The sequence below is a fragment of the Achromobacter sp. SD115 genome (assembly GCF_017355315.1).
GTDB classification, from domain to species: Bacteria; Pseudomonadota; Gammaproteobacteria; order Burkholderiales; family Burkholderiaceae_B; genus Achromobacter; species Achromobacter xylosoxidans_B.
In genome coordinates, this window is sequence record NZ_JADIJM010000037.1 from 1 (window position 1) to 45,935 (window position 45,935).

The following is a 45,935-nucleotide window of genomic DNA, read 5'->3' on the forward strand; positions in this document are numbered from 1 at the left end:
CAGCCACATAAGAATTCCAACCATCCCTACAGGAGACATACCCATGATGCGCAAGACTTGCGTCGCCCTGGCGCTGGCCGCCGTGCTGCCCGCCGCCCACGCGGCATTTCCCGACCATCCCATTACGCTGATCGTGCCGTTTCCCGCCGGCGGACCGACCGACATCGTGGGCCGTCTCGCCGCCGCGAAAGCCGGCGAGATCCTGGGCCAGCAGATCGTGGTGGAGAACCGCACGGGCGCGTCCGGCACCATAGGCATGACCGCCACCGCGCGCGCCAAGCCGGACGGCTACACCGTCGGCCTGGCCACCGTCAGCACGCACGGCACCGCGCCGCACCTGTTCCCCAAGCTGGCCTACGACCCGGTCAAGGACTTCACGCCAGTCAGCAACCTGGTCACCAGCCCCAACATCCTCAGCGTCAATCCGCAGTTTCCGGCCAAGACGCTGGGCGAGTTCGTCGAGCACGTGCGCGCCAATCCCAACAAGGACGGTTATGCCAACGCCGGCGCGGGCGGCGTGAACGACCTGGGCATGATCTGGTTCCTGCAGATCATCGGCGGCAAGATGAACAGCATCTCCTACCGCGGATCGGCGCCCGCGCTGACCGACACGGTGGGCGGCGTGGTGCCGGTGATCTTCGATAATTTCCCCTCGTCGCTGCCCTACTTGAAGAGCAATCACCTGCGCGCCCTGGCCATCACCGGCGCCCAGCGCAATCCGCGCCTGCCGGACGTGCCGACGTTCGCGGAGCAGGGCTACAAGGACTACGACGTGACCGCCTGGTACGGCGTGGTGGGCCCGGCCGGCATGCCTGACGACGTGCGCGACAAGCTGGCCGACGCCTTCGCGCGCGCCGTGCGCGATCCGGCCACCGCGGCCAAGATGGAAGAGACGGGCGCTTTTCCGTTGGGCAATACTCCGGCCGAATTCGGCCAGCAGATCCGCGCCGAGCGTGACCGCTGGAAGACTGTGATCGACAAGGCCGACATCAAGCTGCAGTAAGCGCAGCGGCCGCGTTCAGTACACGTCGCGGCGGTAACGGCCGTCGCGCTGCATGGCCTGCAGGCGCGCGGCGCCCAGGATGTCCTGCAAGGCGGCGTCCACGCCGCCGGCCATGCCTTGCAGGCTGCCGCAGACGTAGATGGCGGCGCCCAGGTCGGCCCAGGCGCGCACGGCCTCGGCCTCGTCGCGCAGATGGTGCTGCACGTAGCGGCGCTCAGCCTGATCGCGCGAGAACACCGCGTCCACGCGCTCCAGCGTGCCGTCCTTGCGCCAGGCGTCGATCTCATCCCGGCAGAACCAGTCGTGCGCGGCATTGCGTTCGCCGAAGACCAGCCAGTTGCGCCGCTGGCCCGCCGCGCGGCGCGCCTTGACCAGGGCGCGCAGGCCGGCCAGACCGGTACCGTTGCCCACCAGAAGCAGCGGACGGTCATCGGCTGGCGCGTGGAAATTGCGGTTGACGCGCACGCGCAAGTCGATCGCGTCGCCGGGCTGGGCGATGTGGGTCAGCCAGCCGCTGCCCAGGCCTAGCGCGCCATCCGAACCGCGCATCTGGCGCACCAGCAACTGGATCGAACCCTCTTCGGGCAGCGAGGCGATCGAGTACTCGCGATGCGCCAGCAAGGGGCCGCCGGCTTCACGCCGCGGGCCGATCTCGGCGATGTCGCCCGCCTGCCAGCTGGGCGCGCCATCGGCGGGCGGCGTCAGCGTCAACAGGTAGCAAGGGCCGCCCTGGCTTTGCGGATTGAGCGGCTCGCGCGCGGCCAGGCGCCAGGATTCATAAACCGGCGCCTGCCAGTCGGGCAGGTCGCTGCGTCCGGCCAGCAGGCCCAGGTGGTGCTGCCAATGGCGCAGGGCGGCAGGGTCGCCATTGTCGACTTCGACCAGATCGAACAGCGGCGTCGCGCCTTGCGCGTGCAGCCAGTCGTCCAGGCGGTGGCCGAAGCCGCAGAATTGGGCGTATTCGCTGTCTCCCAGCGCCAGCACTGCGTAATGCGCGCCGGCCAGCGCCGGGGCCGCCTGCTGCATCTGTTCGGCGAAGGCCGCGGCGGCATCGGGCGGATCGCCTTCGCCATAGGTGCTGACCACGAACAGCATGCGGCGGTACTCCGCCAGGCGTTTGGCGTCCAGTTGTTCCATGGCGGCCACGCGCACTGCCAGGCCGCCCGCGCGCAGAGAGTCGGCGGTCTGCGCCGCCAGCGATTCGGCATAGCCTGTCTGCGTGGCGTAGGCGATCAGCAAGGTGTCTTCGGGGACCGGCGCTTGCAGGGCTTGCAGCGCCAGCGCCTGCTGTGCCTCGTGACGCAGGGCGCGGCGCCGGGCCCAGACGCACAGCAGCAGCCAGGCTCCCACCACGCATGCCGCCGCGATCAATCGTGTTGCTGGCATGGCGTCAGGCTATGGCGGCCAGCGCCTGGAATGCGGGCGTGGCGACGACGCGCCAGGCGTCGCGCTCGCGCAGGATGAACAAGGCCGCCAGATCGTGGCGGCGCGCGTAGGCCAGGCCCTCGTCTTCGCCCAGCACGGTCAGGGCGGTGGCGAGCGCGTCGGCTTGCATGCAGCCGGGATGCAGCACGGTGACCGAGGCCAGTTGGTTGCGCACCGGCAAGCCGCTGCGCGGATCGATGGTGTGGGCGTAGCGTTCGTCGCCGCTGCCGGCGTGGCGCCGGTAGTCGCCCGAGGTGGCGATGCTGCGGTCGCACAGCGGCAACGCCAGCACGTGGTCGTCGCTGGCGTCCGGCACTTCGATGGCCACGCGCCAGGACTGGCCGTCGGGCCGCCTGCCGCGCGCACGCAACTCGCCGCCCACTTCGACCAGGTAGTGGGCAATGCCCTGGGCATCGAGCGCCATCGCGGCGCGGTCCACGCCGTAGCCCTTGGCGATGGAGGACAGATCCAGATAGGCGCCGCCCGGCTGCAGCGCCGCCTGGCGCGTCGCGTCCAGCTGCACGCGGCGCCAGCCGCAGCGGGCGCGCGCGGCGTCGATGGCGGCGGGCGAGGGCGGTTCAAACGCGCGCTGATGCGGCCCGAAACCCCAGGCGTTCACCAGCGGTCCGACCGTGGGGTCATACGCGCCGCCGCTATCCTCGGCCAGCGCCAAGGCATGGCTCAATACGTGGAAGAACTCCGCCGGCAGATCCTGCCAGCCGGCTGCGGCCTGGTTGTAGCGCGTGATGTCGGAATCGGTTTCCCAGGTGCTCATCTGGGCAACCACCTCGTCCAGCGCGGCCTGGATGGCCTGGCGCGCCGCGGCCTCCGTGCGTCCGGTCGGCAGCGCCATGCGCGCCGACCAGGTGGTACCCATGGTGGCGCCGGCCAGCGCCGCGGGCGCCGCCGGCATTGCCGGCATGGCGCCGTAGGCGACGCGCACGGCCGCGGCCGGCGCGCCGCGCTGGGCGTAGGAAGGAGAACCGGCCATGCGCCCGCAGCGATTTAGGGCTGCAGCACTTCGACGGTGCCGGCGTAGGAGAGGCGGCGCTTCTTGGCTTGCGGCACGCTGACCTTGGCGTCTTCCATGCCGGCCTCGATCCAGTACAGGCCGGGCTGCGGCCACTTCACCGAGAACTTGCCGTCCTTGTCCGTCTTCAGCGGGATCTCGCCGACCTTGTCGCGATAGCGGCTGCCGCCAGGCACCACGTTGACTTCCAGGTCCGCGGCGGGCTTGCCGTCCAGCAGCATCTGGAAGGTGGCGGGTTCGTCGGTGAACAGGTCGTTCGGGTGGGTCACGGGGGCCAGTTCCAGGCCGCGGCCCACGGGCTTCAGGGCCGAGGGCTTGCCGGCGGTCACGAAGGTTTCGACGCGGCCCAGGCTTTGCGACACTTCCAGCTCATCGGCCTTGGCCGGCACGGCCTGCGCCAGACCTTCGGGCTTGCCGAAGTAGCGCTTGTTCTTGCCGTCTTCCTTCCAGCGCGCGAACACGCCGTCGTTGACCACGGCCACGCGGTAGGTGCCGGCCTGCTTCAGTTGCAGGTCGAAGGTGCTGCGCAGCTTGCCCTTGTTGACGTTCTCGGCTTCGGCGGCGCTGCCGTCCGGCGCCGTCACGGCCAGGCCGTCCAGGCGCAGCGGCGCGTGGTTGAAGTAGAACTTGTCGTTGCCGACGGCGGCGTCGACGGTGACCCAGCTGTCGACGCCGGACAGCACGGTCGAGGACGGCACCATCCAGACGTCATGCGCCTGGGAGGCGAAGGGCAGGCACAGCGCCAGGGCGGCGGCCAGTTTGGCGGCGGATTTCATCGTTGTGCTCCTAGGAGATCTCAGGGTTTCAGGTCGAGCGCGATGGCGCCCAGTTCGTGTTCGCCGCGAGCCGTCAACTGCTCGGCCTTTTGCGGCGGCCATTGGAAGGGGATGCGCAGCAGCTCGCGGCCGCCGACTTCGCGCGCGGCTTCGACCACCACGGCGTATTGGCCGGGCTTGAGGCCCGACAGCGGCTTGCTGGCCGCGTCAAAGCTCAGCGCGTGCTTGCCCACGGGCTTGGTGGCGCCGCTGACGCCGTCCACCGGGAATTTCTGGTTGCGGCCGCTGCGGCGCCACCACTGGCGCATGTCCTTGAGCCATTCCGTGCCTTCGTCGTTCTTCTTGGCCACGTCGTACCAGACGGCCAGGTCGGTGGCCACGCTCTGGTCGGGGTTCTCGATCCAGATCGCCACGTAGGGACGGTGGTACTCCGCCACATCCAGGCGCGGGATCTCGATGGACAGGCCGATGTCGGCCGCTTGGGCCGTTCGGGCGATCAGGCCGGCCAGCAGGGCCGACAACAACAGCTTGCGCATGGAAATCTCCAGGGCGGATCGTTGGAATCAATGTATGAAAAGCAGGGCCAGCACCACCGGGATCACCACGCCCAGGCCGACCATGGGCCAGGTCGCGCTGCGGTTGCCGGCGTGCATCTTGAGCAGCACCAGTCCGGTCAGCGAAAAGACCAGACAGGCGACGGCGAAGATGTCCAGGAACCAGCTCCAGGCCAGGCCGGTGTTGCGGCCTTTGTGCAGATCGTTCAGGTACGAGATCCAGCCGCGGTCGGTGCGTTCGTATTCGACGTCGCCGCTGGCCAGGTCGATGGACAGCCAGGCGTCGCCGCCGGCGCGCGGCAGCGACAGGTAGACCTCATCGGCGGACCATTCGGCCGGTTTGCCGGCTGCAGACGTGTCCAGCGTTTGGTCCAGCCACTGCGCCACGGGCGCGGGCAAGGGCGCCTTTTTCTGCTTGGGCGCGGGGCTCAGCTGCTGCAGGACGGCGGCGGGCATGTGCGCTTCGCGGCTGGTCACCACTGCCTTGGCCTCGATGTGCGAGGCGTTGTTCAGGGTCAGGCCCGTCACCGCGAACAGCAGCATGCCCAACAGGCACAACGCCGAGCTGATCCAATGCCATTGGTGCAGCGTTTTGAGCCAATAGGCCCGGCGGCGGGGAGTGGGTTGACTGTCCATGGGGTATAGGGTGAAAACCCGCGGATTCTAACATTTAATGAGAATGACTCTTATAAATGCCGCCCCTATCCGCCCAAGGAAATTTCAATCGATTTCGGGGCGACGGCGCCGGCAGGCCGGGCGCGCCGTGGCGCCTGCCGCCTGGCGGAGATAACATAGGCCACCCGTTACAAATACCGGAGGTCGTCATGCTTGAACAGCAAGTCGTGGATCAGATCGGTCGTCATTGGGGTTGGGTGGCGTTGCGCGGCGTCGTTGCCATCCTGTTCGGGCTCATGGCCTTGCTCATGCCCGCCATCACCTTGTCCGCCTTGGTGCTGGTGTGGGGCGCTTTCGCGCTGGTGGACGGCGTGCTGGCCCTGGTCGCGGGGGTGCGCATCCGCGACAACGGCAAGCCGTTGTGGGCGCTCATCATCGTGGGCCTGCTGGGCATCGCGGCCGGCATCGTCACCTTCCTCTATCCGGGCCTGACCGCGCTGGTTCTGCTCTACATCATCGCGATCTGGGCGCTGGTGTCCGGCGTGTTCCAGGTCGCGGCTGCCATCCGCTTCCGCAAGGACATCCGCAACGAATGGCTGCTGGGCCTGTCGGGCCTGGTGTCCATCCTGTTCGGCGGCATGCTGATCATGCAGCCCGGCGCCGGCGCGCTGGCGCTGGTCTGGGTGATTGGCGCCTACGCCGTGTTTTTCGGCATACTGCTGCTGGTTTTTTCCTTCCGCCTCAAACAGCACAAGGCGTCCTGAAGCCCGATGTCCGCGTATCAAACCCTGATTCCCCTGAATTTCCTGGCCGTGGGCGTGGGCGCCATGTTCGGCGCCTGGGTCCGCTGGCTGGTAAGCCTGTGGCTGAACGTGGAGTCCTGGCCCTGGGGCACCTTCGCGGTGAACCTGGCCGGCGGCTATCTGGTGGGCCTGGCGCTGGCGCTGGTGGCCGGGCATCCAGAGTGGCCGGCCTGGGTGCGGCTGGGCGCGATCACGGGTTTCATGGGAGGGCTGACGACCTTCTCGACCTTTTCGGCCGAGACGGTGGCGATGCTGGAGCGCGGCGCCTACGCCAGCGCGCTGGGCTATGCGGGATTCAGCCTGGCAGGTTCGCTGCTGCTGACGGCGGCGGGGCTGGCTACCGCCAACCTGTTGCGCTAGGGCTGGCAGGCGCCGCGGCGGCGCTCAGGCCACGGCGGGATTCAGCACGCGGGCGGCCTGCAGGCCGCTGCGCACCGCGCCTTCCAGCACCCCCGGATAGCCGGTGTCGGTCCAGTCGCCGGCCAGCGCCAGCGTGGGCCAGGGCGTGGAGTTCAGCGGGCGGGTCAGACCCGGCACCGCTGCGAAGGTCGCGCGTTTTTCGATGAACAGTTCGGCGGCAGTCACTTCCGGCATGGCCGGCAGGCGCGCGGGGTGGCGCGCCGCTTGTTCGGCCACCTGGTCGATCAGCGCCTCGATGACCTGCTGACGGTTGCGTTCGGCGATGCCGGTGGCCGCGCTGGTCACCACGGCCAGTTCGCCGGCCTTGGTGTCGCCGGCCAGCTGCGCGCGGTCGAACAGCCATTGGCCGTAGTGGTCGCGGGCGGTTTCCTCGCGCAGCATCATCATGGGTTCGGGCAGGCGCCAGGGATCCTGCAGCCGCAGGTTCAACGTGGCGATGGGCATGTAGTCGAATGCCTTGAGCGCGTCCAGCAGGCCGTTGGCGCCGGCCTCGCGCAGCGGGGCGTCTAGCAGCCGCGCGGCGAAGGCGGGCGGCACCGCCAGCACGGCCGCATCGAACCGTTCCTGGTTGATGTCGACGCCTTCGCCGGAGGGGCGGAGCTGGCGCACGGTGCTGCCGTAGCGCATGGTTACCTGGCGCGCGGCGGCGTCGGGCCAGAGCGCGGACAGGTCGGTGCAGGGCAGCAGCATGTCGCTGTTTTCGCGGCTGCCGGTCAGGCTGTCGCGCAGCACGCGCGCGAACAGCGCGGCGCTGGCGGTGGCGGCGGGCGTGTTCAGCGCGGCCAGGCACAGCGGTTCCCAGATCTGGCGGATCAGGGCGTCCGATTGCGCGTGGTAGTGCAGCAGGTGCAGCACGGTCCAGTCGCGCGGCGGCGTCCAGGACATGGCTTTCAAGCCGCGCATCAGGCGCAGGGTCGCGAGACGGTCCTTCCAGGACAGGCCGCGCGCGCGCAGGATCGCCGCCGCCATGTGCAGCGGCGCGGGCAGGCGCGGCGCGGCCAGGCGGAAGCGGCCGTCCAGGCTGGCCAGCTGCAAGGGCCGGCGCATCAACAAGGCGTCCGGGTTGCGGCCGACGCGGCGCATCAGCGCCAGCGTGTGCTTGTAGGCGCCCGACAGCAGGTGCTGGCCATTGTCCAGCGGCGCCTCGAAATCGGTGTGGAACACGCGCCGGGCGCGGCCGCCCGGCGTATGGCCGGCTTCAAAGACGGTGACCTTGGCGCCCGCCTCGCGCAGCGCGACGCTGGCTGCCAGGCCGGCCCAGCCGGCGCCGATGACCGCGGCCTTCACCGGGCCAACCGGCGGACCAGTCCGCGTCCGCCGCCCACCCAGGTCTTCCAGGCGAGCCACAGCTTGCGCAGGGGAGTGAGCGAGATGCGCTGATGCAGCACCTGCCAGTTGTCGCGTTCGATCTCGTCGAGCAGTGCGTGATAGATGGCCGCCATCATCAGGCCCGGGCGCTGTGCGCGGCGGTCGACCTCGGGCAGGTTGCTCATGGCCTCGCGGTACAGTTCGCGGGCGCGTTCGGCCTGGAACTTCATCAGCGCGCTGAAGCGTTCGGAGTATTCGCCGTTCAGGATGTCCGAGGCCTTGACCTCGAACTGCTGCATGTCGTTGACGGGCAGGTAGATGCGGCCGCGGCGGGCATCGTCGCCCACGTCGCGGATGATGTTGGTCATCTGGAACGCCAGGCCTAGCTTTTCCGCGTAGACCAGGGTCTTGGGGTCGGAATAGCCGAAGACGCCGGCGGACAGTTCGCCCACCACGCCGGCGGCGTGCCAGCAGTATTTGCGCAGGCCCGGCCAGTCCAGGTAGCGGGTCTGGTCCAGGTCCATTTCCATGCCGTCGACCACGGCCAGCAGGCGTTCGCGCGTGATTGAACAGCTTTGCAGGTGCGGTTGCAGGGCGCGGGTCACCGGATGGTCCGGATTGCCGTTGTACATCTGGTCGACCTGCGTGCGCCACCAGGCCAGCTTGACGCGGGCCAGCGACGGGTCGGTGCATTCGTCGACCACGTCGTCCACTTCGCGGCAAAACGCGTACAGCGCCGTGATGGCGCGCCGCCGCTCGGGCGGCAGGAAGAGGAAAGAGTAGTAGAAGCTGGAACCGCTTTTGGCGGCTTTCTCCTGGCAGTATTCGTCAGGGGTCATATCAGGTAATTGCGCGCCACATCATGATGGCCCAATCTTTGGCGCCCAATTCGGGGCGATTCATGAATACATCGTAGCCGCCCGCCTCGATACGCTCCAGCACGCGCAGCCCGCCTTGCACCACCAGGCGCAGCTCCAGGCCCATGCGGCCCGGCAGGCGGCGCGCCAGCGGAGCGCCGAAGTGTAGCAGTGCGCGGGCGCGTTCGACTTCGAAGGCCATCAGGTCGCGCCAGGCGGGCGTCAGCCGGCAGGCGGCCAGGTCCTCGTCCGTCACACCGTGGCGGCGCAGGTCCTCTTGCGGCAGGTAGACACGGTGCTTGTGCCAGTCCACCCGCACGTCCTGCCAGAAGTTCACCAGTTGCAGGCCGGTGCAGATGGCGTCGGCCTCGCTCACGTTCTGGGGATTGGTGGCTTCGAACAGGTGCAGCATCAGCCTGCCCACAGGATTGGCGGAGCGGGTGCAGTAGTCGGCCAGCGTGGCGTAGTCTTCGTAGCGCTTGACGCTGATGTCCTGTTCGAAGGCGGACAGCAGGTCGTAGAAGGGCGTGATCGGCAGCTGGTGGCGCGCGATGGTGGCCGCGAGCGGGACGAAGATGCTGGCCAGTTCGGGCGAGCCGGGTTCGGGCCTGGCGCCCGGTTCGGCGCCGATGCGGTGCAGCTCGGCGCGGAACGCGGCTAGCTGCTTCAGCCGTTCTTCGTCGGTGGCGCTGCCTTCGTCGGCGATATCGTCCGCCGCGCGGGCGTAACGGTAGATATCGGTCACGGCGCCGCGCAGCCTGCGCGGCAACAGCAGCGAGGCGACGGGGAAGTTCTCGTAGTGATCGATGGACATATTTGGACTGGCGGATCTGGCCGCGCGGGCCTGGACCGATCCATTTTAGAGTAGTCGCATCCCGGTGACACGGCGCCATGCCGCGTGGGGTGCGGATCAGTTAGACTTAAGCGCCACAGGATCCCACACCATGCCGCGTCCAATCTCCGCCACCGTCTCCGTCTCCGCGCTAGCGCACAACCTCGCGGCCGTTCGCCGCCACCTGGACCAGACCGCGGAGGCCGCGTCGGGCCTGCCGCCCTCGATCTGGGCGGTGATCAAGGCCAATGCCTACGGGCATGGCATCGAGCAGGCCGTCGCCGGCTTCTCGAAGGCGCAAGGCCTGGCCATGCTGGACCTGGACGAAGCCGTGCGCTGCCGCGAAGCGGGCTGGGGCGGTCCCATCCTGCTGCTGGAAGGTTTTTTCGAACCCTCCGACCTGGACCTTGTCGACCGCTACCACCTGAGCACCACGGTGCACAACCGGGAGCAACTGGACATGCTGGCGCGCGCGCGCTTCTCGCGCCGCGTCGACATCATGCTCAAGCTGAACAGCGGCATGAACCGCCTGGGCTTCAGCCCTGCCGCCTACGCCGCGGCGCATGAACGCGCCATGCTGCTGCAACAGCAGGGTGTATTGGGTTCGGTGGGCAAGATGACCCACTTCGCCTGCGCCGACGGCCCCCAAGGCGTGAACGAACAGCTGGCGCTGTTCAATTCGGTGACGCATAAGATGCCGGGCGCCATCAGCGTCTGCAATTCGGCCGCCACGCTGCGCTTCGCCGAAATCGCAGTCGCCTCCGAAACGCAGGCGCACTGGGTGCGTCCGGGCATCTGCCTGTACGGCGCGTCGCCCTTCGCGGACGCCGAAGCTTCTTCCTTCGGCCTGAAACCAGCCATGTCGCTGCGCTCGGAAATCATTGCCGTGCAGGATCTGAAGGCGGGCGATTCGGTCGGCTATGGCGCCATCTTCCGCGCCGACCGCTCCATGCGCATCGGCATCGTGGCCTGCGGCTATGCCGACGGCTATCCGCGCCACGCGACCACTGGCACGCCGGTGGTGGTGGCCGGCATCCGCACCCAATTGGTGGGCCGCGTTTCCATGGACATGCTGATCGTCGATCTGGGGCCCGTCCCCGCCGCCGGCGTCGGTTCGCCCGTGTCGCTCTGGGGTGAGGAAGGTCCCTCCGTGGACGAAGTGGCCCAGGCCGCCGGCACCATCGGCTACGAGCTGCTGTGCGCCCTGGCGCCGCGCGTTCCGGTCACCCGGGACGTCTGAGCCGGGCCCGGTTCCACCCGGTCAGGCGGCCCGTCCGGCAGGCAAGAATTGCTACGCAATTTACAAGACAGGTGGCGCCGGATGGTGTCTACTTGGAAAACCGGGCGCCCAAGCGCCCGTTTTTCACCAAGAAAACAGAAGCGAGGTTTCTATCCATGAAGGACAAATGCGTGCTCGTCACGGGCGCCACCAAAGGCATAGGCTGGGCGCTTACTCAGCGGCTGTCCGACATGGGTTGTCATGTGGTTGGCATCGCGCGCAACACCACCGACGTGGATTTCCCGGGCTACCTCTACGCCTGTGACCTGGCGGACGCCGGCCGCACCGAGGAAGTGCTGCGCGAGATCCGCGAGAAATTCCCGGTCGACGCCGTGGTCAACAACGTGGGCATCGTGTCGCCCCAGCCGCTGGGCGAGATCGACCTGGCCACGCTGTACAACGTGCTGGATCTGAACGTGCGCGTGGCGGTGCAGGTCACCCAGGCATTCATCGAATCCATGAAGGTGCGCCGCGCCGGACGCATCGTCAACGTGGTCAGCCGCGCCATCCACGGCGGGATGGAACGCACCGCCTATTCGGCCGCCAAGAGCGCGCTGGTGGGCTGCACCCGCACCTGGGCGCTCGAACTGGCCGAATACGGCGTCACCGCCAACGCGGTCGCGCCCGGCCCGATCGAAACCGAGATGTTCCGCGCCACGCGCCCGGCCGGCAGCGATGCCGAAAAGCGCGCGCTGGCCTCCGTGCCCATGAAGCGCCTGGGCACGCCCGCGGAAGTGGCGGCTGCGATCGCCTTCCTGTTGTCGGACGACGCCGGCTTCATCACTGGCCAAGTGCTGGGCGTGGACGGCGGCGGCAGCCTGGGCGGCCGTTCCTGAGACTTTCAGCCCTTCACGGCGCTGCGGAATGCGGCGCCCAGGGCCGTTAGCGCATCGCGCGCGCGGCCATCCCTGACCCTGGTGTGCAGCAAGACCGGCAATTGCGGCAGGGCGGGCAGTCCGAGCCTCGGGCCCGCGTCGATCGCGCCGAAGGGCAGCATGCGCGGAGACAGCGCCGCCACGCCAAGTCCCGCCATCACCGCGGCCGCAACCGCCATCACGCCGCCGCCCACAAAGACCTCCGTCCACGGTATGCCCGATTCGTCGAGCAGTTGTTCGGCGATGGCACGCACGCCGCAAGGTTGCGCCATGGTGGCCAGGGGCAGCGGTTCTCCTGCCCGCTGCTGCCAACCGGGCGCCGCGTACCAGCCGAATTTTTCCTTGGTCAGAACCTGTCCGTCGTCGCGTCCCGCATGCAGGCGCACGATCACCGTATCGAGTTCACGCCGGTCGAAACTCTGGAGCAGGTCGCCGGAGGAGGCAATCCGGATTTCGATCAGCAGCCGGGGATCCGCCGCGTTCATGCGTGCGATCAGCGCCGGCAGTTCAGGGCCCGCCACGTGTTCGCTGATGCCGATGGCAAGGCGTTGCCTGCCCTCGGCAGCCGCGGACAGCGCGCGGTCGTGCGCCGCCAGCAGTTCGCGCGCCTGTCCAAGAAAGGCGGCGCCTCGCGCCGAAAGCTCCACGTACCGCGGCGTGCGTTCGATCAGGCGGAAGCCCAGCCGGTCTTCGAGCCGCTTGAGTTTCAGGCTGATGGCCGCCTGTGTCGTTTGCAGGACTTCGGCGGCGCGCGTGAAGCTGCCCAGCTCGGCAATGCGGACAAAGGCCCTTACGGCGGCGACATCCAGCGAGCGCTCAGTCATTTCAGATTCTTATCGTTGAAATATAGAGAAATAGCTTATCAGAATGGCTAATATGAAGCGGTCCAACAGGGAGAATCCACCATGCCGCTAGTCCATGTCTCATTGCGCGCGGGAAAGCCGCAAGCCTACCGCCAGGCCATTTTCGACAACATCTATCTGGCCATGCGCGAAACCTTCAATGTTCCTGAAGACGACCAATTCATGACCATGACCGAGCATGACGCGTCGAACTTCCGCTACAGCCCGACCTACATGGATGTGGCGCGCAGCGACGACCTCGTGTACATCCAGATCACGGCGAACAACACGCGCAGCCTGGAACAGAAGAAGGCGCTGTTCCAGCGGATTGCGCAACGCTTGGGCGAAGATCCCGGCCTGCGGCCCGAGGACGTGTTCGTGAACCTGGTGGAAGTGGCGAAAGAGAACTGGTCTTTCGGCCACGGGCTCGCGCAATACGCTTGAGAGCAGAGGGGCGCTTGCGGCGCTACGCGCCCAACGCGCCGGCTTCGACTCGCAGCGCATCGAGAAAGCGCTGCAAGGCGGGCGCCGCTTCCACCTGCGCCCGCTGCACCACGCCCACCGGCGGCAGGTTCCAGTCGGGACGGAACCTCAGGATGGCCAGCACACCCAGCGCGGCATAGTGCTGCGCCACGGCGCGCGGCATGGCGGAGAGCAGGTCGCTGCTGCGCAAGAGCACCTCGTTGGCCAGCAGCGATACCGACTCGGCCATGGGCGCGTGCAGCGTCAGCCCCTGTTCGGCGAAGTAGGAGTCGATGCGCTGGCGCAGCGGCGCCTGCGGCGGCGGCAGGATCCAGTCCTGCCGCGCCAGCGCGGCCGCGGTGATGCGGGTGGACTTGGCCAGCGGATGGCCGACGCGCGCCACCACGCAGATCGGTTCGTCGTACAGCACTTCGGTGCGGAACACGGGCTGCGTGGCGTCCAGCATCAAGCGTCCCAGCACGCAATCGAGTTCGCCGCGCGCCAGGCCGGCCAGCAGCGCATCGTGCGCGCCTTCCTGCAACATGACGGTGACGCCGGCGTGGTCGGCGCGCAGGCGTTGCAGGGCGCGCGGCACCAGCACGGGCAGCGCCACCTGCTGCACGCCGACGCGGATGCGGCCGCTGGCGCCGGCGGCCAGCGCGGCGATCTCGTTGCGGGCGCCGGACAGGTCGGACCAGAGCACGTCGGCCTTGCGCGCCAGCGCGTGGCCAAAGCCCGTGGGCACGATGCCGCGGCGCGTGCGCTGAAACAGCGGCACGCCGAACATGTCTTCCAGTTCCAGCAATTGCTTGCTCGCAGCGGGCTGCGTCATGCCGAGCTCGGCCGCGGCCTTGTGCACGCTACCCAGCGCGTACAACGCGCGCAGCAGGTCCAGGTGGCGCATGCGCAGGCGGCCGCCGATGTGGTGCAGTTCTGGAATGCGGGGAGTGACTGGCATTTTGCAATTCCTGTTGGTTATCACAGCATTCTAATAATTGATTAGATTGTATGCACCCCATCCCTATACTGGATCGCAGTTCAACTGTCCTGCGTAAAAGGGGAAAACATGAAAATCACGATGCTGGGAACCGGAGCCGCGCTGCCCGATCCCGACCGCGGCCAATCCGCCATCCTGCTGACCCTGGATGACGATACCCATTATTTGTTCGACTGCGGCGAGGGCGCCACGCGCCAGATGGTGCGCGCCAACGTCGATCCCGCCAAGGTCGGCTTCGTGTTCCTGACGCACCTGCACCATGACCATATCTGCGACTATCCCTACTTCGTCATCTCCAGTTGGATGCTGAACAAGACCGGCGCGCCGCTGGTGCTGGGGCCGAAGGGCACGCGCCATTTCGTCGACCATCTGTTCGAGAACGGCGCCTACCATACCGACTACCAGGCGCGCAGCGCCTATCCCGTGCGTCAGGCCAACCTGGAAGCCATGCGGCCGGAAGTGCGCGAAGTCAGTCCCGGGCCGGTGTTCGACGATGGCCGCGTGCGCATTTCGGTCGACTGGGTCGAGCACATCCCGCGCGACGTGTGCGAGTGCTTCGGCGTGCGGGTGGAAGCCGAGGGCAAGGTCATCGCCTTCAGCGGCGACACCGCGCCCTGTGAAGCCATGGTGCGGCTGGCGCAGGACGCCGACCTGCTGATCCATGAATGCACTTTCCCCGAATCGTTCATCGCGCACCGCGCCAAGACCGGCGTGGGCACCTATGCGCACACCAGTCCCACGGACCTCGGCATCATCGCCAGCCGCGCCGGCGTGAAGAGCCTGGTGGCGACGCACTTCGGCCACTTCGATTCGACCAGCCCGGTGATCAAGCGCGCTGCAGCCAAGCATCTGCCGGTGGAATTGATGGGGCCGCACCTGATGGACGAGATCGTGGCCGACATCCGCAAGAACTATTCGGGTCCGCTGCGGCTGGCCCATGACCTGATGCGCATCGATCTGTAGCGCTCGCGAGGAAACCGGCTGGCCGCGAGGCCGGCGCGCGCGGGCGCCGCCCGCCGGCCAGGGAGAACACCATGACGTACCGGACTTGCGCCGTATCCGTTTTGCTTGCCTTGGGCGCGGCGGCCTTGCCGCCGGCCGCCCGGGCGCAGTATCCCGATCATCCCATTCGCATCGTCCTGCCCTACGCGCCGGGCGCGGCGGGCGACGTCGCCATGCGGCAGATCCAGCCTTTGCTGGAAAAGCGCCTGGGCCAGCCCCTGATCGTTGACTACAAGACCGGCGCCGGCGGCAATATCGGCGCGCTGGAAGTGGCGCGCGCCAAACCCGACGGCTACACGCTGGTGCTGGGCGCGACCAACAATTTCGTCATCAACCAGTTCCTGTACCGCAAGTTGGGCTTTGATCCCTTGGCGGATCTGGAGCCGGTAGGCAAGCTGGCCGACGTGCCGGCTTTCGTCTATGTCAGCGCGCAGGTGCCGGCGCAGGACTACGCCCAGTTCGCGCAGTATGCGCGCGCCCAGGCCGGCAAACTGAACTATGGCTCGCCGGGCATGGGCACCACGCCGCATCTGTCTGGCTACCGCCTGTCCCATGCGATGGGCGCGGGCATGACGCACATTGCCTACCGCGGCTCTTCGCCGGGGGTGCAGGCCTTGCTGGCGAACGAGATCCAGATGTACATCGGCGGCTACAGCATCGCGGCCGCCTATATGCCGCAGGGCAAGGTGAGGGCCCTGGCGGTGGCGGCGCCTGAGCGCTTTGCCGGCTTGCCCGACGTGCCCACCGCGGCCCAGGCCGGCATGCCGGACGTGGTGCAGGGCAACTGGTGGGGCTTCGCCGCGCCCAAGGGCACGCCGCCCGAGCGCGTGGCGCGCTTTGCGGACGTCCTGCACGAGGTGCTGGCCTTGCCGGAGGTGCGCCAGGCCTTCCTGGCCGGCGGCTTCGTGCCCGGGCAGGACACGCCGGCATCCTTCGCCGCGGCCTGGCGCAGCGAAGCGCCGCAGTGGCAGGCGGTGGTGCGCGAATCCGGGGTGGTGCTGGACAACTGAGGCGCGCGTCATGGAATACACCCGCCGCGGCTCGGGCCGCCCGCTGTTTCTGCTGCACGGCTTTTGTTCATCGTCCGCGATCTGGGACGGCCTGGCTGAAGCGCTGGCCGACCGGCATGACGTGATCGCCATCGACTGGCCGGGCTTTGGACGTGGCGCGAACGCGGCGCCCTTGCAGGGTCTGCCGGCCTACGCGGACGCGCTCATTGCCTTGGCCGGCGAACTGGGCATAGCCAGCTTCGACGTGCTGGGACATTCATTCAGCGGCTTCGTCGCACAGCGATTGCTATGTTCGGTCCCGGGGCGCGTGGGCCGGGCGGTGCTGTATGGCGCGGGCCTGCGGCTCGATCGCGGCGCGCGTTTCGAACCCATGGACCAGACCTTGGTGCGCCTGCGCGCGGACGGTCCACGGGCCACGGCCCGGCGCGTGCTGAAGACCTGGTTCGCGGCGGGGGAGCAGGCGCCCGCTTATGCGGCCTGCCTGGAAGATGGGGTGTCGATGAGCGCGGCGGGTGCGGCCTCGATGATCGCCGCCGTCGACGGCGTGGACTACACGCAGGCGCTGGCCGCGGTGCGCGCGCCGGTGCTGGTCATATCGGGCGAACACGAACGTAGCCATCCGCTGGCTTCGGCGCTGGCCCTGCGCGCGGCGCTGACCCATGGCAGCCTGTGCGTGCTGCCGGATTGCGGGCATGCCGCGCACCTGGAGCGGCCGTTGCTGTTCAACGCCGCCGTGCGCGGCTTCCTGGCGGGGCAGTGATGCGGGCCGGGGCCTGCGGCCCCCGGCGTCCGGATCAGTAGGGACCTTGGTCCGCCGCGGGCGCGGCGGTGTTCTTGAACTGGCCCGCCAGCTGTTCAGCCGCGCGCGCGAGCAGGGTGGCGTCCACGCCCACCGCGACGAAAGTGGCGCCCAGCGAAAGATAGTGCTTGGCGCGGTCCACGCCGCTGTGCAGGATGCCGGCCGCCTTGCCGCTGCGCACGATGCGCACGATGGTGTCGTCGATAGTCTTGACCACCTCCGGATGCTCGGGCTGGCCCAGGTAGCCCATGCTGGCCGCCAGGTCCGCGGGTCCGATGAAGGCGCCGTCCACGCCGTCCACCGCCAGGATGTCTTCCAGCGCGTCCAGGCTGCGCAGGGTTTCGATCTGCACCAGCACGCACATCTCGTCGTTGGCGCGGCGCAGGTAGTCGGGAATGCGGTTCCAGCGCGACGAACGGGCCAGCGCGCTGCCCACGCCGCGCACGCCCTGCGGCGGATAGCGCACCGCGGCCACGGCGGCGGCGGCCTCTTCGGCGGATTGCACCATCGGCACCAGCAGCGTCTGCGCACCCGTGTCCAGGATCTGCTTGATCTGGACCGCGTCGTTCCAGGCCGGGCGCACCACAGGCGCGACCGGGTAGGCGGCCATGGATTGCAGCTGCTGCAGCGTGGTCTGCAAGGTGTTGGGGGCGTGCTCGCCATCGATCAGCAGCCAGTCGAAACCGGCGCCGGCGATGATCTCGGTGGAGTAGGCGTTGGCCAGGCCCGCCCACAGGCCGATCTGGGGCTTGCCGCTGCGCAGGGTCTGCTTGAAGGTATTGGTCAGTATGTCCATGGATGGTGCGGCGGTCAGATGAAGTGGCAGTTGACGGAACCCAGCACGCCGTAGTCGACGTTGAAGGTATCGCCAGGGCGGGCCAGCACCGGACGGGTGAAGGAACCCGACAGGATGATCTCTCCGGCTTCCAGCGCCACGTCATGGGCGGCCAGCTTGTTCGCCAGCCATACTACGCCATTGGCGGGATGGTTCAAGACGCCCGCGGCCACGCCGGTTTCCTCGATGACGGCGTTGCGCGACAGGATGGCGCCGATCCAGCGCAGGTCCAGTTCGCCGATTTTCACCGGCCGTCCGCCCATCACCACGCCGGCGTTGGCGGCGTTGTCGGCGATGGTGTCGAATACTTTGCGCGGGCGCTTGCTGTCGGGGTCGATGCTGTGCGAGCGCGCGTCGATGATTTCCAGCGCCGGGATCACGTAGTCGACCGCGTCGTAGACCTGGAACAGCGTGACGTTGGGGCCTTGCAGGCGCTTGCCCAGCACGAAGGCCAGTTCGACCTCCAGCCGCGGCAGGATGAAGCGGCCGGCGGGGATGTCCGCGCCGTCATTGAAGAACATGTCGTCCAGCAGCATGCCGAAGTCGGGTTCGTCGATCTGCGAGGCCTGCTGCATGGCGCGCGAGGTCAGCCCGATCTTGTGGCCGCGCTTGATCCGGCCCTCGGCCAGCTTGATGTCCATCCAGGCGCGCTGGATGGCGTAGGCGTCGGCGATCGTGATGTCGGGGTACTCGAGCGAAATCTGGCGGATCTGCTGGCGGGTGCGTTCGGCTTCGTGCAGGCGCGCGGCGATGGCGCGCACGGTATCTTTGTCTAGCATCGGGGTTCCGGGTGTAGTGGAGTTGTAGTGGAATCAGTTGGGATGGGGGACGAGCGTGTTGACCAGCCGCCCCACGCCTTCGATTTCGGTCACGACTTCGTCGCCGGGCTGCACGTTGACGATGCCGTCGGGCGTGCCGGTCAGGATCAGGTCGCCGGGCGAGAGCGTCATGAAGCTGCTGAAGTACTCGATCAGCGCGGGAACGTCGAACACCATGTCGCGGGTGTTGCCGCGCTGCGTCTCGACGCCGTTGACGGTGGTGCGCAGGTTCAGGTTCATGGGGTCGGGCACATCGTCGCGGTCCACCAGCCAGGGGCCGAGCGGCGTGCAGGTGTCGCGGCTTTTGACGCGCAGGTTGGGGCGGTACCAATTTTCGAGGTAGTCGCGCAGCGCGTAGTCGTTGGCCACGGTGTAGCCGGCCACGCAGTCATAAGCCCGGGCGCGGCTGACCTTGCTGGCGGTCTTGCCTATCACCACCGCTAGTTCGCACTCGTAGTGCATGAAGGCGACGTCTGCGGGGCGCAAGGTCCGGGCGCGGTGGCCGACGAAGGTGTTGGCGGCCTTGAGGAACCCCAGCGGTTCATCGGGCGCCTTGAAGGCCAGTTCCTTGGCGTGGTCGGCATAGTTGATGGCCAGCGTGAAAGTGGTGCGCGGTTCGAAGGGCGGCAGCCAGTCCACTGCGTCTTCGGCGTACACGCGTCCGTCGGCCAGGCGGACCTGGCCGGGGCCGGCTTCGGTGGCGGCGTGGAGCACGCCGTCCAGGGAGATGCGGGCATGTTTCATGACGGGCTCCTGTGCTTATCGGGCGGCCAGCGCATTGCCCAGCGCGCCGACACGCGCGATGCGGATGTCGTAGCGCTGTCCGGCGCGGGCTTGCGGCGCGCCGTGGGGGGCGCCTGCCAGAAGGATGTCGCCGGCTTCCAAGGTCATGAACTGGGTGACGTCGGCGATCAGCCGCGCCACGGGACGGATCAGGTCGGCGGTGCTGGCGCGTTGCGCCACCTGGCCGTCGATGCGCACTTCGATGTCCAGCGCGCCGGGGTCGCCGACGGCGGCCGCGGGGGCGAGATCCTGGCCGATGGGGCAGAAGCCGTCGCGGCATTTCTGCTTGAGCGCCGGGCGGAAGTAACTGGCATGCGGCACCGACAGGTCGGCCACCACGCGGTAGCCCGCCACGTAATCCAGCGCCTCGGCTTCGCTGACGCGGGTGGCGCGGCGGGCGAACACCACGCCCAGGCAGGCGCCCACTTCGACTGCGTCCACGTCGGCGGGCAGGGTGATGACGTCGCCATTGCGGGCGTAGGTGTTGGCGGGCTTGATATAGAGTACCGGCGCCTTGGGAGCGGCTTTATAGGGAACGGCGTCCACGGCATCGCCCAGCGCAGCCAGCGCCTGGCGCGTGTTCAGCGCCGCGCCCACCACGGTCCTCGGCCAAGGCGCCGCGGCGGCCGCGGCGCGCGCGGCCAGGTGTTCGCGGTAGTTGTTGAGCTTGTAGTTCAGCACCGGGTCGGCTTCCTCGATCTGCATCGAGATGCCCAGCGGGCGCGCCGCCATCTGCGGCGCCAGCGCTGCGCTCAGCGCCTGGAACACCCGTTCGCCCAGCGCGGCCTTCTGTTCGGCATTGCGGCCGTGGCCGATGCGCAGCACCACATGGACGAAGGCATTGTCGGGATGGCCGTCGACGATCAGGCAGTCGTCCACCCGCAGCGCGCGCGTGCGCGCGCCGGCCAGCGGGAACAGGCTGCCGTCGCCCACGGCGGCGTCCTGCACGGTCCGCATCAGGGCCTGCGTATCCAGGGCCAGATTGCCCGAGTATTCGATCCAGATATGGGGCATGGCCTTGCTCCACCGAATGTAATTATCATGTTAACTATATTAATGAAAAACCGCGGTAACAACAATCCGCCAGAAGGTTTCGGCGCTTGGCATCGCCTGGGGCTTTCCCGGCGTTGACAGCACCGTCCGGCAAGCATAACGTTAACGTGTTAATCAAATTTGCGCTGGCCGATCCGGCGCAGTCAGGACGAGGAGCCGCGCGTGAGCATCAAGCACTGGATCAACGGCAAGCAGGTCGACAGCAGCGACCGTTTCATTACCAGCAACCCGGCCACGGGCGAGGCCATCGCCGAGGTGGCCGCGGGCGGGCAGGCCGAGATCGATGCGGCCGTCGCGGCCGCGGCCGGGGCCTTTCCCAAGTGGGCCAGCACGCCCGCCAAGGAACGCGCCCGCCTGATGCGCAAGTTGGGCGAACTGATAGACCAGAACGTGCCGCAGTTGGCGGAACTGGAAACCCGCGACACCGGGCTGCCGATTTCGCAGACCCGCAAGCAACTGATCCCGCGCGCCTCGGAAAACTTCAATTTCTTCGCCGAGGTCTGCACGCGCATGAACGGTCACACCTACCCGGTGGACGATCAGATGCTGAACTACACGCTGTATCAGCCGGTAGGCGTGTGCGCGCTGGTGTCGCCCTGGAACGTGCCGTTCATGACGGCCACGTGGAAGACCGCGCCGTGCCTGGCGCTGGGCAATACCGCCGTGCTGAAGATGTCCGAACTCTCGCCGCTGACGGCGGACCAGCTGGGCATGCTGGCGTTGGAGGCCGGTATTCCGGCCGGCGTGCTGAACGTGGTGCAGGGCTACGGCGCCACCGCCGGCGACGCGCTGGTGCGCCATCCCGGCGTGCGCGCGATCTCGTTTACGGGCGGCACCGTGACCGGCAAGAAGATCCTGGCCAGCGCCGGCGGCGTCAAGAAGTACTCGATGGAGCTGGGCGGCAAATCGCCGGTGCTGATCTTCGACGATGCCGACGTGGAACGGGCGCTGGACGCGGCGCTCTTCACCATCTTCTCGCTCAATGGCGAACGCTGCACCGCAGGGTCGCGCATCTTCATCCAGCAGACCATCTACGACGAGTTCGTGCGCAGGTTCGCCGAACGCGCACGGCGTCTGGCGGTAGGCGACCCGACCGATGACAATACCCACGTGGGCGCAATGATCACGCGCCAGCACTGGGAAAAGGTCACGGGCTACATCCGCCTGGCCGAACAGGAGGGCGCGCGCATCCTCGCGGGCGGCGCGGACCGGCCCGCCGGCTTGCCGGCCCACCTGTCGGGCGGCAATTTCGTCAGCCCCACGGTGCTGGCCGACGTCGACAACCGCATGCGCTGCGCGCAGGAAGAGATCTTCGGCCCGGTCGCCTGCCTGCTGCCGTTCAAGGACGAGGCCGAGGGCCTGGCGCTGGCCAACGACGTGAAGTATGGCCTTGCGTCCTACATCTGGACCAGCGACATCGGCCGCGCGCACCGCCTGGCCCGCGGCATCGAAGCCGGCATGGTATTCATCAACAGCCAGAACGTGCGCGACCTGCGCCAGCCCTTCGGCGGCACCAAGGAATCCGGCACGGGACGCGAAGGCGGCGAATACAGTTACGAGGTCTTCGCCGAAATCAAGAACGTGTGCGTGTCCATGGGCAGCCACCACATCCCCAGATGGGGTGTCTGAGCCCGGTCCGGACTGACAAGAACGAGGAGACTAGCATCATGGGCAAGCTCGCGCTGGCGGCCAAGGTAACGCATGTGCCGTCCATGTATCTTTCGGAACTGCCTGGCAAGCACCAGGGCTGCAGGGAGGCCGCGATCCAGGGACACCGCATCATCGGCCAGCGTTGCCGCGACCTGGAAGTCGACAGCATCGTGGTGCTGGACGTGCATTGGCTGGTCAACGGCGGCTATCACGTGAACTGCAACAGCGGCTTCAAGGGCCGCTACACCAGCAACGAGCTGCCGCATTTCATCAAGGACATGGATTACGCCTACCGCGGCAATCCTCAGCTTGGGCGCCGCATCGCCGAATGCGCCAACGCCGCGGGCGTGGGCACGCGTTCACATGAAATCGACAGCCTGGAACTGGAGTACGGAACCCTGGTGCCCATGCGCTACATGAACGGCGACGGACACTTCAACGTGGTATCGGTCGCCGCCTGGTGCGCCTGGCACTCGCTGGACGACAGTCGGCGCTTCGGCGCCGCGCTGCGCCAAGCCATCGAGGCCAGCGACAGCCGCGTGGCGGTGCTGGCCAGCGGTTCGCTGTCGCATCGCTTCAACGACAACGGCAGCCCCGAGGCGGCCATGCACCAGATCAGCCGCGAGTTCTTCCGGCAGGTGGATTTGCGCGTGGTGGAATTGTGGCGCCAGGGGGACTGGAAGAGCTTCTGCGCCATGCTGCCGGAATACGCCGACCTGTGCGTGGGCGAGGGCGGCATGCACGATACCGCGATGCTGCTGGGCCTCTTGGGCTGGGACGGCTACGACCAGCCGGTGGAGATCGTGACGGACTACTTCGCCAGCTCCGGCACCGGGCAGATCAACGCGATCTTCCCGGTGCCGGCCTGATCATTCTTCCTCGGAGGCGCGCGGGTCGGCGGGCTCGCGCTTGATCAGTTCGACCATGGTGTCGACGTCGCGGTACAGGCGGTCCAGCAATTCCTTGCCTATCCTGGCCTCGATCTCCTGGTATTTCGCATCCACTTGCGGCCGCATGCGGTCGATGAGCTTGTTGCTCTTGGGCGTCAGCGAAATTTCCTGGCGGCGCTGATCGGCGCTGGAACGGGCGCGCTTGATCAGGCCCTGTTCCTGCATGCCCGCCAGCATGCGGGTGAGGCTGGGGCTGAGGATCTGGCAAGTGCGGGCGATCTGGTTGGGTTCCATGGAGCCCACCTCGCTCAGCGTGCGCAGGACCCGCCATTGCTGTTCGGTGACGCCTGCGGCGTGCAGGATGGGGCGGAAATGCGCCATCAAGGTTTCGCGCGCGTAGAGCAGCAGATGGGGCAGATTGCGGTGGTGGAAGCTCGGACTCATGGCGGCTATGTTAGCAAGAAGCCGCGCCCCGCCGGGTTGATATCGGACACACGCGGCCATCGGCCGCGCAAAGCGCGGCGCCGATGGGCGGCGGGGGTCAGGACGGGATCTGCTGAGCCAGTTCCTGGAGGTCGTCGGGCAGCTCCAGGTCGGGGGCGGCCTGCTGCAATTCGCGCAGCGCCTGTATGGCCTCTTGCGGCTGTTCCTCGCGCACCAGCGCCCGGATATGGGTCACGCGGGCTTCGATGTCCTGGTCGCTGAGGGCAGGCGTTTCCGGCGCGGCAGGCTCGGCGGCCGGCTGTTCCGCGGCGGCTTCCTGGGCCGGGGCGGCTTGCGGCGCGGCTTCCTGTGGCGGCGCGGCCACGCGCTCGGTGACGGGCGCGGTTTGTTCGGCGGGCGCTTCCGCCGGCGTGGAAAGCAGGGCGGGCGAGCGTTCCGAGCTTGTCCCTATTTCGTGCGGAGCGATGACCGGCGTGTTTTGCTCGGTAAAGTCCTGGGCTTCGCGCATTTCGGTCCAGGCGAACAGGCCGAAGACCATGGCGGCGCAGGCGGCTGCGCCCCAGGCCGGGTGCCAGCTATGGCCGGGATGCCAGCTGCGGCGCACCGCAGCGTCCAGTTCGGGACTGGCCGCGGGGCCATGCCTACGGTACAAGGCGCGCAGCTCCCGTTCATCGTCTTCGTCGAAAGGGGGGCGGTAGGTAATGCTCATGCGCGTACTCCTCGCGCATACGCCTGGTGGCAAGGCGCATCCGCGTCTGACCTCTACGCACGCCGCGCCGGTGGTCCGGCGGTCTCGTCGTGGCTCGGGTCCTGTTCCGGTTTAGGCGGCTTCCTGGAAAGCCGCGGGGTGATTGCGCCGCGATTCCCGCACCCGCGCCCTGGGGCGTACGGTTGCAGGTATGCCGCCCTGGACCGGACGGTTCGTCAATGCGCTGCACTTGATGATTATGCGCGATCTGGAGAAATCCGCCAGAGAATTTCTTGAGTTTGCATCATGTAACTTCAGCTTGTCCCTGTTTTTGAAAGCAGAATGACAGATAAGCGCACCGCCATGGTGCGCGCCGGGACGAAAGCGCGCGCCTGGCGCGCGCCGCGGCCCTGGCTTGCCGGTACACTTTCGCGCATGGCCAAATCCCGAACCGTATACGTGTGCTCCGATTGCGGCGGCACCACCCCGAAGTGGCAGGGCAAATGCCCGCATTGCAACGCCTGGAACACGCTGGAAGAAACCGTGGAGTCGTCGGCGCTCGCCGCCGCCTCACACCGCTATGCGCCGCTGGCGGCCGCCAGCCCGGTACGCAGCCTGTCTGAAATCGAAGCCCGCGAAACGCCGCGCCAACCCACCGGATTGGAAGAGTTCGACCGCGTGCTGGGCGGCGGCCTGGTGGCCGGCGCCGTGGTGCTGATCGGCGGCGATCCGGGCATAGGCAAGTCGACCCTGCTGTTGCAGGCGCTGGCCTCGCTGTCGGAAGTCACCAACGTGCTGTATGTCACGGGCGAGGAATCCGCCGAGCAGGTGGCGCTGCGCGCGCGCCGCCTGGGCCTGCAGACCGGCAACGTCAACCTGCTGGCCGAGATCCGGCTGGAGTCCATCCAGTCGGCGGTCTCCGAGCAGAAGCCCACTGTCGCCGTGATCGACTCGATCCAGACGCTGTACAGCGGCGAACTGAGCGCGGCGCCGGGTTCGGTCTCGCAGGTGCGCGAATGCGCGGCGCAGCTCACGCGCCTGGCCAAGCAGACCGGCATCGCCATCGTCATGATCGGCCATGTCACCAAGGACGGCGCGCTGGCCGGGCCGCGGGTGCTGGAGCACATCGTCGACACCGTGCTGTATTTCGAGGGCGACACGCATTCCTCGTTCCGTCTGGTGCGGGCCTTCAAGAACCGCTTCGGCGCGGTCAATGAACTGGGCGTTTTCGCCATGACTGACCGCGGGTTGCGCGGCGTGGCCAATCCGTCCGCGCTGTTCCTGTCGCAGCACGAGCAGCAGGTCGCGGGTTCCTGCGTCATGGCCACGCAAGAAGGCACGCGCCCGCTGCTGGTGGAAATCCAGGCGCTGGTGGACAGCTCGCACGCGCCCAATCCGCGCCGCTTGACGGTGGGGCTGGAGGGCAACCGCCTGGCGATGCTGTTGGCGGTGCTGCACCGGCACGCCGGCGTGTCCACCTTCGATCAGGACGTCTTCGTCAACGCGGTGGGCGGCGTGCGCATCACCGAGCCTGCGGCCGACCTGCCGGTGCTGCTGGCCATCATGTCCTCGCTGCGCGACAAGCCGCTGCCGCGCGGCCTGATCGCCTTCGGCGAAGTCGGGCTGGCGGGCGAGATCCGGCCCGCGCCGCGCGGACAGGAGCGGCTGCGCGAAGCCGCCAAGCTCGGCTTTTCGATCGCCCTGATCCCCAAGGCCAATGCGCCGCGCCAGCCCATCGAAGGGCTGGAGATCTGGGCGGTGGACCGGCTGGACGCCGCGCTGGACAAGTTGCGCTGACGCCGGCGCCGGCGAATGCCGGCCGCCTGCGCAGATTGGTATCGGTAATCCGTACATTGATAGCCCGGCCTGCGACAGGCCGGGCCTGCTGGAGCAAGACGTGAGTCTGTTAGTTATCGCCGCGTGCCTGGCCGCGGGCGGCCTGATCGGTTTCATGGGCGGCGTGCTGGGCATCGGCGGCGGCCTGATCGCAATTCCCGCGCTGGTGCTGTTGATGGGCATGTCGCAGCAATTGGCGCAGGGCACGGCGCTAATCATGGTCCTGCCCACCATCATGATGGCGGTGCGCAAGTACAACCAGCAGACCCGCATCGACAAGCGCGTGGCGCTGGCGGGCGCCGCCGGCGCCGTGGTGTTCACCTGGGTCGGCGCGCAGCTGGCGCTGGGCATAGACTCCGGCATCCTGCGCCGCAGCTTCGCCGTGTTCCTGTTCTTCATTGCGCTGTTCTATGTCTGGCAGACCTGGCGCGCTTCGCGTCCCGCCGCCGCGCGCAAGCCTGCGGCCAAGGGCACGGCGCCGGTCTTCACGCCGCGCCGCGCCAGCGTACTGGGCATGCTGTGCGGCACGCTGGGCGGCTTCTTCGGCGTGGGCGGCGCGGTGCTGGCCGTGCCCATCATCACCACCGTGTTCCGGCTGCCGCAGACCACCGCGCAGGCGCTTGCGCTGAGCATGGTGATACCGGGTTCCTTCATCGCCTTGATCACCTATACCTGGGCAGGGCAGGCCGATTGGCTGGTGGGCGTGCCGTTGGCGCTGGGCAGCCTGCTGTTCGTGCCTGTCGGCGTGAAGCTGGCGTACCGGCTGCCTGAACGCAAGCTGAGAGCCTGCTTCGCGCTGATGCTGTTCGCCACCGTGGCGCTGCTGGCCTTCGAGAGCTGAACCGCGTCCGCGCCATATTTCGAAGCGTTAGCGACCGCAATTTTCTGGTTCCGCGCTGAACCTTCTGGATGGGTCCCGTTCAAACGGGAACGGGTAAAGCGGCGATGTTGCCGCCCCGTGTCGAAAAAAGGGCCCCGGTCCTTTTACATTCAGGAGTTCATGAAATGACGACTCACTCCCGTATTGCTGCGTTCCTATCCACCTCGGCCTTGTGCCTCGGTCTTGCCGCCGCGCCTACAGCGTTTGCGGCGGGCGCCGATGCCACGTCCAAGACGGGTGAAACCAAGACCCAGGCGCAGCACAAGCATCACAAGTCCGACAAGACCTCCGCCAAACCGGCGGCGGGCAAGTCGGGAGGGGCCGCGAAGACGGAGCATTCCGGCGTCGCGACGCCGGCGAAGTAATCGCGACGGGCCTTGCGGCCTGATAGTTCCTTTGCGTAAACGACTTCCGATTCCCGCGGGGGCCGGAAAGTCGAAAGCCTCTCGGTATGGGCGCCGAGAGGCTTTTTCATGGGCGCGCCGCGGCCGGGGCCGCGGCGGATGGCGGGCTTACTCGGCCGGCGTGATCACGCGGCCGGTTTCGAAGAACGCTTGCAGGTTTTCCAGCATCAGGTTCTCCATGGCCATGCGGGTTTCCAGCGTGGCGCTGCCGATATGCGGCAGCAGCACCGCCTTGTCGGTCTTGAGCAGCGCCTCGGGTACCTTGGGCTCGTGCTCGAACACGTCGAGCGCGGCGCAGCCCAGCTTGCCCGCTTCCAGCGCGGCGACCAGCGCGGTCTCGTCGATGACGGGGCCGCGCGCGATGTTGACGATGATGCCGGTGGGGCCCAGCGCTTCCAGCACTTCGCGGTTCACCAGATGGCGCGTGCTGGGACCGCCGACGGTGGCCACGATGAGGAAGTCGGCCCACTTGGCCAGATCGGTGAGCGAGGCCTCGTAGCCGTACTCGACGTCATCGCGCTTGCGGCGGTTGTGGTAGCGCACGTCCATGTCGAAGCCCATGCCGCGGCGGGCGATGGCCTCGCCGATGCGGCCCAGGCCGACGATGCCCAGCTTCTTCCCGCTGACCCGCAGGCCTAGCGGAATGCCGCCATGCACCTGGCCCCATTGGCCCGCGCGCACGAAGCGTTCGCCCTGGCCCATGTGGCGCGCGCCCGCGATCAAGAGGCCCCAGGCCAGATCGGCGACGCAGTCGGTCAGCACGTCGGGGGTGTTGCTGACCTGCACGCCGCGCTGCTTGGCGGCCTGGACGTCGATGGTCTCGTAGCCCACGCCCCAGCTGCAGATGGCCTTCAGGTCGGGCAGGGCGTTGATGAGTTCGGCGTTGGCGCCAAAGGTGGCGGACGTGACGACGGCGGTGATGCCCTTGCCATGCTCGGCCAGCGCCGCCTTGCGGTCCGGGTACTTCCATAGTTCGACGACGTCGTAGCGGTCCGCGAGCGTCTTGTTGGCGTAGGGGGAACCGGCCAGCGAGCCGACCTGGATGATGCGATGCTTGGTGGTCATGTTGTCGTACAGGTGGGTGGCAAAACGTTGATGCTACTTGATCCGGCCTTGAACCAGGCTGACAGGATGCCAGCCAGGGGCACCCTGCAGTCTGATCGCGGCCTCACTCGAGCTGGATATTGGCTTTCTGGATGACGTCCTTCCAGCGCTTGACCTCGGCCTGCTGGAACGCCGTGAACTGCTGCGGCGTGTTGGCCACGACCTCGAAGCCCAGGCCTTGCAGGGTCTTTTCGGTCTGGGGATCGCGCAGCGCGGTTTGCAAGGCCTTGGACAATTGCTGGACGACGGGCGCGGGCGTGCCCTTGGGCACCGCGAAGCCCTGCCAGGAATACACCACCATGTCCTTGATGCCGGCCTCGGCCAGCGTGGGCACGTCCGGCAGGTCGGCGGCGCGGGCGTCGCCCGTGATGGCCAGCGCCTTGAGCTTGCCGGCCTTGATGTGGGTCTGGACCGCGCCCAGGTTCTGGAACGACACGTTGACCTGCCCGCCGATCAGGTCGGCGATGGCCGCGCCGCCGCCGCGGTAGGGCACGTCCACGCCCGTGCTCTGGGTGCGCTGGCGGAACAGCACGGCGGACAGGTGGTCCGACGAGCCCGTGCCCGAGGAGGCATAGGACACCTTGCCCGGATTTTTCTTCGCGTACTCGATCAGTTCGGCGACGGTGCTGGCCGGAAATGCGGGAGCGGCCACCAGCACGTTGGGATTGCGCACCGCCTGGGTCAGGTATTCGAAATCCTTGCTGGGGTTGTACGACAGGTTCTTGTACAGCGCTTCGTTGATGGCGAAGGTGCCGATGGAGCCGACCATCATGGTGTAGCCGTCGGGCGTGGAGCGGGCCAGCGCCTGCGCGCCGATGGCGCTGTTGGCGCCAGGCTTGTTCTCGACCACGAAGGTCTGTCCCAGGATCTTCGTCAACCCTGGCGTGACCGAGCGCGCGGTGATGTCGGAAGATCCGCCTGGCACGAAGGGCACGATCATCGTGACGGGTTTGTCGGGATAGCCGGCGGCCTGCGCTGCGGGCGTCCCGAGCAGCACGGCGCCCGCGGCGACGGCGGCTGCCATGGCCGCGGCGCTCATCAGTTTGTTCATGGTGTCTCCTGGTTCGCGTGCTGATGAAGAGCCCGCCGCCCACGCGTTGCGGACGGGCCCGGATCGGCTTGGGGTCAGTCGACCTTGGCGCCGGATTTCTTCACGACCTCCGCCCATTTGGCGGACTCCTGCGCCATGAACTGTTTGAATTGGGCCGGCGTGTTGCCGGAAGGCGTGGCGCCCTGTGCCTGCAACTGGGCGCGCACCGATTCCAGCTTGAGGGCGGCGGCCACGTCGCGCTGGATCTTGTCGACCACCGCCTGCGGCGTGCCGGCGGGCGCCAGCAGGCCGAACCAGCTGGACGCGTCATAGCCCTGCACGCCGGCCTCGGCCATGGTGGGCACGTCGGGCAGGGCGGGCGAGCGCTGGGCGCTGGTGACGGCAAGCGGGCGCAGCTTGCCGCTCTTGAGAAAGCCCATGGAGGACGGCAGGTTGTCGAATATCAGGTCGGCGGAACCGGCCATCACGTCGGTCAGCGCCGGGCTGCTGCCCTTGTAGGGGACGTGGGTCATGCGCGTGCCCGTCATGTTCTGGAACAGCTCGCCCGACAGATGGGTGGAAGTGCCGTTGCCGGTGGATGCCATGTTGACGCTGCCCGGATTGGCCTTCAGGTACTTGATCAGGTCGGCCACCGTGCGGATGCCGTGCTTGTCGGCGAAGCCGGGGTTGAGCTCCAGGATGTTGGGCACCGGGATCACCAGGGTCACAGGCACGAAGTCCTTGACGGGGTCGTAGGGCAGCTTGGCATAGACGGACTGGTTGATGGCATGGGTGCTGACGGTGCCCATCAGCAGGGTGTAGCCGTCCGGCGCGGCGCGCGCGGCTTCGGCCGTGCCAACGTTGCCGCCGGCGCCCGCCTTGTTGTCCACCACCACGGCCTTGTTCCAGGTCTTGCCCAGTTCGGCCGCGACGATGCGCGCCGCAATGTCGGTGGTGCCGCCGGCCGGGAAGGGCACGATGATCTTGACGTCGCGCTCGGGGTAGTCGGCCAGCGCCGGCGCCGCCGGCAACAGCAAGGCGGCGGCCGTCAGGACGGTGGTAGACAGGGCGGACAGGACGGACCGGCCTCGCGCAGGGGCTGCATGCATGGAACTCGTCTCCTCGGTGTGCGCGTGGCCGCGCATCGTTTCTGGGGGTATTCCGCCCCTGGCATGGCCCGAGGCTTTGACGCTGCATGGCGCCCCGCGGCGCCCTGCGTTTTGCTGCCGGACTACTTGTAAAACAAATATAGGTATTGAGCTTGTGCTTGTCAACCAAGTATACTTTTTCGAACCCCTACACCCGATAGCTGGATCAGCCAGGAGCCCCCGCCCATGAAAACCTCTCCGGTCACCGCGCAGGATTTGCAGCGTTCGGTCATTGCCGTGCCGCCATTGGCGCGCCACGACGATCTTTCGCTGAACGAGGCGGCCAACAAGGCCTTGCTCGGCCATCTGGAAGCGGGCGGTGTGCGCAACGTGATGTATGGCGGCAATGCCAATTTCTATAACGTGGGCGTGGGCGAGTACGCGCGCATCGTCGACATGCTGGCCGGGCTGGCGGGCGCGGACACCTGGATCCTGCCTTCGGTGGGGCCCGACTACGGCAAGATGATGGATCAGGCGGCGATCCTGCGTACGCGCGCCTTTCCCACGGCCATGCTGCTGCCCATGTCCTTTCCCTATACGGACGCGGGACTGGCCGAAGGCGTGCGCCGCTTCACGGACGCGCTGGGCAAGCCCGCGGTGATCTACATCAAGTCGTCCGGCTACCTGGCGCCGGAAAGCGCCGCGCGCCTGATCGAAGAGGGCCGCATCGTGGCCTTCAAGTATGCCGTGGTGCGCGACGATCCGTCGCAGGACACGTACCTGTCGTCCTTGCTGCAGGCGGTGGATGCGCGCTGGATCGTCAGCGGCATCGGCGAGCGCCCGGCCATCGTGCACTACCGCGATTTCGGCCTGAAGAGCTTTACTTCGGGCTCGGTCTGCGTGGCGCCGAGAGGCTCGATGCGCCTGTTGCATCTGCTGCGCGACGGTCGCTACGACGAAGCCGAAGCCGTGCGCCAGCACTACCTGGGCCTGGAGGACTGCCGCGACAGCATCAGCCCCATCCGCGTGCTGCACGACGCGGTGACACTATCGGGCGTGGCGGACATGGGGCCGATGTTGCCCTTGCTGACCGGCATTGCCGCCGCCGAGCGCGAGCGCGTGGCGCCGGTGGCGCGGGCCCTGGCGGCCTGGGACCGGGAGGCGGCCGCCGCGTGAACGCGCAAGCGGGCCGGGGCGCGCGCATTGACGGTACGATGAGCGCTGTCCCGCCATCGCGGACTGCGCCATAGCATCGAGGAGGTTTCGTGGCCCGACCCAAAGCAACACCGGCGCCTGCGCCGCAGGCGCCCGCCGAATCCGACGCCGCTGGCGCGCTGGTGCTCGAACGCGGGCATCGGGTCCGCCTGGCTGACCAGCTCTACGGCCAGATCTTCGAGCAGATCGTGTCCGGCGGACTGAATGTGGGCGACAAGCTGCCTTCCGAGAACGAGATCTCCGAACGCTTTGGCGTGTCGCGGCCGGTGGTGCGCGAGGCGCTGCTGCGGCTGCGCGCCGACGGCCTGATCACCGCGCACCAGGGGCTGGGCACCTTCGTCAGCCACGCGCCGGCGCCGCGCCTGAAGACCTTCAACGACGTGCAGAACGTCAGCGCCTATCTGCGGGCCCAGGAGGTGCGGGTGGCGCTGGAGGGCGACGCCGCGCGCCTGGCCGCGCTGCGCCGCACCGACGAACAACTCAGGAAGATCGCGGACGCGCATGCGGCCTTCGCCGACAGCCTGGCGCGCGGCCAGGTATCGGCCGAGGCCGACCTGGCGTTCCATGCCAGCATCGCCGAAGCCAGCGGCAACGACTTCTATCTGGGCGTGCTGGAAAGCATCCACGAATCCATCAGCGGCTTCATGCGCCTGACCCTGAACCTGACCCGCACCGGTTCGCGCCAGCGCGCGCAACGCGTGGTGGACGAGCACGCCGCGATCCTGGACGCGATCCGCGAACAGGACAGCGAACGCGCCCGCGTCGCCATGCAATTCCATCTGGGCCAGGCCCGCCACCGGCTGGTGGACCGCGAGCGCGATTGATCTTCGCCGCCCGCCCGCCGCGACCAAACCAGAACCACAGGAGACGAGAGTGCCAGGGAACGGAGTCATAGCGGCGGACGTGCCGGTGGAGCAGGTCCGCGAGCAGATCCTGCGGGTGCTGATGGCCTGGGGCATGGCGCAGGATCTGGCGCACATCACTGCGGGCCTGATGGCGCGCACCGACCTGCTGGGCATCGATTCGCACGGCATCTCCATGCTGCCGGCCTACGAGGACAAGCTGCGCGCCGGCACCCTGAGGCTGGACGCCAGGCCGCGGATCCTGCGCGACGGCGGCGCCAGCGCGCTGATCGACGGCATGGGCGGCCTGGGCTATCCGGTGGCGGCGCAGGCGATGAACCTGGCCGTGGACAAGGCGCTGGAGCATGGCGTGGGCGCCGTGTCGGTCCGTAATTCGCATCACTTCGGCGCGGCCGGCGTCTATGCGCGCATGGCGGTCGAGCGCGGCGTGGTCGGGCTGGTGACCAGCAGCGCCAACGGCGTCATCATGGTGCCCACGCGCGGCGCCATGCCCATGCTGGGCACCAACCCCATCGCCTTCGGCGCGCCGGCCGCCTACAACGAACCTTTTCTGCTGGACATGGCGACCACCACCGTGGCCGCCAACAAGGTCAAGGTCTATGACTTCCTGGACCAGCCGCTGCCGCCGGGCTGGGCGGTGGACGGGCAGGGCGGGGCGGTCACCGATGCGGCCGCCGCCATGCAGTTCATCTTCAAGCATCCCGAGGGCGGCTTGACCCCCTTGGGCGGCACCGCCGCCATGAGCAGCCACAAGGGCTACGGCCTGGCGATGATGGCGCAGATCCTGGGCGGCACGCTCAGCGGCAGCGCCTTCGCCGCGCGCCGCGCCCCGACGCGCCGTCCGGGCGAGCCCGACGACGTGGGCCATTTCTTCCTGGCCCTGAACCCCGACGCGTTCCGCGCGGCTGGTTCGTTCGAGTCCGACATGGACGACATGATCGACGCCATGCACGATACGCTGCCCGCCAATCCGGACGAACCGGTGCTGGTGGCGGGCGAGCCCGAAGCCGCCGAGCGCGCGCGCCGGCTGCGCGAGGGCATCCCCATACCCGCCGCGCTGGCCGAGCGCCTGCGCGCCATCTGCGAGCGCGCAGGCACGCCTTATCTGCTGGACGCGGCGTGATTCCATCTTCCCTATAAACCCTTGCCCAAGAGCACAGGAACAGAGACATGAGCAATTCAGACAAGCGCAAGAAACCCGAAGAACTGCGCAGCCACCGCTGGTACGGCGCGCGCGACCTGCGCGCGTTCGGCCACCGGTCGCGCACCGCGCAGATGGGCTATCACCGCTCGGATTACGCCGGCAAGCCGGTGATCGCCATCATCAACACCTGGAGCGACATCAACCCCTGTCACAGCCACTTCAAGCAGCGCGTCGAAGAGGTCAAGCGCGGCATTTGGCAGGCGGGCGGCTTCCCGGTGGAAATGCCGGCCATGAGCTTGTCGGAACCTTTCCAGAAGCCCACCACCATGCTCTACCGCAATCTGTTGGCGATGGAGACGGAAGAACTGCTGCGCTCCTATCCCGCGGACGGCTGTGTGCTGATGGGCGGCTGCGACAAGACCACGCCGGCGCTGCTGATGGGTGCGGTGTCCATGGACCTGCCCACCATCTTCATGCCGGCCGGCCCCATGCTGCGCGGCAACTGGAACGGCAACACCCTGGGTTCGGGCTCGGACACCTGGAAGTACTGGGCCGAGCTGCGCGCCGGCAACATCACCGAGGAAGACTGGCAGGGCGTGGAGGACGGCATCGCCCGCTCGCCCGGCCACTGCATGACCATGGGTACCGCGTCCACCATGACGGGCGCGGTCGAGGCGCTGGGCTTGTGCCTGTCGGGGGCCTCGTCGATTCCCGCGCCGGATTCGCGCCACGCGCAGATGGCCAGCCTGACTGGCAAGCGCATCGTGGAGATGGTGTGGGAAGACCTGAAGCCGTCCGACCTGCTGACCGCAGCATCCTTCGACAACGCGGTGCGCACGGTGCTGGCGCTGTCCGGCTCGACCAATTCGGTGGTGCACCTGATCGCCATGGCGCGCCGCAGCGGCTTTGGGCTGGACTTGGACCGCTTCGATCATCTGGCGCGCACCACGCCGGTGCTGGCCAACCTGCGGCCGGCGGGCAAGTACCTGATGGAAGACTTCTATTACGCGGGCGGTCTGCGCGCGATGCTGGTGCAGCTGGGCGACCTGCTGGACACCACGCAGCGCACCGTGGACGGCCGTACGCTGGGCGAAAACATCGCCGGCGCGCGCATCTTCAACGAAGACGTGATCCGGCCGCGCGCGCAGGCGCTGATCGAGCGCGACGGGCTGGCGGTGCTGCGCGGCAACCTGGCGCCCGACGGCGCCGTGATCAAGCCGCCCGCCATGGAGGCGCAGTTGCAGGTGCACACGGGCCGCGCGGTGGTCTTCAAGGATTACAACGATATGGCCGCGCGCATCGACGATCCGGACCTGGACGTGGACGCCGACAGCGTCATCGTGCTGCAGAACGCCGGACCGCAGGGCGCGCCCGGCATGCCCGAATGGGGCCAGCTGCCGATTCCGCAAAAGCTCTTGAAGCAGGGCGTGCGCGACATGGTGCGCATTTCGGACGCGCGCATGAGCGGCACCAGCTACGGCGCCTGTGTGCTGCACGTGGCGCCCGAGGCCTATGTGGGCGGCCCGCTGGCGCTGGTGCAGGACGGCGACCGCATCACGCTGGACGTACCCGCGCGGCGCCTGGAGCTGCTGGTGTCCGACGAGGATCTGGCCGCGCGCCGCGCCGCGTGGCAGGCGCCGCCGCCGCGTTTCGAACGCGGCTACGGCGTGCTGTACCTCAAGCACATCGGCCAGGCCGACACGGGCTGCGATTTCGATTTTCTTCAGACTGAGACGCGCGCTCCGGCCGCGGGCGAGCCTGAAATCCACTGACCCGGACACCGGGCGCACATACTAAAAAATCCACGGAGGAGACAACCATGCAACAGAAAAAACCGGCGGCGCGCGCACGCTTGGCCATCCTGGCGGCAGCGGGCGCGATGGCCATGCTGCCTGGCGTACTGATGGCGCAGGGCGCGGCCTGGCCCGCCAAGCAGATCAAGCTGGTCGTGCCGTTTCCGGCCGGCGGCAGCACCGATTCGGTGGGCCGCCTGCTGGCGGCCGAGCTGTCCAAGGAACTGGGCCAGACCGTGGTGGTCGAGAACAAGGGCGGCGCCAACGGCAACATCGGCTCCGACATGGTGGCCAAGGCGGAGCCTGACGGCTACACGCTGCTGCTGTCGGGCGTGGGCTCCAATGCCATCAGCTATGCGGTCTACCAGAACATGCCATATCGCAATAGCGACTTCGCGCATGTTTCGTTGCTGGCGACCGGCCCCAATGTGCTGGTGGCCAACAACGATTTCCCGGGCAAGACCTTCGCGGACTTTATCAAGCTGGTGCGCGAGAACCCGGGCAAGTACACGCACGCGAGTTCGGGCAGCGGTTCCTCCGGCCATCTGGCCATGGAAATGCTGGAGCAGGACGCCAAGATCGATCTGGTGCACGTGCCCTACAAGGGCGGCGCGGCCGCCATCACCGACATGATTGGGGGCCGCGTGCAAGTGATGTTCCTGAACCAGGACACGCTGCTGCCGCAAGTCACCTCGGGCAAGCTGCGCGCATTGGCCGTGGCCAGCGCCAAGCGCAACCCGGCGTACCCCGACACGCCCACGGTGGCGGAATCGGGCTACCCGGGGTTTTCCGCCGAGTCCTGGTTCGGCTTGTCGGCGCCGGCGAAGACGCCGCCCGCCGTGATCCAGCGCCTCAACCAGGCGACGGTGAAGGCCCTGTCCTCGCCCGACATCCGGCAGAAGCTGGAGAGCGTGGGCTTCGTGGTGGTGGCGGACGACCCCAAGTCGTTCTCGGCCTTCGTGGATAACGAGATCGCGAAGTGGGGCAAGGCAGCCAAGGCCTCGGGCGCGAAGATGGATTGAACACATGGCCGGACCGCGGTCCGGCCGGACCTGATTTTTCTTTTGAAGTGAAGGCGGCAATGAACTCACCCTTACCCAACCGTTTCCGGCAACGCATCCTGGCGCGCGAACGGCTCATCGGATTCTGGATGTGCATGTCCAGCCACATCACGGCCGAGCTCGTGGGGCTGGCCAACTTCGACTGGTTGCTGCTGGACGGCGAGCACTCGCCCAACGAAGTGCCGATGTTCCTGCAGCAGCTACAGGCCTTGCAGGGCAGCGCCAGCGCCGCCGTCGGCCGGCCGTCGTGGAACGATCCGGTGGAGATCAAGCGGCTGCTGGATATCGGTTTCTACAACCTGCTGATTCCGTTCATCGAATCGGAGGAGGACGCGCGCCGCGCGGTGGCCGCCACGCGCTATCCGCCGCATGGCATGCGCGGCGTGGCGGGCGCGCAGCGCAGCAACCGCTATGGCACGGTGCCGGACTATCTGCACACCATCAACGACAACATCTGCGTGCTGCTGCAGATCGAAAGCCGCCCTGGGATAGACGCGGTCGATGAGATCGCCTCGGTGGAAGGCGTGGACGGCGTGTTCATCGGGCCGTCCGACTTGGCCGCGGCGCTGGGCCATATCGGCAATCCGGGCCATGCCGAAGTCCAGGAGGCCATCCGCCACCTGTACCAGCGGGTGTCGGCGCAAGGCAAGGCGGTGGGCATCCTGGCGCCGGTCCACGCGGATGCGCGGCGCTACCTGGACATGGGCATGCACTTCGTGGCGGTGGGCACCGACCTGGGCGTGTTCAAGCAGGCGACCTTCGCCTTGCGCGAGGCCTTCCCGACCTGAGGATGCTCAGGCGTCTTCCAGCGCCAGCAATTCACCTATCGTCTGGCGGCGGCGGATCAGCCGGGCGGCGCCGTTGTCCAGCAGCACTTCCGGCGCCAGCGGCCGGCTGTTGTAGTTCGAGGACATCGACGAACCATAGGCGCCCGCGTCGTGGAACACCAGGAAATCGCCGATGCGCGGCTGCGGCAGCAACTGATCCGACACGACGCCGCCCGCGTCCTGCGTGAACACGTCGCCCGATTCGCACAGCGGGCCCGCCACGGCGATGCGGGTCTCGGCCGCGCCCTGCGGCCGGCTGCCGTCGGGCGCGTGCACTGAAATGCGGTGGTAGCTGCCGTACATGGCCGGGCGCATCAGATCGTTGAAGCCGGCATCGACCAGCGCGAAGTCGCGTTCCGGGCGGCGGTTGATCGAATGCACTTCCGACACCAGCGCGCCGGCCTCGGCGACCAGGAAGCGGCCCGGTTCGATTTCCAGGCGGATCTCGTGGCCCAGGCGCCCGGCGATGCGCTGGCGCGCCGCGTCCCATTGTTCGAAGTAGTGGTCGCAGTCGATGCGGGCGTCGCCTTCGCGGTAGGGGATGGACAGGCCGCCGCCTGCGGAAATGGCTTCGATGTCGTGGTCCAGCGAGGCCACCACGTCGACCATGGCGTCGCAGACGCTGGACAGGTGGGCGTAATCCACGCCCGAGCCGATATGCATGTGGATGCCGACCAGCTTCAGGCCGTGGCGGCGCACGATGGCCATGGCTTCGGCCACGTCGCCGATCCAGATGCCGTGCTTGCTTTGCGGTCCGCCGGTGTTGGTCTTGTTGCTATGGCCATGGCCGAAGCCCGGGTTGATGCGCAGCCAGACGCGGTGGCCGGGCGAGGCCTGGCCGACGCGGGCCAGCATGTCCAGGGAGCCGGCGTTGACGGTAATGCCGTGCTTGAGCACGGCGGCCAGCGTGGCGTGGTCGATCAGGTCGGCGGTGAAGACGATGCCTTCCGGTTCGCCCTGGGGCTGGAAGCCGGCGGCCAGGCTGCGTTCGATTTCGCCCAGCGAGACCGCGTCCACCACCGCGCCTTCGGCCCGCATCAGACGCAGGATGTGCAGGTTGGAGCAGGCCTTCTGCGCATAGCGGATGGTGTCGAAGCGGCGCAATTGCGCAATGCGTTCACGGATGACGGCGGCGTCGTACACCCAGAGCGGCGTGCCGTGTTCGGCGGCGAGTTGGGTGAGTTGGCGCGGATCGAAGGCCATGGCGGGCGAAACCTTGTTTGTGGAGGTGAAAACAAGCCGGCATGATGCCTGCCTTCGGTCATCCAGTAAAATGCTTATATTTCCTTGATCGATTCATTCTTGATATGAGCGCGGCCATGCTGACGCACCGGCAAATCGAAGTCTTCCGCGCGGTCATGATCGCGGGCAGCGTGACCAAGGCGGCCGAACTGCTGGGCTCGTCCCAGCCGACCGTGAGCCGGGAGCTGGCGCGCATGGAGCAGGGCATAGGCTTCACGCTGTTCGACCGGGTGGCGGGGCGGCTGCGGCCCACCATGCCGGGCCTGGCGTTGTTCGACGAGGTGCGCCAGTCCTATGCCGGCCTGGAGCGGGTGGCCTCGGCCGCCGCCCGCCTGCGGGCCTACCAGGGCGGCCAGTTGTCGGTGATCGCCTTGCCGGTTTTTTCCCATTCGATCTTGCCGGACGCGTTCCGGCGCTTCCATGAACGGCATTCCGGGGTCAGCCTGGCGGTCGAGACGCAGGAATCGCCCTTCCTGGAGGAATGGCTGAGCGCCCAGCGCTATGACCTGGGCCTGACCGAGCATGACGCGGCGCCGGCCGGCACGCGGGTGGAACTGCTGCTGCAGGTGGACGAGGTATGCGTGCTGCCCGACGGCCATGCGCTGCTGGGCAAACAGCACATGGAACTGGCTGATTTCGCAGGCCATGCGTTCGTCAGCCTGTCCTCCAGCGATCCCTACCGGATCCAGATCGATGAAGCCTTTGCCGAAGCCGGCGTGTTGCGGCGCTCCATCGTCGAGACGACGACCGCCGTGTCCGTCTGCACCTTCGTGCGCCAAGGCCTTGGTCTGGCCATCGTGAACCCGCTGACGGCGCTGGATTTCGTCGGCCGGGGGCTGCATATCCGTCCCTTGACGCGCTCGTTTCCGTTCCGGGTCAGCGTGGTGTTTCCGGAGCATCGGCCAGGCAATCCGCTGGTGGGCGCGCTGATGGCGTCATTGCGCGAGGCGGCAGAAGCGGCCCGGAACCGCCTGGCGTCAGGCCTGGATCAGGGAACGCCGCGCAGTCGCCGCTCTGCCGCCAGCCGGTAGGCCTGCAAGCGGGCCTTCAGCAGCGGGTCGCCCGCGAACTCGATGCCGGCAGGCAGGATGGAAGGGTCGAACACCAGGACGCGTTGCGCGTCCTGATCTGGCGCGATGCGCTCCAGCATCAGGTATCCCAGGAGCATCGAGCTGCCGTGTCCGGGCCAGGCCGTGGACAGGTCGTCCGTCGCGCCTTGTTCCGGCGCCGGGGTGAATGCTAGTTCCAGCGCCACCGGGCCCGCCTCCATTGCATGGCGCAGGGCCTCGTTCATACAGTTCCGGCCGGCCAGGGCCTTGTGTGCCCCGTCGGCGTTCCTGCCCCGGATCGTCAACCTGCCGGTTCGCGTCTGGCCATCCGCGGCCGTCAGGCGATAGGCATGAAGCATGTGATAGCTGCGCGAGGCATAGCCCGTGGGCAGGGCGTCGTGCCGCAGTTGGTCGAAGCGTTGCGCCGGGGGATGGGCCGCCAGGTGGGCTTGCAGCGATCCGGGGACTGCGTGCTGTGTGTTCAATGCCTGTATGAAGGCAAGAAACGCTTGCGGGTCTTGCGCGGGGAAGCCTTCGAGCGAGTGGCCGACGAGCACCAACGGGGAATCCTGCCCGATGCGCACGGCCAGGCCGCGCGGTTCGGCTTGCGGGCTGTCCTGGCGAATCCTCGGGTCGGGGCCGGCGTCCGAGAACCGGGCGATGAGCGGCAGCTCCGCGCCGTCGAACATGGGCGAAGCGCTGAATTGCGCGGCCAGGGGCACGCCGAGGAACCTGCCTTCCACAAGCAGTCCGCGCGCGTGATTGACGCGACAGCCTGGCGGGACGTCCGCGCCCGCATGGAGCGCGTCGATCAACTTTGCGGCGATGGAATCCGGCATGGGAGTCTCCTTTTTTCTAATGGATGTTCTGGCTCGCCGGCGTTACCCGAGGCCAGGTTTGAGCGCGATGTGCTTGTATTCGATGAAGTCCTCCAGCGCGGCCAGGCCGTTCAGGCGTCCGAGTCCGGACTGTTTGAAGCCGCCTTCCTCGGTGTTGTCGTAGACCTTGGCCCAGTCGTTGATCCACACCGAGCCCGCGTCGATGGCCTGGGCGACGCGCAGCGACCGGTCGACGTCGCGGGTCCAGACGCTGGCGGCCAAGCCGTATTCGCTGTCGTTGGCCAGGCGTATGGCTTCGGTTTCGTCGGCAAAACGCTGGATCGTCAGCACAGGGCCGAAGGTTTCTTGCTGGACGATGGCGAGACTGTTGTCGGACACTTCCAGCAAGGTGGGGCGGTAGAAGGCGCCGCTGGCCAAAGGGCCCGTAGTCACGGGTCCGCCGCGCTCGATGACGCTGGCGCCGGCCGCGATCGCAAGGTCGACCGCATGGTCGACGCGTTCGACATTGGCGCGGTCGATCAAGGGCCCCATGTCGCTGGCAGGATCGGCTGCCGGGCCGACCTTGACCTTGCGCAGCCGGTTGGCGAGTCCGTCCCGTACTGCTGCATAGATGCCGTTCTGCACCAGCAAGCGGGCGCCGGTCATGCAGAACTGGCCGCTGAAGACAGTGAGCGCTTTTTCCAGCACGGGCAGTGCGCCGTGCACGTCCGCGTCATCGAACAGAATCATGGGCGTCTTGCCGCCCAGTTCCATGCCGAAGCGCTTCAAGTGCCTGGCGCCGGCGCCGCTGATCGCGCGGCCCGTGCGGGTGGACCCGGTGAAGCTGATGACGGGAACCTCGGGCGAGTCCACGAGATAGGCGGAGCCCTCGGACCCGCTTTCGAAGAACAGGTTGATCACGCCGTCCGGCAGGTCCTCGGCTTCGGCCATGATTTCGGCCATGAAGCTGGCGGTTTGCGCCACCTGGCCGGGCAGCTTGATGACCGCGGTGCATCCCGCCGCCAGCGCTGGCGCCAGCGACCGTATGGTCAGCACCGCCGGCGAATTCCACGGCGCGATCACACCCGCCACGCCCATGGGCTGGCGCAGGATCATGGAGATGCGGCCAGGCCTGGGCGTGAGCGCCCGGCCGCTTTCGAGCAGGGCCGCGGCGGCCGCGTAGCGCAGCTTGCTGGGAATCATGTCGAGCTCGAAACCGGCTTCGCCCTTGATCTTGCCGTTTTCGAGCGCAAGGATGTCCAGCAGCCGCTCGCGGTTGCGTTCGAAGGCGCGCGCCACTTGCTCCAGCACGCGGGCGCGCAGTTCGTGGTCGTGCGCCCAAGAGCTTGCGCGGAAGGCCCGCGCGGCCGCGGCGACGGCCGATCTCGCTGCCATCAGGCCGTTGTCGGGATAGTGGCCGATGACGTTGTAGGTGGCGGGGTCGATCGATTCCTTCAAAGGACCTTCGGAGCGCTGGACGCCGCCGATCCAGTTGTAGGCCTTGCAGGTCCAGGCGATGCTTGCGGTGTTGTTCACGATTTGGCCTCCGTATTCCTGATCCAGTGGCTGACGCGCTCGGCCAGCATGACCACCGTGGGGTTGGTGGCGACCGAGGGCACATCAGGGAAGCTGGATGCGTCCGCGACCCGCAGGTCGGCGATGCCGCGGACGCGGCCTTGGTAGTCCGTGACCGCGGCCGGATCGCTGTCGCCGCCCATGGGCGCGGTCGAGGTGGGGTGATGGTAGATATCGAGCGCCTTGGGCAGGGCCGCTTCCAGCGCCGCGGCGTCGGCCGCGTCCGGGCCGGGCACGAGTTCCTGCGCGATGATCTCGGACAGCGGACCTTGGCTCGCCATCTGGCGGATCAGTTGGATGCCCTCGACCATCAGTTCCCGGTCGCGCGCCGTCCCGAGGATGTTGAGGTCGATGAGCGGCGCTGTGCGGGCATCGCGGTCCAGCAGCTTGAGCGTGCCGGTGGAGGTGGGGCGGGTCAGCGCCAGGGCCAGCATGAAGATGGCGCCGGTGGGGGAGTCCGCGGGATCGCCATAGTGCACGGCGCTGACCTGCAGGTCGCCGTCGCCCGGTCCGGCTTGGGATGATTGCGTCCACAAGATGGCGCCGACCGGCGGAATGGGCAGGCCCAGTAGTTCGGGATGCGCGGCCCAGATCGTGAAGAAGAAGGGGTGCTCCTGCAGGCGTTGGCCGACGGGAAGATCGGCCACGACGGGGATACCCAATGCCTCGAGGCCGGCCGCCGGCCCGATGCCGGAGCGCAGCAGGATGGCGGCCGATCCGTATGTGCCGGCAGACAGCACGATCTCGCCGGCCGCGATCCGCTCGCCATCGGCCAGGATCACGGCCTGTGCCCGGCCGCCTTCGATCTCGATGCGGTCCGCCAGCGTTTCGCTGCGGATTGTCAGATTGGGGCGCGCGCGCACAGCGTCCGAGAGATAGGTCATGCCCGTATTCAGCCGCTGTCCCATGCGGTTGTTCATGGGATAGGGGCCGACGCCGAACGGCGCATCGCCGTTGAAATCCTCGACCCTGGGATGGCCAGCCATCTGCGCCGAGGCCAGGAATGCGCGCTGCATGTCGGAGATTTCGTCGTCCTGCAGCTGGTGCACCGGTTCCGGACCAGAGCGGCCATGGCATTGGTCGGCGCCCGAGGCGGTCCATTCGCTGCCGCGAAAGAACGGCAGCACGTCGGTGATGGACCAATGCGGCAGGCCGGCACGGGTCCAGCGTTCGAAGTCTGCGGCGGGCGCCCGCATCCAGACGCCGGCATTCACGGCCGAGGAGCCGCCCAGCACCTTGCCCCGCGGGAGCGGGAACGATTTTCCGCCCCAGCCAGGCAGGGACGAATACCCCCAGTCATGCCCGGCATCGCCGCCGATGATGTTCTGGGCGCGGACGGCATCGGGATAGGCGTGGGGCGGGTAGGCCCGGCCGGCTTCGAGCAGCAGTACGCGGCGCGACGCGTCTTCGCTCAGGCGGCTGGCCAGCACGGCGCCGGCCGAACCGCCTCCAACCACGATGACGTCGAACGCGGCGTTCTTATGTTCTGATTTTTCAGATCCCGGAGGGTGACGCAGTCCTATTTTCATAGCGGCCTCGACCAAAAAATTCCAGCTTGTGTCAGCATTGGCGGTTTGAATGAACGCAGGGAAGACCGATCGGATCAGGCCGTTGCGGCCGCTTCATCAGTCGTTCATTTGGGTGCATCATTCATCCGTACCGTCTCAGACAGAAGATGGGTGGCCGTCTCTAGACTCGCGAACCTATGTCCGGAATCTTCTCGATAGAATCGTTCAGTGGGTTGGTCGCTTTCGCGGCCACGGTGGAATCCGGCAGTTTTGCCGCAGCCGGGCGCAAGCTGGGCCTGTCCGCTTCCGCGGCGGGCAAGGCGGTCGAAAGGCTCGAGCTCAGATTGGGCGTGCGGCTGTTGCATCGCACCACCCGCTCGCTGGGCCCGACCGGCGAGGGCGAGGTCCTCTACCGTCATGTCGCCAAGATCCTGAAGGACCTCCAGGAGGCGGAACGGGAACTGCACCTGGTCCAGAATGCGCCCCGCGGCCGTCTCAAGATCAGTGTTCCCACCGTCATGGGCCGCCGGATCGTGTTGCCGGCGCTCAGCGAATTTCACCTGAGCTTCCCCGAGGTCCTGGTCGATATCAGCCTCGACGACCTGATCGTCGACGTAATCGAGGACGGCTACGACCTCGTGCTGCGCCTGGGCGAACTGGCGGATTCCGGGCTGCAGGCCCGCCGGATCGGCCCGCATGGGTTCACGACTTGCGCCTCGCCTACGTACCTGGCGCAGCGCGGCACACCGCGGACGCCGGCGGATCTCAGCGGACACTGCTGTATCTATTACCGGTTTCCGACCACCGGCAGGCCGGAAACCTGGGCGTTCAAGGGCGCGCAGTCGGACAAGCCGCTTAAACCTTCCGGCATATTGAACGATGGCGAGGCCCTGGCTTCCGCGGCGATCAGCGGACTGGGGATCGTGCAGGTACCGAACTACCTGGTAAAGGACGATGTGGAGGCGGGGCGGCTCACGCCGGTGCTCGAGGACTGCACGGATAGCCGCGGCAGCGTTTCGCTGCTATGGGCGCCGCGCTCGGCAGAGGTCGCCCGGGTGCGCGCATTCATCGATTTCTTTGCCGGGCGGATTGCGGCGCAACTGTAGCGGCGTCAGTCGGAGATTGCCGGAATGGGATAGTTGCGTTGCGGCGGCCAGGAACGCAAAAAAGGATGCCCAGAGGCATCCTTTTTCATTTGCCGTATTCGTGACGCCCTGAAAACAGGGCGGCAGAATGGCTTAGGCCAGCGCCTTGATGGCGGCAGCCAGGCGGCTCTTGTGGCGAGCGGCCTTGTTCTTGTGGATGATGTTCTTGTCGGCCACGCGATCGATCACGCTGGAGGCCTTCTGGAACACTTCGCCAGCCGCAGCCTTGTCGCCAGCGGCGATGGATTGGCGAACGCGCTTGATGGCGGTGCGCAGCATCGAGCGCAGGCTGGAATTGTGCTTGTTGCGCTCAACGGATTGGCGAGCGCGCTTGCGGGCTTGGGCGGTATTGGCCATGTTGCTATATAAGTTGAATTCGGCAAAGTCGAACATTGTAGCAAGTCCCTGCGGGATTGCAAGCTTTTAATGTCTGATCGACCGAGGGAGCGCCCGTCAACCGGGCGGGGGCGCTGCGGGAAAAATTCCCCGGGCTGGAGAGCCCTTGCGGATGGTCCTCATGCAAAGCCTTGAGGAAAATCCGTGGCGCCTACTGGATAAAAACACCGTAACTAGTATACAACGAAGCCGCCCTCGAGAGCGGAACGCCGAGCGCGGCGTTGTCAGGTAGCGACGTTGATGGAGACAAACCAAGGAGTGAAGCGGCGGACGTGGATAGGCATGATGTCGCGCAGCGTGTCCAGCGCGGCGTCGGTGTCGTCCAGCGGGAAGTGGCCAGACACCGGCAGCCCGCCAGCGGCCATGGAAACGCGCAGGGTGCCGCTGCGGTAGGGGCGCAGCGCCGCGATCACTTCGGCCAGGGGACGGCCCCGTGCTTCGACCCAACCCGCTTCCCAGGCGGCCTCGGCCATGAGTTCGGCGCGCGGGGTGTCCATGCGGGCCGCGTCGAAGCGGGCACCTGTGCCCGCCCGGACGGTGCCGTGGGCGCCGGACATGGTCTCGACTTCGACCTCGTGCTCATGCACCACCACCAGGGTGCGCTGGGCTTGCTGGCGCACCATGTAGCGGGTGCCCAGGGCGCGGACCGTGCCTTCGGCCGTCTGGACCAGGAAGGGGCGGCGCGCGTCCGGAGCCACCGACACCGTCACGGCGCCATCCAGCAGCCGGACCTGGCGGTAAGCGGGGGTGAAGTCCAGGTTGACCCGGCTGCGGGCGTCCAGCAGCAGTTGGCTGCCGTCGGACAACACATAGCGGCGGCGTTCGCCGGTGGCCGTGGCGGCATCCGCGGCAACGTTGCCCAGCGGATAGAAGGCGTTGCCCACGTAGGCCGCACAGGCGCCGGTAC

47 protein-coding genes are annotated in these 45,935 nt (G+C 67.6%); 22 read left to right on the forward strand and 25 right to left on the reverse strand.

Translation table 11 applies throughout. The features are described 5' to 3' along the window. Positions 1 to 43 precede the first annotated feature (43 nt). Positions 44 to 1,003, forward strand: coding sequence for a tripartite tricarboxylate transporter substrate binding protein BugE (locus tag IPU70_RS31140; protein ID WP_207473357.1), 960 nt, complete (start codon positions 44 to 46; stop codon positions 1,001 to 1,003). Between the two features lie 15 nt (positions 1,004 to 1,018). Here IPU70_RS31140 and IPU70_RS31145 read toward each other — a convergent pair whose 3' ends face one another. Genes IPU70_RS31145 through IPU70_RS31165 form a run of 5 tightly spaced genes read right to left on the reverse strand, consistent with a single transcriptional unit; the run spans position 1,019 to position 5,424 of the window. Next, the gene (locus tag IPU70_RS31145; RefSeq protein ID WP_207473359.1) at positions 1,019 to 2,389 is read right to left on the reverse strand and encodes a sulfite reductase subunit alpha; all 1,371 of its coding nucleotides are present in this window, start codon (positions 2,387 to 2,389) and stop codon (positions 1,019 to 1,021) included. A gap of 4 nt (positions 2,390 to 2,393) precedes the next feature. Next, the gene (locus IPU70_RS31150) at positions 2,394 to 3,419 is read right to left on the reverse strand and encodes an FAD:protein FMN transferase (protein ID WP_207473361.1); all 1,026 of its coding nucleotides are present in this window, start codon (positions 3,417 to 3,419) and stop codon (positions 2,394 to 2,396) included. Positions 3,420 to 3,433: 14 nt separating this feature from the next. Then, positions 3,434 to 4,234 carry a DUF4198 domain-containing protein gene (locus IPU70_RS31155; protein ID WP_207473366.1) on the reverse strand — a complete coding sequence of 267 codons (801 nt, stop codon included), beginning with the start codon at positions 4,232 to 4,234 and terminating at the stop codon, positions 3,434 to 3,436. Between the two features lie 20 nt (positions 4,235 to 4,254). Further along, entirely contained in the window at positions 4,255 to 4,770 is a 516-nt protein-coding gene (locus IPU70_RS31160) for a DUF2271 domain-containing protein (RefSeq protein ID WP_013394820.1), read from the reverse strand. A 27-nt stretch (positions 4,771 to 4,797) separates the two neighbouring features. Beyond that, positions 4,798 to 5,424, reverse strand: a complete 627-nt coding sequence (locus IPU70_RS31165; RefSeq protein WP_207473367.1) for a PepSY-associated TM helix domain-containing protein — start codon at positions 5,422 to 5,424, stop codon at positions 4,798 to 4,800. Positions 5,425 to 5,612: 188 nt separating this feature from the next. Here IPU70_RS31165 and IPU70_RS31170 point away from each other — a divergent pair, with 188 nt between their 5' ends. Both IPU70_RS31170 and IPU70_RS31175 read left to right on the forward strand, forming a co-directional pair. Further along, a complete protein-coding gene (locus IPU70_RS31170; RefSeq protein WP_207473368.1) occupies positions 5,613 to 6,167 on the forward strand; it encodes an HdeD family acid-resistance protein in 555 nt (184 codons plus the stop codon). Positions 6,168 to 6,173: 6 nt separating this feature from the next. Next, the gene (locus IPU70_RS31175; RefSeq protein ID WP_207473369.1) at positions 6,174 to 6,566 is read left to right on the forward strand and encodes a fluoride efflux transporter CrcB; all 393 of its coding nucleotides are present in this window, start codon (positions 6,174 to 6,176) and stop codon (positions 6,564 to 6,566) included. 24 nt (positions 6,567 to 6,590) lie between these two features. Here the strand turns inward: IPU70_RS31175 and hpnE are convergent, their stop codons facing one another. From hpnE to hpnC, 3 genes are read right to left on the reverse strand one after another with little or no spacing between them, the layout of a single operon-like run. After that, positions 6,591 to 7,913 carry a hydroxysqualene dehydroxylase HpnE gene (gene hpnE, locus IPU70_RS31180; RefSeq protein ID WP_207473371.1) on the reverse strand — a complete coding sequence of 441 codons (1,323 nt, stop codon included), beginning with the start codon at positions 7,911 to 7,913 and terminating at the stop codon, positions 6,591 to 6,593. After that, a complete protein-coding gene (gene hpnD / locus IPU70_RS31185) occupies positions 7,910 to 8,773 on the reverse strand; it encodes a presqualene diphosphate synthase HpnD (RefSeq protein WP_207473378.1) in 864 nt (287 codons plus the stop codon). The genes hpnE and hpnD overlap by 4 nt, the downstream gene beginning before the upstream one ends. 1 nt (position 8,774) lies before the next feature. Then, complete coding sequence (gene hpnC / locus IPU70_RS31190) at positions 8,775 to 9,605, reverse strand: squalene synthase HpnC (protein WP_207473384.1); 831 nt, start codon at positions 9,603 to 9,605, stop codon at positions 8,775 to 8,777. A 130-nt stretch (positions 9,606 to 9,735) separates the two neighbouring features. Here hpnC and alr point away from each other — a divergent pair, with 130 nt between their 5' ends. Together alr and IPU70_RS31200 are read left to right on the forward strand one after the other, a co-directional pair. After that, positions 9,736 to 10,863, forward strand: coding sequence for an alanine racemase (gene alr, locus IPU70_RS31195; protein WP_013394813.1), 1,128 nt, complete (start codon positions 9,736 to 9,738; stop codon positions 10,861 to 10,863). Between the two features lie 155 nt (positions 10,864 to 11,018). After that, complete coding sequence (locus IPU70_RS31200; RefSeq protein ID WP_013394812.1) at positions 11,019 to 11,738, forward strand: SDR family oxidoreductase; 720 nt, start codon at positions 11,019 to 11,021, stop codon at positions 11,736 to 11,738. A 5-nt stretch (positions 11,739 to 11,743) separates the two neighbouring features. Here the strand turns inward: IPU70_RS31200 and IPU70_RS31205 are convergent, their stop codons facing one another. Further along, the gene (locus tag IPU70_RS31205; protein ID WP_207473386.1) at positions 11,744 to 12,601 is read right to left on the reverse strand and encodes a LysR substrate-binding domain-containing protein; all 858 of its coding nucleotides are present in this window, start codon (positions 12,599 to 12,601) and stop codon (positions 11,744 to 11,746) included. Between the two features lie 81 nt (positions 12,602 to 12,682). Between IPU70_RS31205 and IPU70_RS31210 the strand changes: the two genes are divergently transcribed. Then, on the forward strand, positions 12,683 to 13,063 hold the full coding sequence (locus tag IPU70_RS31210) for a tautomerase family protein (RefSeq protein WP_207473389.1): 381 nt from the start codon (positions 12,683 to 12,685) through the stop codon (positions 13,061 to 13,063). A gap of 22 nt (positions 13,064 to 13,085) precedes the next feature. Here the strand turns inward: IPU70_RS31210 and IPU70_RS31215 are convergent, their stop codons facing one another. After that, positions 13,086 to 14,039, reverse strand: a complete 954-nt coding sequence (locus IPU70_RS31215) for a LysR substrate-binding domain-containing protein (RefSeq protein WP_207473397.1) — start codon at positions 14,037 to 14,039, stop codon at positions 13,086 to 13,088. A 108-nt stretch (positions 14,040 to 14,147) separates the two neighbouring features. Between IPU70_RS31215 and IPU70_RS31220 the strand changes: the two genes are divergently transcribed. The 3 genes from IPU70_RS31220 to IPU70_RS31230 all read left to right on the forward strand — a co-directional run bounded on the left by IPU70_RS31220 (position 14,148) and on the right by IPU70_RS31230 (position 16,850). Beyond that, positions 14,148 to 15,041, forward strand: coding sequence for an MBL fold metallo-hydrolase (locus IPU70_RS31220; protein WP_013394808.1), 894 nt, complete (start codon positions 14,148 to 14,150; stop codon positions 15,039 to 15,041). Positions 15,042 to 15,112: 71 nt separating this feature from the next. Then, positions 15,113 to 16,090 carry a tripartite tricarboxylate transporter substrate binding protein gene (locus IPU70_RS31225; protein ID WP_207473399.1) on the forward strand — a complete coding sequence of 326 codons (978 nt, stop codon included), beginning with the start codon at positions 15,113 to 15,115 and terminating at the stop codon, positions 16,088 to 16,090. 10 nt (positions 16,091 to 16,100) lie between these two features. Continuing rightward, on the forward strand, positions 16,101 to 16,850 hold the full coding sequence (locus IPU70_RS31230; RefSeq protein ID WP_207473401.1) for an alpha/beta fold hydrolase: 750 nt from the start codon (positions 16,101 to 16,103) through the stop codon (positions 16,848 to 16,850). 34 nt (positions 16,851 to 16,884) lie between these two features. Here IPU70_RS31230 and hpaI read toward each other — a convergent pair whose 3' ends face one another. From hpaI to IPU70_RS31250, 4 genes are read right to left on the reverse strand one after another with little or no spacing between them, the layout of a single operon-like run. Further along, entirely contained in the window at positions 16,885 to 17,685 is an 801-nt protein-coding gene (gene hpaI / locus IPU70_RS31235) for a 4-hydroxy-2-oxoheptanedioate aldolase (protein ID WP_013394805.1), read from the reverse strand. A gap of 14 nt (positions 17,686 to 17,699) precedes the next feature. After that, positions 17,700 to 18,503: a 2-oxo-hept-4-ene-1,7-dioate hydratase gene (gene hpaH, locus IPU70_RS31240; protein ID WP_059379909.1), complete on the reverse strand. Its 804-nt coding sequence runs from the start codon at positions 18,501 to 18,503 to the stop codon at positions 17,700 to 17,702. Between the two features lie 33 nt (positions 18,504 to 18,536). Next, positions 18,537 to 19,286, reverse strand: coding sequence for a fumarylacetoacetate hydrolase family protein (locus IPU70_RS31245; RefSeq protein ID WP_207473410.1), 750 nt, complete (start codon positions 19,284 to 19,286; stop codon positions 18,537 to 18,539). A gap of 15 nt (positions 19,287 to 19,301) precedes the next feature. Then, positions 19,302 to 20,339, reverse strand: a complete 1,038-nt coding sequence (locus IPU70_RS31250) for a fumarylacetoacetate hydrolase family protein (RefSeq protein ID WP_207473419.1) — start codon at positions 20,337 to 20,339, stop codon at positions 19,302 to 19,304. Positions 20,340 to 20,540: 201 nt separating this feature from the next. On the opposite strand from IPU70_RS31250, the gene hpaE reads away from it, so the two are divergent. Further along, the gene (gene hpaE, locus IPU70_RS31255; protein ID WP_207473421.1) at positions 20,541 to 22,007 is read left to right on the forward strand and encodes a 5-carboxymethyl-2-hydroxymuconate semialdehyde dehydrogenase; all 1,467 of its coding nucleotides are present in this window, start codon (positions 20,541 to 20,543) and stop codon (positions 22,005 to 22,007) included. A 38-nt stretch (positions 22,008 to 22,045) separates the two neighbouring features. After that, positions 22,046 to 22,897, forward strand: a complete 852-nt coding sequence (gene hpaD / locus IPU70_RS31260; protein WP_207473423.1) for a 3,4-dihydroxyphenylacetate 2,3-dioxygenase — start codon at positions 22,046 to 22,048, stop codon at positions 22,895 to 22,897. On the opposite strand, the gene hpaR is transcribed toward hpaD, so the two are convergent. Continuing rightward, on the reverse strand, positions 22,898 to 23,362 hold the full coding sequence (gene hpaR, locus IPU70_RS31265; RefSeq protein WP_013394799.1) for a homoprotocatechuate degradation operon regulator HpaR: 465 nt from the start codon (positions 23,360 to 23,362) through the stop codon (positions 22,898 to 22,900). Positions 23,363 to 23,459: 97 nt separating this feature from the next. After that, positions 23,460 to 24,071, reverse strand: coding sequence for a hypothetical protein (locus IPU70_RS31270; protein WP_207473425.1), 612 nt, complete (start codon positions 24,069 to 24,071; stop codon positions 23,460 to 23,462). Between the two features lie 414 nt (positions 24,072 to 24,485). Between IPU70_RS31270 and radA the strand changes: the two genes are divergently transcribed. From radA to IPU70_RS31285, 3 genes are all read left to right on the forward strand, one after another. Continuing rightward, positions 24,486 to 25,847, forward strand: coding sequence for a DNA repair protein RadA (radA, locus tag IPU70_RS31275; protein WP_207473457.1), 1,362 nt, complete (start codon positions 24,486 to 24,488; stop codon positions 25,845 to 25,847). A 100-nt stretch (positions 25,848 to 25,947) separates the two neighbouring features. Beyond that, a complete protein-coding gene (locus IPU70_RS31280) occupies positions 25,948 to 26,727 on the forward strand; it encodes a sulfite exporter TauE/SafE family protein (RefSeq protein ID WP_207473427.1) in 780 nt (259 codons plus the stop codon). Positions 26,728 to 26,891: 164 nt separating this feature from the next. Then, complete coding sequence (locus tag IPU70_RS31285; protein WP_013394795.1) at positions 26,892 to 27,131, forward strand: hypothetical protein; 240 nt, start codon at positions 26,892 to 26,894, stop codon at positions 27,129 to 27,131. Positions 27,132 to 27,278: 147 nt separating this feature from the next. On the opposite strand, the gene IPU70_RS31290 is transcribed toward IPU70_RS31285, so the two are convergent. The 3 genes from IPU70_RS31290 to IPU70_RS31300 form a co-directional block, all read right to left on the reverse strand. Further along, positions 27,279 to 28,235, reverse strand: coding sequence for a 2-hydroxyacid dehydrogenase (locus IPU70_RS31290; RefSeq protein WP_013394794.1), 957 nt, complete (start codon positions 28,233 to 28,235; stop codon positions 27,279 to 27,281). 103 nt (positions 28,236 to 28,338) lie between these two features. Beyond that, entirely contained in the window at positions 28,339 to 29,325 is a 987-nt protein-coding gene (locus IPU70_RS31295) for a tripartite tricarboxylate transporter substrate binding protein (protein ID WP_013394793.1), read from the reverse strand. Between the two features lie 74 nt (positions 29,326 to 29,399). Continuing rightward, a complete protein-coding gene (locus IPU70_RS31300) occupies positions 29,400 to 30,413 on the reverse strand; it encodes a tripartite tricarboxylate transporter substrate binding protein (protein WP_207473429.1) in 1,014 nt (337 codons plus the stop codon). A 225-nt stretch (positions 30,414 to 30,638) separates the two neighbouring features. Between IPU70_RS31300 and IPU70_RS31305 the strand changes: the two genes are divergently transcribed. The 6 genes from IPU70_RS31305 to garL all read left to right on the forward strand — a co-directional run bounded on the left by IPU70_RS31305 (position 30,639) and on the right by garL (position 37,256). Beyond that, a complete protein-coding gene (locus tag IPU70_RS31305) occupies positions 30,639 to 31,568 on the forward strand; it encodes a dihydrodipicolinate synthase family protein (RefSeq protein ID WP_207473431.1) in 930 nt (309 codons plus the stop codon). 89 nt (positions 31,569 to 31,657) lie between these two features. Then, complete coding sequence (locus IPU70_RS31310) at positions 31,658 to 32,431, forward strand: FadR/GntR family transcriptional regulator (RefSeq protein ID WP_013394790.1); 774 nt, start codon at positions 31,658 to 31,660, stop codon at positions 32,429 to 32,431. Positions 32,432 to 32,480: 49 nt separating this feature from the next. Continuing rightward, on the forward strand, positions 32,481 to 33,593 hold the full coding sequence (locus IPU70_RS31315; RefSeq protein WP_207473433.1) for an Ldh family oxidoreductase: 1,113 nt from the start codon (positions 32,481 to 32,483) through the stop codon (positions 33,591 to 33,593). Positions 33,594 to 33,640: 47 nt separating this feature from the next. Beyond that, positions 33,641 to 35,386 carry an L-arabinonate dehydratase gene (araD, locus tag IPU70_RS31320; protein WP_207473435.1) on the forward strand — a complete coding sequence of 582 codons (1,746 nt, stop codon included), beginning with the start codon at positions 33,641 to 33,643 and terminating at the stop codon, positions 35,384 to 35,386. 47 nt (positions 35,387 to 35,433) lie between these two features. Further along, a complete protein-coding gene (locus IPU70_RS31325; protein ID WP_207473437.1) occupies positions 35,434 to 36,429 on the forward strand; it encodes a tripartite tricarboxylate transporter substrate binding protein in 996 nt (331 codons plus the stop codon). Positions 36,430 to 36,488: 59 nt separating this feature from the next. Beyond that, positions 36,489 to 37,256, forward strand: a complete 768-nt coding sequence (gene garL / locus IPU70_RS31330; RefSeq protein ID WP_207473441.1) for a 2-dehydro-3-deoxyglucarate aldolase — start codon at positions 36,489 to 36,491, stop codon at positions 37,254 to 37,256. 6 nt (positions 37,257 to 37,262) lie between these two features. Here garL and lysA read toward each other — a convergent pair whose 3' ends face one another. Then, positions 37,263 to 38,498 carry a diaminopimelate decarboxylase gene (lysA, locus tag IPU70_RS31335; protein ID WP_207473443.1) on the reverse strand — a complete coding sequence of 412 codons (1,236 nt, stop codon included), beginning with the start codon at positions 38,496 to 38,498 and terminating at the stop codon, positions 37,263 to 37,265. Positions 38,499 to 38,614: 116 nt separating this feature from the next. Between lysA and IPU70_RS31340 the strand changes: the two genes are divergently transcribed. After that, on the forward strand, positions 38,615 to 39,568 hold the full coding sequence (locus tag IPU70_RS31340; RefSeq protein WP_207473445.1) for a LysR family transcriptional regulator: 954 nt from the start codon (positions 38,615 to 38,617) through the stop codon (positions 39,566 to 39,568). On the opposite strand, the gene IPU70_RS31345 is transcribed toward IPU70_RS31340, so the two are convergent. From IPU70_RS31345 to IPU70_RS31355, 3 genes are read right to left on the reverse strand one after another with little or no spacing between them, the layout of a single operon-like run. Next, complete coding sequence (locus IPU70_RS31345; protein ID WP_207473446.1) at positions 39,526 to 40,425, reverse strand: hypothetical protein; 900 nt, start codon at positions 40,423 to 40,425, stop codon at positions 39,526 to 39,528. The genes IPU70_RS31340 and IPU70_RS31345 overlap by 43 nt on opposite strands. A 42-nt stretch (positions 40,426 to 40,467) precedes the next feature. Next, positions 40,468 to 41,940 carry an aldehyde dehydrogenase family protein gene (locus IPU70_RS31350; protein ID WP_207473448.1) on the reverse strand — a complete coding sequence of 491 codons (1,473 nt, stop codon included), beginning with the start codon at positions 41,938 to 41,940 and terminating at the stop codon, positions 40,468 to 40,470. Further along, positions 41,937 to 43,508 (reverse strand): GMC family oxidoreductase, encoded by a 1,572-nt coding sequence (locus IPU70_RS31355; RefSeq protein WP_207473450.1) that lies wholly within the window; start codon positions 43,506 to 43,508, stop codon positions 41,937 to 41,939. The genes IPU70_RS31350 and IPU70_RS31355 overlap by 4 nt, the downstream gene beginning before the upstream one ends. 176 nt (positions 43,509 to 43,684) lie before the next feature. Here IPU70_RS31355 and IPU70_RS31360 point away from each other — a divergent pair, with 176 nt between their 5' ends. After that, on the forward strand, positions 43,685 to 44,593 hold the full coding sequence (locus IPU70_RS31360) for a LysR family transcriptional regulator (RefSeq protein ID WP_207473453.1): 909 nt from the start codon (positions 43,685 to 43,687) through the stop codon (positions 44,591 to 44,593). Between the two features lie 132 nt (positions 44,594 to 44,725). On the opposite strand, the gene rpsT is transcribed toward IPU70_RS31360, so the two are convergent. Both rpsT and IPU70_RS31370 read right to left on the reverse strand, forming a co-directional pair. After that, positions 44,726 to 44,989 carry a 30S ribosomal protein S20 gene (rpsT, locus tag IPU70_RS31365; RefSeq protein WP_006396042.1) on the reverse strand — a complete coding sequence of 88 codons (264 nt, stop codon included), beginning with the start codon at positions 44,987 to 44,989 and terminating at the stop codon, positions 44,726 to 44,728. Positions 44,990 to 45,252: 263 nt separating this feature from the next. Then, positions 45,253 to 45,935, reverse strand: a 683-nt coding sequence (locus IPU70_RS31370) for a FecR family protein (RefSeq protein ID WP_207473455.1), incomplete at its 5' end; no start/stop codon positions are given.

Bases quoted from the DNA above. Each gene is read 5' to 3' on its own strand.
- IPU70_RS31175 (WP_207473369.1), top strand. From the start codon at position 6,174: ATGTCCGCGTATCAAACCCTGATTCCCCTGAATTTCCTGGCCGTGGGC.
- IPU70_RS31150 (WP_207473361.1), bottom strand. From the start codon at position 3,419: ATGGCCGGTTCTCCTTCCTACGCCCAGCGCGGCGCGCCGGCCGCGGCC.
- rpsT (WP_006396042.1), bottom strand. From the start codon at position 44,989: ATGGCCAATACCGCCCAAGCCCGCAAGCGCGCTCGCCAATCCGTTGAG.
- alr (WP_013394813.1), top strand. From the start codon at position 9,736: ATGCCGCGTCCAATCTCCGCCACCGTCTCCGTCTCCGCGCTAGCGCAC.
- IPU70_RS31230 (WP_207473401.1), top strand. From the start codon at position 16,101: ATGGAATACACCCGCCGCGGCTCGGGCCGCCCGCTGTTTCTGCTGCAC.
- IPU70_RS31165 (WP_207473367.1), bottom strand. From the start codon at position 5,424: ATGGACAGTCAACCCACTCCCCGCCGCCGGGCCTATTGGCTCAAAACG.
- IPU70_RS31295 (WP_013394793.1), bottom strand. From the start codon at position 29,325: ATGAACAAACTGATGAGCGCCGCGGCCATGGCAGCCGCCGTCGCCGCG.
- radA (WP_207473457.1), top strand. From the start codon at position 24,486: ATGGCCAAATCCCGAACCGTATACGTGTGCTCCGATTGCGGCGGCACC.
- hpaI (WP_013394805.1), bottom strand. From the start codon at position 17,685: ATGGACATACTGACCAATACCTTCAAGCAGACCCTGCGCAGCGGCAAG.
- IPU70_RS31210 (WP_207473389.1), top strand. From the start codon at position 12,683: ATGCCGCTAGTCCATGTCTCATTGCGCGCGGGAAAGCCGCAAGCCTAC.
- lysA (WP_207473443.1), bottom strand. From the start codon at position 38,498: ATGGCCTTCGATCCGCGCCAACTCACCCAACTCGCCGCCGAACACGGC.
- araD (WP_207473435.1), top strand. From the start codon at position 33,641: ATGAGCAATTCAGACAAGCGCAAGAAACCCGAAGAACTGCGCAGCCAC.
- hpnD (WP_207473378.1), bottom strand. From the start codon at position 8,773: ATGACCCCTGACGAATACTGCCAGGAGAAAGCCGCCAAAAGCGGTTCC.
- IPU70_RS31325 (WP_207473437.1), top strand. From the start codon at position 35,434: ATGCAACAGAAAAAACCGGCGGCGCGCGCACGCTTGGCCATCCTGGCG.
- garL (WP_207473441.1), top strand. From the start codon at position 36,489: ATGAACTCACCCTTACCCAACCGTTTCCGGCAACGCATCCTGGCGCGC.
- IPU70_RS31215 (WP_207473397.1), bottom strand. From the start codon at position 14,039: ATGCCAGTCACTCCCCGCATTCCAGAACTGCACCACATCGGCGGCCGC.
- IPU70_RS31345 (WP_207473446.1), bottom strand. From the start codon at position 40,425: ATGCCGGATTCCATCGCCGCAAAGTTGATCGACGCGCTCCATGCGGGC.
- IPU70_RS31140 (WP_207473357.1), top strand. From the start codon at position 44: ATGATGCGCAAGACTTGCGTCGCCCTGGCGCTGGCCGCCGTGCTGCCC.
- IPU70_RS31145 (WP_207473359.1), bottom strand. From the start codon at position 2,389: ATGCCAGCAACACGATTGATCGCGGCGGCATGCGTGGTGGGAGCCTGG.
- IPU70_RS31160 (WP_013394820.1), bottom strand. From the start codon at position 4,770: ATGCGCAAGCTGTTGTTGTCGGCCCTGCTGGCCGGCCTGATCGCCCGA.
- IPU70_RS31245 (WP_207473410.1), bottom strand. From the start codon at position 19,286: ATGAAACATGCCCGCATCTCCCTGGACGGCGTGCTCCACGCCGCCACC.
- IPU70_RS31285 (WP_013394795.1), top strand. From the start codon at position 26,892: ATGACGACTCACTCCCGTATTGCTGCGTTCCTATCCACCTCGGCCTTG.
- IPU70_RS31205 (WP_207473386.1), bottom strand. From the start codon at position 12,601: ATGACTGAGCGCTCGCTGGATGTCGCCGCCGTAAGGGCCTTTGTCCGC.
- hpaH (WP_059379909.1), bottom strand. From the start codon at position 18,503: ATGCTAGACAAAGATACCGTGCGCGCCATCGCCGCGCGCCTGCACGAA.
- hpaR (WP_013394799.1), bottom strand. From the start codon at position 23,362: ATGAGTCCGAGCTTCCACCACCGCAATCTGCCCCATCTGCTGCTCTAC.
- IPU70_RS31250 (WP_207473419.1), bottom strand. From the start codon at position 20,339: ATGCCCCATATCTGGATCGAATACTCGGGCAATCTGGCCCTGGATACG.
- IPU70_RS31170 (WP_207473368.1), top strand. From the start codon at position 5,613: ATGCTTGAACAGCAAGTCGTGGATCAGATCGGTCGTCATTGGGGTTGG.
- IPU70_RS31155 (WP_207473366.1), bottom strand. From the start codon at position 4,234: ATGAAATCCGCCGCCAAACTGGCCGCCGCCCTGGCGCTGTGCCTGCCC.
- IPU70_RS31355 (WP_207473450.1), bottom strand. From the start codon at position 43,508: ATGAAAATAGGACTGCGTCACCCTCCGGGATCTGAAAAATCAGAACAT.
- IPU70_RS31290 (WP_013394794.1), bottom strand. From the start codon at position 28,235: ATGACCACCAAGCATCGCATCATCCAGGTCGGCTCGCTGGCCGGTTCC.
- IPU70_RS31360 (WP_207473453.1), top strand. From the start codon at position 43,685: ATGTCCGGAATCTTCTCGATAGAATCGTTCAGTGGGTTGGTCGCTTTC.
- IPU70_RS31340 (WP_207473445.1), top strand. From the start codon at position 38,615: ATGCTGACGCACCGGCAAATCGAAGTCTTCCGCGCGGTCATGATCGCG.
- hpnC (WP_207473384.1), bottom strand. From the start codon at position 9,605: ATGTCCATCGATCACTACGAGAACTTCCCCGTCGCCTCGCTGCTGTTG.
- hpaD (WP_207473423.1), top strand. From the start codon at position 22,046: ATGGGCAAGCTCGCGCTGGCGGCCAAGGTAACGCATGTGCCGTCCATG.
- IPU70_RS31305 (WP_207473431.1), top strand. From the start codon at position 30,639: ATGAAAACCTCTCCGGTCACCGCGCAGGATTTGCAGCGTTCGGTCATT.
- IPU70_RS31200 (WP_013394812.1), top strand. From the start codon at position 11,019: ATGAAGGACAAATGCGTGCTCGTCACGGGCGCCACCAAAGGCATAGGC.
- IPU70_RS31225 (WP_207473399.1), top strand. From the start codon at position 15,113: ATGACGTACCGGACTTGCGCCGTATCCGTTTTGCTTGCCTTGGGCGCG.
- IPU70_RS31270 (WP_207473425.1), bottom strand. From the start codon at position 24,071: ATGAGCATTACCTACCGCCCCCCTTTCGACGAAGACGATGAACGGGAG.
- IPU70_RS31220 (WP_013394808.1), top strand. From the start codon at position 14,148: ATGAAAATCACGATGCTGGGAACCGGAGCCGCGCTGCCCGATCCCGAC.
- IPU70_RS31300 (WP_207473429.1), bottom strand. From the start codon at position 30,413: ATGCATGCAGCCCCTGCGCGAGGCCGGTCCGTCCTGTCCGCCCTGTCT.